The 57,671-nt window shown below is 46.5% G+C and carries 46 protein-coding genes and 1 pseudogene (1 of these 47 running past the window's edge); 12 read left to right on the plus strand and 35 right to left on the minus strand.

The annotated features are described in order from the left end of the window. Window positions 1-161: 161 nt before the first annotated feature. From GC093_RS00015 to GC093_RS00040, 6 genes and pseudogenes are all read right to left on the minus strand, one after another. Window positions 162-1,046, minus strand: a complete 885-nt coding sequence (locus GC093_RS00015) for an urease accessory protein UreD (protein WP_171649792.1) — start codon at window positions 1,044-1,046, stop codon at window positions 162-164. Beyond that, window positions 1,039-1,701: an urease accessory protein UreG gene (ureG, locus tag GC093_RS00020; protein WP_171649793.1), complete on the minus strand. Its 663-nt coding sequence runs from the start codon at window positions 1,699-1,701 to the stop codon at window positions 1,039-1,041. The genes GC093_RS00015 and ureG overlap by 8 nt, the downstream gene beginning before the upstream one ends. Before the next feature lie 29 nt (window positions 1,702-1,730). Next, window positions 1,731-2,432 carry an urease accessory protein UreF gene (locus GC093_RS00025; protein WP_171649794.1) on the minus strand — a complete coding sequence of 234 codons (702 nt, stop codon included), beginning with the start codon at window positions 2,430-2,432 and terminating at the stop codon, window positions 1,731-1,733. Between the two features lie 50 nt (window positions 2,433-2,482). After that, a complete protein-coding gene (gene ureC / locus GC093_RS00030; protein WP_171649795.1) occupies window positions 2,483-4,216 on the minus strand; it encodes an urease subunit alpha in 1,734 nt (577 codons plus the stop codon). 121 nt (window positions 4,217-4,337) lie between these two features. Continuing rightward, a pseudogene (gene ureB, locus GC093_RS00035) lies at window positions 4,338-4,691 on the minus strand (urease subunit beta); the annotation flags it as partial. Window positions 4,692-4,734: 43 nt separating this feature from the next. Next, a complete protein-coding gene (locus tag GC093_RS00040; RefSeq protein WP_171649797.1) occupies window positions 4,735-5,043 on the minus strand; it encodes an urease subunit gamma in 309 nt (102 codons plus the stop codon). 476 nt (window positions 5,044-5,519) lie between these two features. On the opposite strand from GC093_RS00040, the gene urtA reads away from it, so the two are divergent. From urtA to GC093_RS00070, 6 genes are all read left to right on the plus strand, one after another. Next, entirely contained in the window at window positions 5,520-6,794 is a 1,275-nt protein-coding gene (gene urtA, locus GC093_RS00045; RefSeq protein ID WP_171649798.1) for an urea ABC transporter substrate-binding protein, read from the plus strand. 120 nt (window positions 6,795-6,914) lie between these two features. Beyond that, entirely contained in the window at window positions 6,915-7,820 is a 906-nt protein-coding gene (gene urtB / locus GC093_RS00050) for an urea ABC transporter permease subunit UrtB (protein ID WP_171649799.1), read from the plus strand. A 95-nt stretch (window positions 7,821-7,915) separates the two neighbouring features. After that, the gene (gene urtC, locus GC093_RS00055) at window positions 7,916-9,043 is read left to right on the plus strand and encodes an urea ABC transporter permease subunit UrtC (RefSeq protein ID WP_171649800.1); all 1,128 of its coding nucleotides are present in this window, start codon (window positions 7,916-7,918) and stop codon (window positions 9,041-9,043) included. Window positions 9,044-9,079: 36 nt separating this feature from the next. Then, the gene (urtD, locus tag GC093_RS00060) at window positions 9,080-9,868 is read left to right on the plus strand and encodes an urea ABC transporter ATP-binding protein UrtD (RefSeq protein ID WP_171649801.1); all 789 of its coding nucleotides are present in this window, start codon (window positions 9,080-9,082) and stop codon (window positions 9,866-9,868) included. Then, a complete protein-coding gene (gene urtE, locus GC093_RS00065) occupies window positions 9,855-10,550 on the plus strand; it encodes an urea ABC transporter ATP-binding subunit UrtE (protein WP_171649802.1) in 696 nt (231 codons plus the stop codon). The genes urtD and urtE overlap by 14 nt, the downstream gene beginning before the upstream one ends. A 172-nt stretch (window positions 10,551-10,722) precedes the next feature. After that, window positions 10,723-11,550 (plus strand): aldo/keto reductase, encoded by an 828-nt coding sequence (locus GC093_RS00070; RefSeq protein WP_171649803.1) that lies wholly within the window; start codon window positions 10,723-10,725, stop codon window positions 11,548-11,550. A gap of 73 nt (window positions 11,551-11,623) precedes the next feature. On the opposite strand, the gene GC093_RS00075 is transcribed toward GC093_RS00070, so the two are convergent. The 4 genes from GC093_RS00075 to GC093_RS00090 all read right to left on the minus strand — a co-directional run bounded on the left by GC093_RS00075 (window position 11,624) and on the right by GC093_RS00090 (window position 16,239). Next, on the minus strand, window positions 11,624-13,573 hold the full coding sequence (locus tag GC093_RS00075; RefSeq protein WP_171649804.1) for an FtsX-like permease family protein: 1,950 nt from the start codon (window positions 13,571-13,573) through the stop codon (window positions 11,624-11,626). Further along, window positions 13,548-14,327, minus strand: coding sequence for an ABC transporter ATP-binding protein (locus tag GC093_RS00080; RefSeq protein WP_171649805.1), 780 nt, complete (start codon window positions 14,325-14,327; stop codon window positions 13,548-13,550). Before GC093_RS00080 ends, GC093_RS00075 begins: the two co-directional genes overlap by 26 nt. 122 nt (window positions 14,328-14,449) lie before the next feature. Beyond that, window positions 14,450-15,535 carry a sensor histidine kinase gene (locus tag GC093_RS00085; RefSeq protein WP_171649806.1) on the minus strand — a complete coding sequence of 362 codons (1,086 nt, stop codon included), beginning with the start codon at window positions 15,533-15,535 and terminating at the stop codon, window positions 14,450-14,452. Beyond that, the gene (locus GC093_RS00090) at window positions 15,535-16,239 is read right to left on the minus strand and encodes a response regulator transcription factor (RefSeq protein WP_171649807.1); all 705 of its coding nucleotides are present in this window, start codon (window positions 16,237-16,239) and stop codon (window positions 15,535-15,537) included. Before GC093_RS00090 ends, GC093_RS00085 begins: the two co-directional genes overlap by 1 nt. Before the next feature lie 152 nt (window positions 16,240-16,391). Here GC093_RS00090 and gerQ point away from each other — a divergent pair, with 152 nt between their 5' ends. Continuing rightward, window positions 16,392-16,820, plus strand: a complete 429-nt coding sequence (gene gerQ, locus GC093_RS00095; protein ID WP_171649808.1) for a spore coat protein GerQ — start codon at window positions 16,392-16,394, stop codon at window positions 16,818-16,820. Between the two features lie 34 nt (window positions 16,821-16,854). Here gerQ and GC093_RS35410 read toward each other — a convergent pair whose 3' ends face one another. Further along, a complete protein-coding gene (locus GC093_RS35410; protein ID WP_216624430.1) occupies window positions 16,855-17,031 on the minus strand; it encodes a hypothetical protein in 177 nt (58 codons plus the stop codon). Between GC093_RS35410 and GC093_RS00100 the strand changes: the two genes are divergently transcribed. Further along, window positions 17,024-18,043: a zinc-dependent alcohol dehydrogenase family protein gene (locus tag GC093_RS00100; protein WP_171649809.1), complete on the plus strand. Its 1,020-nt coding sequence runs from the start codon at window positions 17,024-17,026 to the stop codon at window positions 18,041-18,043. The two genes, GC093_RS35410 and GC093_RS00100, sit on opposite strands and share 8 nt — an antisense overlap. Before the next feature lies 1 nt (window position 18,044). On the opposite strand, the gene GC093_RS00105 is transcribed toward GC093_RS00100, so the two are convergent. From GC093_RS00105 to GC093_RS00135, 7 genes are all read right to left on the minus strand, one after another. Continuing rightward, window positions 18,045-19,022, minus strand: coding sequence for a 2-hydroxyacid dehydrogenase (locus GC093_RS00105; RefSeq protein ID WP_171649810.1), 978 nt, complete (start codon window positions 19,020-19,022; stop codon window positions 18,045-18,047). Between the two features lie 176 nt (window positions 19,023-19,198). Further along, the gene (locus GC093_RS00110) at window positions 19,199-20,368 is read right to left on the minus strand and encodes a mandelate racemase/muconate lactonizing enzyme family protein (RefSeq protein ID WP_171649811.1); all 1,170 of its coding nucleotides are present in this window, start codon (window positions 20,366-20,368) and stop codon (window positions 19,199-19,201) included. 52 nt (window positions 20,369-20,420) lie between these two features. Then, window positions 20,421-21,362 carry a dihydrodipicolinate synthase family protein gene (locus GC093_RS00115; RefSeq protein WP_171649812.1) on the minus strand — a complete coding sequence of 314 codons (942 nt, stop codon included), beginning with the start codon at window positions 21,360-21,362 and terminating at the stop codon, window positions 20,421-20,423. Between the two features lie 34 nt (window positions 21,363-21,396). Then, window positions 21,397-22,854, minus strand: coding sequence for an alpha-ketoglutaric semialdehyde dehydrogenase GucD (gene gucD / locus GC093_RS00120; protein WP_171649813.1), 1,458 nt, complete (start codon window positions 22,852-22,854; stop codon window positions 21,397-21,399). A 189-nt stretch (window positions 22,855-23,043) separates the two neighbouring features. Beyond that, a complete protein-coding gene (locus GC093_RS00125) occupies window positions 23,044-23,706 on the minus strand; it encodes a GntR family transcriptional regulator (protein ID WP_171649814.1) in 663 nt (220 codons plus the stop codon). A gap of 213 nt (window positions 23,707-23,919) precedes the next feature. Next, window positions 23,920-24,669, minus strand: coding sequence for a stalk domain-containing protein (locus GC093_RS00130; protein WP_171649815.1), 750 nt, complete (start codon window positions 24,667-24,669; stop codon window positions 23,920-23,922). 94 nt (window positions 24,670-24,763) lie between these two features. After that, a complete protein-coding gene (locus GC093_RS00135) occupies window positions 24,764-26,017 on the minus strand; it encodes a leucine-rich repeat protein (protein WP_171649816.1) in 1,254 nt (417 codons plus the stop codon). 206 nt (window positions 26,018-26,223) lie between these two features. On the opposite strand from GC093_RS00135, the gene GC093_RS00140 reads away from it, so the two are divergent. Beyond that, a complete protein-coding gene (locus tag GC093_RS00140) occupies window positions 26,224-26,916 on the plus strand; it encodes a helix-turn-helix domain-containing protein (protein ID WP_312886445.1) in 693 nt (230 codons plus the stop codon). A gap of 73 nt (window positions 26,917-26,989) precedes the next feature. Here the strand turns inward: GC093_RS00140 and GC093_RS00145 are convergent, their stop codons facing one another. The 6 genes from GC093_RS00145 to GC093_RS00170 form a co-directional block, all read right to left on the minus strand. Next, window positions 26,990-30,619, minus strand: coding sequence for an S-layer homology domain-containing protein (locus GC093_RS00145; RefSeq protein ID WP_171649817.1), 3,630 nt, complete (start codon window positions 30,617-30,619; stop codon window positions 26,990-26,992). 18 nt (window positions 30,620-30,637) lie between these two features. After that, window positions 30,638-34,198: a hypothetical protein gene (locus GC093_RS00150; protein ID WP_171649818.1), complete on the minus strand. Its 3,561-nt coding sequence runs from the start codon at window positions 34,196-34,198 to the stop codon at window positions 30,638-30,640. 431 nt (window positions 34,199-34,629) lie between these two features. Then, window positions 34,630-35,694 carry a glycoside hydrolase family 88 protein gene (locus GC093_RS00155; protein ID WP_171649819.1) on the minus strand — a complete coding sequence of 355 codons (1,065 nt, stop codon included), beginning with the start codon at window positions 35,692-35,694 and terminating at the stop codon, window positions 34,630-34,632. 96 nt (window positions 35,695-35,790) lie between these two features. Beyond that, window positions 35,791-36,657, minus strand: coding sequence for a carbohydrate ABC transporter permease (locus tag GC093_RS00160; protein ID WP_171649820.1), 867 nt, complete (start codon window positions 36,655-36,657; stop codon window positions 35,791-35,793). A gap of 38 nt (window positions 36,658-36,695) precedes the next feature. Then, entirely contained in the window at window positions 36,696-37,661 is a 966-nt protein-coding gene (locus tag GC093_RS00165; protein WP_171649821.1) for an ABC transporter permease, read from the minus strand. Window positions 37,662-37,732: 71 nt separating this feature from the next. Next, window positions 37,733-39,274 carry an extracellular solute-binding protein gene (locus GC093_RS00170; protein ID WP_171649822.1) on the minus strand — a complete coding sequence of 514 codons (1,542 nt, stop codon included), beginning with the start codon at window positions 39,272-39,274 and terminating at the stop codon, window positions 37,733-37,735. Between the two features lie 272 nt (window positions 39,275-39,546). Here GC093_RS00170 and GC093_RS00175 point away from each other — a divergent pair, with 272 nt between their 5' ends. After that, a complete protein-coding gene (locus GC093_RS00175; RefSeq protein ID WP_171649823.1) occupies window positions 39,547-41,820 on the plus strand; it encodes a helix-turn-helix domain-containing protein in 2,274 nt (757 codons plus the stop codon). Between the two features lie 65 nt (window positions 41,821-41,885). Here the strand turns inward: GC093_RS00175 and GC093_RS00180 are convergent, their stop codons facing one another. From GC093_RS00180 to GC093_RS00210, 7 genes are all read right to left on the minus strand, one after another. Next, the gene (locus GC093_RS00180) at window positions 41,886-43,079 is read right to left on the minus strand and encodes a benzoate/H(+) symporter BenE family transporter (RefSeq protein WP_246313189.1); all 1,194 of its coding nucleotides are present in this window, start codon (window positions 43,077-43,079) and stop codon (window positions 41,886-41,888) included. Between the two features lie 291 nt (window positions 43,080-43,370). Then, window positions 43,371-44,336, minus strand: coding sequence for an ABC transporter ATP-binding protein (locus tag GC093_RS00185; protein WP_171649824.1), 966 nt, complete (start codon window positions 44,334-44,336; stop codon window positions 43,371-43,373). Continuing rightward, window positions 44,333-45,316 carry an ABC transporter ATP-binding protein gene (locus tag GC093_RS00190; RefSeq protein WP_171649825.1) on the minus strand — a complete coding sequence of 328 codons (984 nt, stop codon included), beginning with the start codon at window positions 45,314-45,316 and terminating at the stop codon, window positions 44,333-44,335. Before GC093_RS00190 ends, GC093_RS00185 begins: the two co-directional genes overlap by 4 nt. Before the next feature lie 21 nt (window positions 45,317-45,337). Beyond that, the gene (locus tag GC093_RS00195) at window positions 45,338-46,237 is read right to left on the minus strand and encodes an ABC transporter permease (protein WP_171649826.1); all 900 of its coding nucleotides are present in this window, start codon (window positions 46,235-46,237) and stop codon (window positions 45,338-45,340) included. Beyond that, window positions 46,230-47,177: an ABC transporter permease gene (locus GC093_RS00200; protein ID WP_171649827.1), complete on the minus strand. Its 948-nt coding sequence runs from the start codon at window positions 47,175-47,177 to the stop codon at window positions 46,230-46,232. The genes GC093_RS00195 and GC093_RS00200 overlap by 8 nt, the downstream gene beginning before the upstream one ends. A gap of 76 nt (window positions 47,178-47,253) precedes the next feature. After that, window positions 47,254-48,915 carry an ABC transporter substrate-binding protein gene (locus GC093_RS00205; protein ID WP_171649828.1) on the minus strand — a complete coding sequence of 554 codons (1,662 nt, stop codon included), beginning with the start codon at window positions 48,913-48,915 and terminating at the stop codon, window positions 47,254-47,256. 46 nt (window positions 48,916-48,961) lie between these two features. Next, window positions 48,962-49,774 (minus strand): IclR family transcriptional regulator, encoded by an 813-nt coding sequence (locus GC093_RS00210; protein WP_216624431.1) that lies wholly within the window; start codon window positions 49,772-49,774, stop codon window positions 48,962-48,964. 246 nt (window positions 49,775-50,020) lie between these two features. On the opposite strand from GC093_RS00210, the gene GC093_RS00215 reads away from it, so the two are divergent. Both GC093_RS00215 and GC093_RS00220 read left to right on the plus strand, forming a co-directional pair. Further along, the gene (locus GC093_RS00215) at window positions 50,021-50,869 is read left to right on the plus strand and encodes an alpha/beta fold hydrolase (protein WP_171649829.1); all 849 of its coding nucleotides are present in this window, start codon (window positions 50,021-50,023) and stop codon (window positions 50,867-50,869) included. 19 nt (window positions 50,870-50,888) lie between these two features. Next, a complete protein-coding gene (locus tag GC093_RS00220; protein ID WP_171649830.1) occupies window positions 50,889-52,121 on the plus strand; it encodes a dipeptidase in 1,233 nt (410 codons plus the stop codon). A gap of 82 nt (window positions 52,122-52,203) precedes the next feature. Here GC093_RS00220 and GC093_RS00225 read toward each other — a convergent pair whose 3' ends face one another. The 4 genes from GC093_RS00225 to GC093_RS00240 form a co-directional block, all read right to left on the minus strand. Further along, on the minus strand, window positions 52,204-54,033 hold the full coding sequence (locus tag GC093_RS00225; RefSeq protein WP_171649831.1) for a glycoside hydrolase family 97 protein: 1,830 nt from the start codon (window positions 54,031-54,033) through the stop codon (window positions 52,204-52,206). Window positions 54,034-54,074: 41 nt separating this feature from the next. Next, entirely contained in the window at window positions 54,075-54,971 is an 897-nt protein-coding gene (locus GC093_RS00230) for a carbohydrate ABC transporter permease (protein ID WP_171649832.1), read from the minus strand. 63 nt (window positions 54,972-55,034) lie between these two features. Next, complete coding sequence (locus tag GC093_RS00235; protein ID WP_171649833.1) at window positions 55,035-56,006, minus strand: ABC transporter permease; 972 nt, start codon at window positions 56,004-56,006, stop codon at window positions 55,035-55,037. A gap of 105 nt (window positions 56,007-56,111) precedes the next feature. Next, window positions 56,112-57,671, minus strand: partial view of an extracellular solute-binding protein gene (locus tag GC093_RS00240; RefSeq protein WP_171649834.1) — the 3' portion only. It continues 111 nt past the right edge of the window; the window shows 1,560 of its 1,671 coding nt (coding positions 112-1,671); its start codon lies beyond the right edge, outside the window — the gene reads right to left on this strand; it ends in the stop codon at window positions 56,112-56,114.

Below are 57,671 nucleotides of genomic sequence, written 5' to 3' on the forward strand. Positions count from 1 at the left end.
AAAAAGACGGCGTATACTCCCGGAATGTGGGAGTATACGCCGTCTTTTTCTGTAAAGCATTAAGTTGATTTAGAAGGATGCATGTTTTTCAGTGCCCTCCTAGGAACAACGGATTTTTTCGAGTGAATGAAATTAAGTATTTCTGTGATCTATCTACCTTTTTATTTCCGAACATGCAAGGCAGTCTTAGCAAATAGCTGTTGACGAATAAATTGCCAGGCCTCATCAAGCAAGCTTTGAATTTGATATATTTTATGACCCACTACAGACAAGACAAGCCCATATTTGTAGGTTCTGCTGACGCCGTAATAGAGTGGAACCGCCGGTTCTATAGGTCCTTCCTGCGTCAGAGCGGCTGTACTCTGCCACTGATCTATATAATCTCTCAGCGATTCTACAAATGAAGCATCCACCCGATCACTAAAAACGCTGAGCGATCCCATATGGGTATAACCAGCCCAACTGCCCAAAGCATTAAGCTTCTGTTCGGCAGGTAATACACGCTGTCTGGAACAATAAATCATTTCACCGCCATAAAGAACAGTTAACTGATTTTGATACTTTTCGTAATGGAATAGCTCGCCTCTGTGCGTTCTTCCAGGACAAACCATATCTGAATAAATCAGAACGGAGCTTGGCTCCATATGAACCTCTGTGCTGGTATATAGGATTGCATCCTTATACAGCATTAATGGCTCAGGCATATATTCCACATAGCTGCCGCTTTGAAGTATAAGCTTCTGCTGCTGCCTGCTCGGCTGAGCAGCTGAGGCTTCCATACCCTCGCCTCTAGCAGGATGTACCTTTGTATAGGACTGGTTGGTAATATATACATTCGTATTTTCACCAAACCTCCAATCCAACACATATTCGTCTCCCCCCATAATACCTGGAGAGGAGTCCATGATATAAACACCAAGCTGACCGTGATCGAACGGGAATGCTTTGGCGATTTTGAGTGGATATGCGTGGTACCTATCGCTTAGCCGAGTCTGCCCTCCCGCCTCCGTAAAGGTGGCGGTAATGCATCCGGTGACTTTAGGCATGATCGAATTCCCGCTCAACCCATTCAACTATATCATCCAAGCCTTGGCCGTTAAACAAATTAGAGAATATAAAAGGACGTTCGCCACGCATTTTCCGAGTATCTTCTTCCATTACCGTTAAGCTGGCCCCCACATGCGGTGCCAAGTCAATTTTATTAATCACTAACATATCAGAACGAATAATGCCAGGACCGCCTTTACGTGGAATTTTCTCACCCTGCGCCACATCAATGATATAGATGAAGCGATCCACCAATTCTGGACTAAAAGCAGCTGCCAAATTATCCCCACCGCTTTCGATAAAGATAATGTCCAGATGCTCAAATCGGCTTTCCAGCTCCTCAATCGCTTCAAAGTTCATAGAAGCATCTTCTCTAATAGCTGTATGAGGGCAGCCCCCCGTCTCAACACCGATAATTCGATCCGCAGACAACGCTTCCGAACGAATAAGGATGTTAGCATCTTCCTTTGTATAAATATCGTTAGTTATAACAGCGATGCTGTACCTATCGTTCAACCTGCGGGCCAACCGTTCCACCAATGCGGTTTTGCCAGAGCCTACAGGTCCACCAATACCAATTCGCATAGGGCGTTCCAAATGCTGTTTCTCCGGTGTTTCCCATTGATGATGATGATGCGTTCCTCCTTGACACATAGAAATGCGCCTCCTTTTAAATTTTTGATTTATGACATAAACAACCGTGAATAAAGTGCTTCATGACGCATCATTGCGATATCTGTTTGAGGCGTGTTGCCGAAGCCATCTTCCAGCGGATCCAAATGTTCAGCACTTTGCCAAGCTTGCGCGATCACTGGAGTAAGTTCCGCGAGCAGTCGCTGCCCTTCGGTTTGACCTATGGACATCAGTCTAAGTCCACTATTAATGCAGGTCATTGTGCAAGCGTATAAATAGCCCTCAGCCGCCATAGCCAGCGGCACTTGTATTTGATAGCTGATCCAGCCATGAATCAGCGGATGGGTGCCATGACATCGGCGCTCCTGTAGCGCAGCTTGCAGCGGCTCCCAAGTCATGTCCGGGTAGATGGACCTAGCCAGCTGGAACAGCCTTCGGCCCATCTTGACTACCCCTTCCCTCGTCTCTGCAGCCGCTCTCTGCACATGCTGTGTCTGATCCACGCGCCAAAGCGAATCCCATTGCTGCTCAGGCCCGTAAAGATAAACAGCTTTTACCGCGAGCGCATCTATGGGTGCCCAGCTTTGGAACAGCATGGTTTCTATATATTCCCTTAAATGTTCAGGCCGCTGTATATGTCCCGACTGAACCAAGGTTTCCAGCCCAAAGGAGTGGGAGAAGCCTCCGATTGGCAGCGCAGAATCTAACAGTTGAACGTAGGAGAGCCACAAGTGTGTGGATGGTTGCTGCATTGCCGGTTACTCCCCCCTTCTGTATTTCTTCTATATATAGAAGAAACACATTAAAACAAGAAATATCGTTGAGCCATCGGCAATTCCAGGGCCGGTTCGCATGTGATAACTGCTCCATCTACTTTTACCTCATAGGTTTCAGGATTCACATCTATGCGAGGAGTCTCTCCATTATGAATCATGTCCTTTTTAGTTATGCTTCGGCAATTTTTAATCGGCTCAATCCGCTTTTGCAGCCCCAACTCGGTGTGTACACCTAAATCGAAAGCAGCCTGCGAAACGAATGTGATGCAATGATTCAATGCATTACCGAAGGAGCCGAACATAGGCCTTCCGAATACTGGCTGCGGTGTTGGAATGGAAGCGTTCGGATCGCCCATTTGCGCATAAGCAATTAGTCCGCCCTTGAGTACCATTTCCGGCTTGATGCCAAAAAACATGGGGCTCCACAGTACCAGATCCGCAAGCTTGCCTATCTCTACTGATCCAACAAGATGAGACACACCATGTGTGATCGCCGGATTAATGGTATATTTCGCAACATACCGCTTAATGCGGAAGTTATCAGCTTCACTGGATGTCGCTGCATACTCCTCGTTGGGCGCCGGTAAATAGCCGCGCTGCTTCTTCATTTTATCAGCTGTCTGCCAAGTTCGGATAATCACCTCTCCCACTCGCCCCATTGCCTGTGAATCGGAACTAAGCATGCTGAACACGCCCAAGTCGTGCAAAATATCCTCCGCCGCAATAGTCTCTGGTCGAATCCGCGAATCTGCAAAAGCTACATCCTCGGGAATCCGACTATCGAGATGATGGCAAACCATCAGCATATCGAGATGTTCTTCAATCGTATTTACAGTATAAGGACGCGTTGGATTAGTAGACGACGGAAGTACATTAAGCTCAGCAGCAATCTTAATAATGTCCGGCGCATGACCTCCTCCGGCTCCCTCTGTATGATAAGTATGGATAGTCCGACCGCCTATAGCAGCTATCGTATCCTCCACAAACCCGGATTCGTTCAACGTATCCGAATGAATAGCAACCTGTATATCATATTTGTCAGCCACCCGCAGACATGTATCGATTGCAGCAGGCGTTGTGCCCCAATCCTCATGCAGCTTCAAACCGATAGCTCCCGCCTCCACCTGCTCGATGAGCGGCTCCGTGAACGATGCGTTGCCCTTGCCCGTGAACCCAAGGTTCATTGGAAAAGCTTCCGCCGCTTCGAGCATACGGTACATATGCCACTTGCCTGGCGTGCATGTCGTAGCACTCGTACCCGCAGCGGGTCCTGTACCGCCTCCGATCATTGTCGTCACACCGGATGCTAGCGCCGTCTCGATCTGCTGCGGGCATATATAATGAATATGCGTATCGATACCACCCGCAGTAATAATACGACCCTCGCCTGCGATGACCTCGGTTCCGGCTCCAACAATCATGTTTGGCTGCACTCCATCCATCAAATCAGGATTGCCAGCCTTGCCGATACCTACAATGATTCCATCTTTAATGCCAATATCCGCCTTGACTATACCCCAGTGATCAATAATCACTGCATTGGTTATCAGGGTGTCAAGAACACCTTGATCCCGAGTATGGCGGCTCGATTGCCCCATTCCATCACGGATAACCTTACCTCCGCCGAACTTGCATTCCTCGCCGTAAAAAGTATAATCCTGCTCAATTTCAGCCCATAATTCCGTATCAGCGAGCCTGACAGCATCTCCGACCGTGGGCCCGAACATCTGAGCGTAAGCTTTACGATCCATCTTTGCCATCTTTAGCAGCGCCCTCCTTATTGCTTTTCGGAGAAGAGTTAACCTCGTAACCATCTGCAGAGTTTTTCGGAGAAGAGCTTGCATCGTCAGCTTCAATAGCGCTTTGCTTCGTATGCATAAGCTCCCATGCCTCCAAGCGAAGCCTTACTTCTTCAGGCATATTGCCGTATTGCGCTTCTCCCTGCGACAGGTTGTTTAATCCATATGAAAGCTTCGCACCGCCAAGCTCTACTAATTGAACAGGCTTTTCTTCGCCGGGTTCGAACCTCACAGCCGTACCGGAAGCTATGTTAAGACGCATACCGAACGCTGCAGCCCTATCAAACTTCAAAGCCCGGTTCACTTCAAAGAAATGAAAATGAGAACCAACCTGAATAGGTCGGTCACCGATGTTAACTACAACCATTGCCGATGTTTTTTTTCCTTTGTTTAACTCAATTTCTCCAGCTTTAATTCGATACTCACCCGGAATCATCGTTGAAGCTCCTTTCAATTAAATTCAATCGATACATGACTTCTTAAATAACCCCTATCGGTTGATGCACAGTAACTAGCTTGGTTCCGTCCGGGAAGGTCGCCTCAACTTGCACCTCATGAATCATCTCAGGTACACCTTCCAGTACTTGCTCTGCTTTCAATATGGTTGTGCCGTACTGCATCAGTTGGGCTACCGTCAAACCATCCCGCGCCCCTTCCATAATTTCAGAAGTAATTAATGCAATGCTTTCAGGATAATTTAATTTCACACCGCGCTGAAGACGTCGTCGAGCCAAATCTGCCGCTACTGTAATTAATAGCTTTTCTTTTTCGCGTTCTGTTAAATGCATTTGATTAAAACCTCCTCAGCCCAATCATTCAATTGTTATAAAACATGACACAATAAACACGAATGATTAGTTTCTAACACGTCTATTATATTCGCATTTTCACTAATTGTAAATTGTTTATGTCAGATATATGTAGGTATTACGAATCATATTTTCCGTTTTTTCTCATATCGTAAAGATGAAACATTAATATGTAACATTTTCAAGAACAAAAATTACATAAAATCATTCATAACAGAAATTTATGTCACGTATATTGACATTAACGTAACGCTAAATTATGATATCTCATGTAAGGAAACCTCCCCACAAGCTTAACGCTATAAAATATAAATCGGAATTGCCTTTCCGAGACTCATCACGATGATAAGCTGCTTAACCTTTGAGCAACTGACCGGTACTATATAGAAAACATACACAGGGTCCGGTACAGATGTTTACAGGTGCACACAATTTTTCGAAGGAGTGGATGAGAGATGTTGGTAAAAAGAAAAGGGATCCAGGTATTAATGGCGGTCTGCATGTCTCTGACAGCACTTCTGGCAGGCTGCGCAACGCAAACGACGCCAGCCGCAACACCAGCGGCTCCGGCAGCAACCAAAACCGACGTGAAGCCGGAAGCAGGCAAGGATGAAGCTATTCCAGTTGGAATTCTGCATTCATTGACCGGCACCATGTCCATCAGCGAGGTCTCTGTAAAAGACGCCGAGATCATGGCCATTGAAGAAATTAACAAAGCAGGGGGCGTACTTGGCAAGCAGTTAAAACCCATTATTGAAGACGGGGCATCTGATTGGCCAACTTTTGCAGAAAAAACGAAGAAGTTACTACAAAAAGACAAAACAGCCGTTATCTTCGGCGGATGGACTTCTTCAAGCCGTAAAGCAGTGCTTCCAGTTGTAGAGCAAAACAAAGGACTCTTTTTCTATCCCGTGCAATATGAAGGTCTTGAATCATCCCCTTACATCTTCTACACAGGCGCAACAACGAATCAACAAATCGTACCTGCGGTAACCTGGCTGCTGCAAAACAAAGGAAAGAAATTTTTCCTACTCGGCTCTGATTATGTTTTCCCAAGAACCGCCAATAAAATCATTAAAGAACAGCTGAAGGCTGAAGGCGGCGAATTAATTGCAGAAGAATATACTCCGCTTGGCCATACCGATTACAACACAATCATCAGTAAAATCAAGAAAGATAAGCCTGACGTTATTTTTAACACTTTGAATGGTGACAGTAACGTCGCTTTCTTCAAACAGTTGAAGGACGCAGGTATCAGCGCCAAAGATTTGACCACACTTTCCGTAAGTATTGCTGAGGAAGAAATTCGCGGTATCGGCGCTTCCGTCTTGGAAGGACATTATGCTGCTTGGAACTATTACCAAACAACAGACACTCCAGAGAACAAAAAGTTCGTAGAAGCCTACAAAGCCAAATACGGTAAAGACCGCGTAACCGATGATCCAATCGAGGCAGGTTACTTTGGCGTATATCTATGGGCTGAGGCAGTGAAAAAAGCAGGCTCCTTTGATGTAGAAAAAGTGAAAGCAGCTGCAAAAGGTCTCGAATTTAACGCTCCAGGCGGTAAAGTCATGATCGATGGCGATAACCAGCACGTTTACAAAACAGTTAGGATCGGTCAAGTACAGGCCGACGGACAATTTAAAGAAGTATGGAACTCTGGCAAGCCAGTGAAGCCGGATCCGTTCCTCAAAACGTACCCATGGGGTGCCGAGGTTACTAAGAAATAATTGTCGCTTCATCGCTGCAATAGACAAACAAACTTTCGGGGCTGCTCCAACGTGGGCAGTCCCGCCTCTTTTCATAAGGGGCTTGGAGTCTAAGCTATTCATATCAGGAGGTTGTTGCCCATGGGCTTGCTGCTGCTTCAATTATTTAACGGCGTATCGCTTAGCTCCATTCTGCTCTTAATCGCCTTAGGGCTGGCCATCACGTTTGGTTTGATGAATGTGATCAACATGGCGCATGGTGAGTTTATTATGATAGGCGCTTATATGGCTTATACGATCCAACAGTTATTTCAAAAGTTCCTGCCGGCTTCAGCTTTTGGCTGGTACTTTATTCTTTCTCTAGGCGTAGCATTCGCCATGGCATTTGCTATCGGTTGGCTGCTAGAAGCAACGCTGATCCGGTTTCTTTACGGCAGGCCACTCGACAGCTTGCTTGCCACTTGGGGTGTAAGCCTTGTGCTGCAGCAGCTGGCACGGCAAATTTTCGGAGCGCCGAACGTGGCGGTTAAGGCACCGGAATGGCTTGAAGGCGGCCTTGCGCTTAGCGCCGACCTCATGCTACCTTACAAGCGGCTGTTCATCATCGGGCTCGTAATCGTGTGCATCACGATTATTTACCTGTACCAGTATCACAGCCGTGGCGGGCGCAACATGCAGGCGGTTATGCAAAACCGCAGCATGGCCTCGTGCCTTGGCATTTCTACGCGACGCGTCGATTCGCAAGCGTTCGCTTTCGGCTCGGGCATGGCTGGCATCGCCGGCTGCGCGTTGACGCTAGTCGGTCCGATCGGACCATCGATCGGCACCTACTACATTGTCGATGCGTTCATGGTCGTTGTACTCGGCGGCATCGGCAAAATTATCGGCACCGTTGCCGGTGCTCTAGGCATCGGTGTGCTGAACACCGCCTTCGAATACACAACAAGCGCAACAATAGGCAAAGTCATAGTATTCACGCTTATTATCGCGTTCCTGCAGTGGAAGCCTTCCGGTCTGGTAACTATTAAATCGCGAGCGCTTGATTAACCATTATGCTTTCGAAGAAAGTTTTGCACCAGCAAAACTCAGCCTATGCTTTCGAAGAAAGTTTTGCACTAGCAAAACTCTAAGGAGTTGATAAAATGACCATCACAAATACCAAAATAAAAATCGTGATCACACTCATTCTATTTGCAGCAATGCTGATAGCCCCCTTATTTTTATCAGAATTTCGGCTCTCCTTACTTGGCAAGTTTCTAACTTATGCGATTGTTGCTATGGGACTTGATCTAATCTGGGGTTATACAGGTATTCTCAGCCTAGGCCATGGCGTTTATTTCGGACTTGGCGCCTATTGTATGGCCATGCATCTCAAGCTTATAAGCTCGCATGGCGAATTGCCTGATTTCATGTCATGGAGCGGTGTTGAGAAGCTGCCTTGGTTCTGGCTCCCCTTCCAGTCGGCTGGAGCCTCCATCCTTCTCGCGATGCTGGTGCCAGTGGCAGTCGCCTTTGTTCTTGGATATCTCACCTTCCGCAATCGGATCAAGGGAACCTTTTTCTCGATTCTTTCACAAGCATTAGTCATTATTACGGTTACGTTGTTTGTCGGACAACAAGGCTATACCGGAGGGACCAACGGACTCACAAATTTCGATACGTTCCTCGGGTTTCCGGTAGGCGAACAGTCAACTAAGCTCATGTTCTACTATGTGACCACCTTTGTAGTAATCGGTACTTTGGTACTTTGCTTTTGGATCTCTAAAAGCAGGCTTGGCAAAATTCTCGTTGCCATACGCGATGCTGAAAATCGTGTCCGCTTCATCGGTTACAACCCAGTTACCTACAAAGTATTTATTTATTGCTTTTCCGCCGCACTATCGGGATTAGCAGGCATTTTATTCGTTCTGCAGGAAGGGATTATTTCCCCCGCTCAAATGGGTATTGTTCCATCCATCGAAATGGTTCTATGGGTTGCCATCGGCGGCCGTGGAACTGTATTTGGTGCCATCATTGGGGCAATCGTCACCAACTCAGCAAAAACCACCTTCAGTGAAGCCTATCCGGAATGGTGGCCGATTATTATGGGTGCCATGTTTATCGTTGTCGTATTGTTCCTTCCCAAAGGCATCATCGGAACTATTAAAGCGATGGTTGAGAAAAGGGGCTGGTATCCGATCAAAAAATCCAAGCGTTTGCTTCCTTCCCCCCCTTCATTAGTAGGGTATTCAGATTTGCATAACGACACAAGTCCAGCGAGTACGAAGTAAGTTTTCATACGAAAATTCTAAGGAGGTTGTTCCTAAATGGAGACATCACCAAAGAAAGAATTTACCGCCGATTTAGTCCGCATTGAACAGCTAGAGGTAGACTTCGATGGTTTCAAAGCGATTCGAGGACTGGACTTCTCCCTCCAACGAGGGGAGCTTCGATTTCTGATAGGCCCTAACGGCGCCGGTAAAACAACCCTATTAGACGTGCTCTGCGGTAAAGTCAAGCCGTCTAAAGGAAATGTTCGGTTTAAAAGCACCATAGATTTAACCAAACACCAGGAACATCAAATAGCCCAGCTTGGTATAGGACGTAAATTCCAAGCACCTTCTATCTTCATTACACTGACCGTTTTGGAAAACCTGCTTTTATCCATGCGCCAGAAACGCGGGCTATTAAGCTCCTTAGTCGCCAAGACGACTTCCAGCCAACGCGAGCGTATCAAATATTATTTACAAATGATCGGCCTAGAGCATAAATCTCAAGATAAAGCAGGCTCCCTATCACATGGGGAGAAGCAATGGCTTGAAATAGGAATGCTGCTGATTCAAGAGCCAGAATTGCTTTTGCTTGATGAGCCAGCGGCAGGGATGACTGACAGCGAAACAGAAAAGACCGGTGAGCTGCTGCACAAAATCAGTGACAATCAGACTATTATTGTAGTCGAGCACGATATGGAATTTGTCCGTCAGTTTGCTAAAACCGTCACCGTGATGCATGAAGGATCCGTGCTCTGCGAAGGAACTATGGAGGACATCCAGAACGATGACAAGGTTGCCGAGGTTTATTTAGGAAGACGAGGTGTGCGCGATGCTGAACATTAATGACTTGGAGTCCGGTTACGGGGAAAGCATGATTCTGCGAAGTGTTAATCTAAAGGTAAAACCAGGTCAGGTCGTCTGCTTGATGGGGCGTAACGGCGTCGGCAAAACAACGCTGATGAAAACTATCATGGGGTTAATCAAGCCTAAGAAAGGCACCCTTACCTATGATGGTCGGGACGTTACTAACGCATCTCCCGATCGACGGGCCAAGGGCGGAGTAGGTTATGTTCCACAAGGCCGCGATATTTTCCCTCAGCTCACAGTGGAGGAAAATTTACTGCTAGGACTTGAAGCCAGCAGCAACCGCAAAACCAACATACCAGACACCGTCTATGAGATGTTTCCGGTGCTAAAGGAAATGATCCGCCGCAAAGGCGGTGATTTAAGCGGCGGGCAGCAGCAGCAGCTATCCATCGCCCGCGCTCTAGTTGCGGAGCCAAAGCTGCTATTGCTCGACGAGCCTATGGAAGGGATTCAACCGTCCATTGTTATGGAAATCGAGCAAGTCATTGAAAACATTAAAGCCAGCAAGAAGATGTCCGTCCTGCTTATTGAGCAAAGCCTTACCTTCGCAACTCGTATAGCCGACTATTACTACGTGCTCGACAAGGGTACCATAGTTGCAGAAGGCAACTCCTCCTCGTTAAGCGAGGATCAAGTGAAAAAACATCTGGCCGTCTAATCGGTCAGCAGACAAGTATACGCAGACAGCCAGTCAGGGCTGTTTTTCTTTTTGTTTAGCCCCGCCGAGGGCCCCTTATTTTATTTCGCTGATAGTAAGTGGTATGATAAATGGGCGGGCGGGTAAATATCCCAAAGTTTTGCTAAGCAAAACTCTTAAGGAGGAAAAAAAGATGACTCAACAAGTATCTGACTGCACAACGCTGCATAACGGTGTCAAAATGCCATGGTTAGGATTAGGTGTTTGGAAAACGAAAGACGGCGACGAAGTAATCCAGGCTGTCAAGTCTGCTATCCAAGCCGGTTACCGTAGTATAGATACAGCGGCCGCCTATGGCAATGAAGAAGGTGTTGGTGTTGGAATCAAACAAGCTGGCGTATCGCGCGATGAACTGTTCATCACTACGAAGGTCTGGAATGCCGATCAAGGCTATGATTCTACATTAAAAGCTTTTGAAGAGAGCCGCAAGAAGCTCGGTCTTGAAGTCATCGACCTCTATTTGATTCATTGGCCGGTAAAAGGTAAATATAAGGACACCTGGCGCGCTATGGAGAAGCTCTATAAGGATGGAGCGGTTCGTGCCATCGGGGTCAGCAATTTCCATACTCATCATCTGAAGGATGTCATCTCTGAAAGCGATACGGTTCCTATGGTTAATCAGATTGAATACCATCCTTTGTTGAGCCAGCAGGAGCTGCGCACCTTCTGTAATTCCAATCAAATTCAACTGGAAGCCTGGAGCCCCTTAATGCAAGGCAATCTGGATAACCCGCTTATTAGCGAGCTAGCCACCCAATACGGCAAATCTCCGGCGCAAATAATTCTTCGCTGGGATATTCAGAACGGTGTCGTCACCATCCCGAAATCCATCAACGAGAATCGGATTCGCGAGAACAGCGAAATTTTCGATTTCAATTTATCTGAGGATGATGTAGCCAGAATCAATGCATTAAATAAAAATCAACGTTTCGGTCCTGACCCGGATAACTTTAATTTCTAATTCCAGCATAAATAATCCGGCTGTCATGCTTTCATGGCAGCCGGCTTTGTTATAGTTCATCCCTGCTTCTTGTTTATAACCTGGTTAAATGCTTCAAGTACTGTCGGCGCGTGATAAAAAAGTATACGCCTTGCATCATAATATAAATGGCAATAACAACAAACCCGTATAGCATGGAATTAATGGACAGTACGTTCCCTAAGGCACGAAAGGCAAACAATGCATGAACCACCCCGACCAAACATGGAATAAAAAAGATCATTCCAATCTGCAGAGTCGTAATTCTTGTAATCTCCTTAATAGATACCCCGATTCGTATCAGCGACTTATATAAGGCCTGATCCTCCTGCAGCTCTGTAAAAAGCCTGAAGTAAATCATACTGCCTGACGCCACAAAGAATAGAAAGCTGACAAACAATCCGATAAACAGAGTAAGCGAGCTGACTTGCTTAAGTTCCAGATATGATTCTACACGTGATACAAAATAAGACTGTTGCTCCTTCGGAATAAGCTGCTCGATTTTGTTAACGGTAGGCCCCGCGTTCTCCCAATTGTGTAGTTCATAGCCATACAGAATGTAAGTATCATTTGCCGGCACATTTCGAAGGATTTCTTCAAACTCCGCTTGATCGGCGACCAGGAACCCTGTGTAATTCAACGTGGAAGACACCAAATTTCCTTCATAATGTTCATCCACCAGCAGTTTTATTTGTTGATCCCCCATTCGGGAAACAAATGTGTCCCCTTGCGACATATGATTCTTCACGTCATTTAAGGGATTAGGTGTAACCGTAACGGCATGGCCTCGTTCGACATTTACCGCTTTGAGGTTACCATATCTTGCAGCCTCCCTGTTAAAAGCATCCTCAGATACGAGCAGCGGCATATTTCTATAATCATCTATAGTCGCGGAAGCTGCTGATGGCACAGTACTTGTAGACAATGGTACCGTTAGAAGCTTCATTTCATGCTCGATCCTCACTCCGTCCTGCTGAAGCACCCCATTCAGTTTATCCAGATCAATGACCCGGTGCACATTAGCGCCCTTTTCTGCAAAAGCCACGGTATGAGGAAAGGCCTCCACCATCTTTCCTTTATTGCCCTGATAAATGACATAGAAGGTTCCTGAAGCGCTCAATATAACCGCACTCAAAATAGCCACAATAAACAACACGCGGGCGTTGTCTTTCATTTTAAATACCAGCTGGGAAATTGTGATCAGATTCGTTCTATTATAATAAATAGGAAGCGTACGCTGAAGTCTGTGGAAAATAGCTACACTGCATTGAGTAAACAAGAAATACGTTCCCAATGTAACTAGAAAAATTACGGGGAGCACGAAAAAAAGTACCGTACGCACTGTTGTAAAATAAGCCATAGTATAGCCTGTGCCTAAGCATATGACCGATAACAGCACCAGCCATATGGAGAAGGCCGGCGGTGTTTTTGGTTTCTTGGCAGCACGAATCAGATCAATAATCTGGCTATTTCTTATTTGAAAAAGTGTAACCAAGGTGATCATCTGAAACAACAAGAAAAAGCCAGCAGCCGTTGTAATCAGTGCTTTTGGTGCAAGATAAAAGGAAATCGGATTCCCCACCTGAAGCAGCTCAGACATCGCCATAAAAAACAGCTTGGAAAAAAGCGCTCCGAAGCCAATCCCCACCGCTATCGCAATGACAGAAATAAAGATGTTCTCATAGACGACCATTTTGTATATTTGCCGGGTTGTCATCCCAAACAGAGACAGCAGGCCGAATTCTTTTTTACGTGACTTTAGGAAAGCCGAGTTAGAATAGAGTACAAAGAAGAATGAAAAAATCATAATAATATATTCGCAGGCGAGCATGCCCATACGAACACCACTCGCTCCCTGAATATGTCCATTAATGACATCGGGATGAAAGATAAAGGCCGCATAGATGAAAAAGATCATAACTGAAAATACACTGCTTAGAAAAAAAGCTCTGTACTGATGCCAGTTGCCCCGAACATTCTTAACGGCGAATTGACGAAAATTCATCAAAATCCCCCCCTAGAATACTAAGCCCATCCAAGATTTGCTGGAAAAAAGCTTGCCTATTCGTTCCGCGGCGAATTTCTGAGAACAATCGACCGTCTTTGATAAATACAATCCGCTGGCAAAAGCTAGCCGCAAAAGGATCATGCGTCACCATTAAAATAGTGGCATGCTTCACCTCATTGATCTCCTTCAGCGCATTCATAACATCCTTGGCGGATTTGGAATCAAGGTTGCCTGTCAGCTCATCGGCCAGTAATATCGCCGGACGGTGGATCATAGCACGCGCAATTGCTGCCCTCTGCTGCTGCCCCCCCGATACCTCATAGGTTCGCTTATTTAAGATAGGCTCGATAGCAAGGAGCTTGGCAAGTTCCTGAAGTCTGACCTCCATATCCCGAATTGGCGCATTTTCAAGCACAAGCGGCAGCAGAATGTTTTCCTTAATAGATAAGGTGTCCAGCAAATTGAAATCTTGAAACACAAACCCCAGCTCGCGGCGGCGAAACAACGCCAAATCCTTGTTTTTTAAGCTCAAGGGATTCTTTCCATTAATTTCTACGGTTCCCGAGGTCGGTGTATCAATCGTAGATAAAATGTTTAGTAGGGTCGTTTTGCCGCTGCCCGAAGGACCCATGACCCCGACAAATTCGCCCTCCTCAATGACAAGATCAATATCCTCTAATGCTTTGTAAGTAACAGTTGCTTTAGGTGAGCCGTATATTTTAGTTAACGCTTGTGTTTTCAAAACACTCATTATTGAAGCCTCCATCCTCTAATTTCTTTCGAACTGGCTTTAGTATAATGGAAGCCCGTGTTTCGTCCCACTGAATTACCTTTCAATATGGACTCCTAATCTTACAATATTGTCACCTTCAACTATTGCCAAACATCCCGGTGAAGCGACTCGCTTGTATATGAAACGGTGAATATTGAACCTTTACCGTAATCAGAACGAACGGTAAGACGATGACCCAGTCTCCCGCAAACCTGCTTCGCCAAAAACAGCCCCATACCGGTAGAAGCAGCCGTCAAACGTCCGTTTTCCCCCGTAAAAAAGGCATCGAAAACTCGTGGTATATCCTGCGGCTGAATACCGATTCCTTCATCTTCAACATGGACGGAAATCCCCTGCGGCGTTCGTTCCACATTAAATAACAGCTGCTTGGACTCCATGTCCTCCGCTGCATTGCCTAACTTGGAATATTTAATTGCATTGCCCATCAACTGATTGAATACAAACCGCATCCATTTCTCATCCGTTTCGACAATTATTTGCGGCTCGCTGCTCACGAGCTTGGGATAGATCGCTTGGCGTATGCACGATTTTTTATTATCATTGATTACGCTGCGGATAAGCCCGTTCAGATCTACCCGCTTCACATGAACATCAAGCTCAAATTGATCCAGCCGCGCCATTTGCAGAACCATCTCAAGACCATAGGCCAGCTTCTCGTTTTCTTCCTCAATACTTTGAAGAAGCTTTTTGGCTTGCCCTGTTGTTACGATATCACGTGATTGCTGTGTGAGCAGGCCGATGACCGAAACCGGTGTTTTCATATGGTGTACCCATTGATTCATGAAATGGTGATGATGCTCCTGCCGCTGCCGGTGCTGCGTTAACTGATCCGAATAAAGCCTATGTCGAGCATGCATTAAGTCTTGAACCTGCTGCTGCTCACGGTTTGCTGCCCCACTCAGAACAACAGATGCTTCCACGTCCTCCCCTTCCTGGTTAAGTCGGGTAAGCTGGTTAAAATAAGCTTTTTTCGAAGCATAGTCAATCATTAAAAACAAGGAAAGCCCCACCAACGACAGCACAAAAATATAGATGATATTTCCTTTTTCAATTAGAATTGCCGATTGCAGGAGATCGAGACTAATGACAAGGAGAATCAGCACAACATTAACAAGGAAGATAACGATATATAAGAGTCTGTCCATTATAAAATCATTAAATTTCATCACACATTTCTCCATGTCACTAACATACGGTAGCCTTGACCCCGGACCGTCTCAATTACTTTGCTCAGCCCCAGCTCTTCCAGCTTTTTGCGTACCCGGGTGACATTAACCGAAAGGGTATTATCATCAACAAAATGCGTATCATCCCACAGCGCTTCCAGCAATTGTTCACGTGTAACGACCTGATCCACAGCAGAAAGGAGGCAATCCAGAAGTAAAAATTCATTATGACTAAGCTCGACCTTACTGCCCTTCCACATGGCTTCATTACGGGTACGGTCTAAGTAAAATCCATCTACCTCTATGACATCCCGACTAACGCTTCCTGCACTTGAGTATTCCCCGTAGGTCCTTCGCAGCACACCTTTTACCTTGGCTATGACTAAATCGAGATGAAACGGCTTAGTCAAATAATCATCTCCACCGTTCTCGATAGCCATTACTTGATCCATTTCCCCTGTTCGCGCAGACAAAAACACTATGGGTACATTAGACACAGTACGAATTTGACGGCACCAATAATACCCATCATAGTGGGGTAAGTTAATATCCAGTAATACAAGGTCGGGGGTATGCTCTAGAAATTCGCTCTTGATTTCACGAAAGCGTGTCGCCCGAAACGCATCATATCCGTATTTGTCCAGATATTCCTTGACAATACCGGCGATTTTATCGTCGTCCTCGACAACCATGATTTTGTACATAAGAAGCTCCCCCTTCATTTCCAAACCTGCCTTATTTCGTATTATACCTTATTCATACAAGCCCTAATAAAAAGCAGTGCTAATTGTCCAAGCGTTCATAATACTTATTAATGTAGAAGCATTTCCACTATCTTAAGGAGGAATCCGAAAATATGATGAACAACCCTTACAGACCAGGGGCACCCTACGGCGGCTACCCAGGGTATCCACCTCATCAGGGAGGCATGCAGCAGTTTGGCGGACATGTACCACCGGCAAGCGGTCAATTCATTTCTCCTACAGGTCAGGTCGCGACAACACCGATGTTGCCTATGGAGCAATCCTTCATCGAGAATATTTTGCGGCTCAATTTAGGCAAAATGGCCACACTCTACATGACATACGAAAACAACAGCGAGTGGAATGCCAAAATATTCAAAGGCAGACTCGAGGCGGCAGGAAGAGATCACATCATTATTAGTGATCCGACTACAGGTATGCGTTATCTTCTACTTATGGTAAACCTGGATTACATCACCTTTACTGAAGAACTAAAATATGCTTATCCATATGGGCAGCAGCCTCCACTAGCCACACGTTAAGCTGGTAGAGTAAGAACAACTCTACTCTGCGGCTTTACTTGGCAAACCAAAAAGCCGTCATACTGTGGCGGCTTTTTGGCTTGAACTTATCTTGATTGCGCAGGACAACCTCCATGGTTTCCGGGTTGTCCATCTGACATGTTATAATCGGCAAGAGAATCTGCGAAGTTGTTGAATCGATTCCAGAAAAGGAGCAGTCATCCATGCACACTTACGGCGCCATCCGATATTACCAGTTCGGAAATCCTGCTGATGTGCTTCAGCTTGTATACAGACGTATCCCGAAGCCGGATGCAGGCGAGGTGCTTGTCCGTATGACAGCACGCCCCATTAATCCATCAGACTTGATTCCCATTCGCGGCGCCTACTCACACCGTATTCCACTGCCTTCCATACCCGGATATGAAGGAGTTGGGATCATAGAAGCTATTGGTCCGTCGGTTGATCCTTCACTTCTCGGCAAGCGTGTATTACCGCTGCGAAGCGAGGGTACATGGCAGGAACGATTGATCGCTTCCGCTGAGCTGGTCATTCCGGTTCCGAATGATTTGAATGATGAAATAGCGAGCCAATTATATATAAATCCGGTAACCGCATGGGTCATTTGTACAGAAGCCCTACGGCTGTACCCTGGCGATTTTATGGTAGTCAATGCTGGCGGTTCATCGATAGGCCGTATTTTCGCACAGTTATCTGTCATTCTCGGATATAGATTAATCGCTATAACACGCAGCTCAAGCCACACCCAAGAGCTGCTGTCACTCGGCGCATCCCATGTTATTGATACATCAAAGCCGAACATGCCTTCTGTGCGTGAAGCTGTTCTTACTATTACTGAGGGCCGTGGGGCAGCGGCTGCCATTGATAGTGTCGGCGGTGCCGAAGGCGAGGAGCTGGCTTACAGCACCTGCACTGGGGGGACCCTTATCAGCATCGGACTTTTATCAGGCATTCCCGTTCATTGGGGTGAAGTGTCGCGAGCCAGCCAGACAGCTGTTCAATTATTTTGGCTAAGAAATTGGGTCCGTGAAGCTTCTGTAGGCAAATGGCATGAAACATTCGGGCAGTTGATAGATTGGGTTCAACAAAATCGTCTTCGCTTATCGGGCATAAGCCAACGGTACGAGCTTGCTCAGGTTAAGCAAGCTGTGTTCGCAGCTGAGACGCCTGCCAGGCAGGGAAAAGTCCTATTAGTCGATGCTTGCAACTTGACCAAGCAATAATTTAAAAGAGGTTAATTTCAGGATTAACCAGATGCAAGGGTCTTGTCCCTGAAACGCCAAGAATCAGATTTTCTGCCGCTAGCATAGCCATTCGGGTTCGAGTCTTAATACTCGCGCTGCCGATATGTGGCATGGCAACGACATTGGGCAGCTTGAGGAGCCGATGACTTGGCTGCAAAGGCTCTGTTTCGAATACATCCAAGCCTGCCGCCCAGATCCGGCCGCCTGTTAAAGCATCGTACAAGGCATCCTCGTTGACAATGCCTCCTCGGGCTGTATTAATAAGGACTGCGGTATGCTTCATTCTTGCGAATTGCTCACGGTCGATCAAATTAACCGTTTCTGGCGAATAAGGAGTCAACACAACAATAAAGTCGGATTGGCTAAGAAGGGTGTCCATATCGGCATAGGTCATGCCATAGGTCTTTTCAGCTTCAAGCTTTCTGGAACGGTTATAGTAAAGAAGCTCCATATCAAATCCCTTCGCTCTTTTGGCGACAGACTCCCCGATTCTTCCCATACCGATTATCCCTAAGGTTGCCCCATAAATATCCTGGCCTGTCAATTGCATGGGCGACCATGTTTTCCATTGGCCTTGTCTCAAATAATCGGAGGCTTCAATCAATCTTCGCGAGGTGGCGAGCATCAAGGCAAAGGTTAAATCTGCCGTCGTTTCTGTCAAAACCCCAGGCGTGTTCGTAACCGCAATGCCCCTCTTCGTTGCAGCTTCCACATCGATATTGTTGTAGCCTACTGCCATGTTGCTGATAACCTTCAGATTAGGCGCCGCCTCAAGCAATTGTTCATCAATCCGCTCCGTTAAGAGGCATAGCAAACCATCTGCATCCTTGAGCTGCTCCTGAAGCACTTCCCTCGGTACAGCTGTATCCTCTTCATCCCAAATACTTACATCACAGTGCTGCTTGATTTTAGCCAGAGCGGCTTCGGGAAGCTTGCGGGTAATGTAGATCTTATTCAAATGTTCTCATCCCTTCAGTTAGGAGATTGTTTAGATTGGAATCGTTTACACTCAATGTATGTACTTTACCTATGCTTGTCAAGAGTTCCCCTCATAATCAGCAGGCCCTCGACAAAAAGAAACCGGACTCCTTCAATTGAAGGAAATCCGGTCTGCTTTTGTGACTCAAATATGATTTACGCCTTGGTTTGTGCTGTACGATCCTGCAGCTGATGCACAGAAATACTGCCCCAGCTCAAGTCAGGCACTCTATATTTCTCGATCAAATCCCAATCCAGCTCCATTCCGAAGCCAGGCTTGTCGCGTTCTGGTACGAGTAAATAGCCGTTCTCGTATTTCACCGGATTTTTTACGATATCGCTGACATACAGCTCTGGTCCTGTTGGATCGGAGGTAAAATTCAAATTCGTTAGCGAAGCTCCCAAATGAGCCATTGCAGCTGTACCGATGGACAGCTCCTGCGTAGTGCCAAGCAAGCAGCCTTTGCCTGCAACTTCGGCAGCAGCAGCCGCTTTGCGCGCTGCGGTAAGTCCGCCGATAAATATCGGTGAAATGTTGAAAATATCAACCGAATCATGGCAGATCATTTGATTCAGCTGACGGAAGCTCCACACATGCTCACTGATAGGGTGATCCACCTTTAAGCGGAAATGGTGCAAGCCTTCAAAATCATTTTGAGGCGCTGGACTTTCAATAAGCTCAAAATCATATTTGGACAAACGCTTAGTTGCCTGCCATGCTTGCTTCCAGTCCAACAAATGGCTGAAATCCAGCGATTTAATGGTTACTTTGGAGCCGAATTCACTTTTGACCCCATCAAGGAAAGCCTCGTCTGCATCCAAATTTTTTCCAACATATAGACGGAATGTATCGAAGCCTTGCTTAAAGCGAGTGCGAACAACCTCAAGGTTCTCTTCAACTTCCTCCATAAACCGATGTCTAAAAATTGGGTAACACACCTTGATTTTGTCCTTCACCCGACCACCGATAAAATCAGCAACCGAAGTGTTCAATAGCTTACCTGCAAGATCATGAAGCGCAGCGTCCACACCATTACGCACGAAATTACCTTTTTCATAGTAGAACATCATTTCTGGAAAATTACTCAACAGCTCTTTGTTGATCAACGATATATCGAACGGATTTTTTCCGACTAGAATCGTTTTTAATACGGTTGTCAGGTCGTTAACATCCAATGAGTACTGCGGAAGGTGGGAAAAGTCAGACATTTCTCCGATACCGGTAACGCCTTCATCCGTCATAATTTCAACGATAACATGTTTGCTTACGAAGCCTGTATGTCTTGGAATGCCCACTACCGTTAATTTCAGGTCTGATATTTTCACTTTTTTTGTCGCTCCTTTAAAGTCATATATGATAGGGTCACTCAAACAAAACTTAATATAATCCCCAGTCCTTCAACAAGTTGGTCACTTGCTTCACTTCATTATCATTCAAGAGGCTGATTGGCGGTCTAACGGCCTTCGAGGGCAACAGTCCAAGCTGATACATTGCTTCCTTCACAACAGTTACATTATTACCCGTGTTGTACTTGGCTCTCAGATCTTCAAACGGAGCAACTTCCTCCCAGATCGACATCGCCTCTGAATAATTGCCTTCCCGCAAAGCATCCAGCATTTTGAACGGACGAATGGTTTCTACATTAACTAATCCAGATGTGAAGCCGACAGCTCCTGCCGCGAAAAAGTAAGGCGCCCACATTTCAGCTGTACCGCAAATCCATACGAGATCCTCTTTAACTCCCTGAACAGCTTTGGTGAAGGAAGGCAGATGGTTTACCGCATATTTAACACCGATAACATTAGGCAGCTTGGCCGTTTCCTGAAGCACTTCTAGTGAAATTTGCTCACTGCGCACATAAAGAATAATCGGAAGCTTGGTGGAAGCAGCAATTTGTTTATAATATTCGATAAGTCCGTCAGCTAACAGATAAGGATGAATTGGTTGGTGCACCATAAGCCCGTCTGCTCCGCATGCTTCCGCGTTCTGCGCTAGATCGCAGGCCGTTTTCACATCATAGCCGACGCCAGCAATTACTAAGCTTCTTTTAGCTACAAGGTCCGTTACATAACGGGTAACCTCTTTCGCTTCATCTATGGTTAGTGCATAAAATTCGCCTGTATTGCCGCAAGGGTATATAGCTTCTAGCCCTCTGTTCAGCAAAAAAGTAATGTTAGCCTTCAATGCAGTCCAATCGATCTCCAAGCTGGAATCAAAAGGGGTTACGTTGATTGCGTTGATCCCTTTAATTTTTTCAATAACGTTGCTGTACACTATATTCGCCGCCTCTCCGGGTATTAAAATAGTAAAATCCTTCATGCACATCCATAACCGTTCTCGCGAATCGGCAATCTTATTGCTTCACAAATACTGTTTTGATCGAGGTAAAAAACTCAATAGCCGCCTGCCCTTGCTCGCGAGAATGGGAGCTGGATTGCTTCATCCCGCCGAACGGAGCTTGCAGTTCAACTCCTGCGCTTTCCGCGTTAACTCTCACCAGACCTGCTTCCATATCATTAACGAATGTAAGCATGTTGCTAATATTTCTCGTGAAGATAGAGGCGCTTAATCCGAATTCGCTGTCATTGGCTGTCTGTATGGCTTCTTCAAATGTATCTACCTTGATCAGAGCCAGTACCGGACCGAAAATTTCCTCTTTGGCAATGGTCATCTCCGGCTTCACATCATCGAAAACAGCTGGTTCTACATAGAAGCCGTCTCCTGTTCCGTTAGGTACTTTTCCTCCGAACAGAAGCGTAGCCCCTTCACTTATTCCCTTTTCTACATAGGAAAGCACCGTTTGCTGCTGGCTTTCACTGGCGCAAGGTCCCATCCACGTTTGCGAATCCATGCCGTCTCCGACCTTTAATTGCTTAACCCGCTCTACCAGCTTCTGCTTAAATGTTTCATAAACAGCGCTTTGTACAATAACTCTGCTCGTTGCTGTACATTTCTGCCCTGTAGAACGCAATCCACCGCTTATCGTTGCTTCAACAGCCAAGTCCAGATCAGCGTCTGCTGCAACGATCACTGGATTTTTCCCGCCCATTTCCAGCTGATACTTCGCTCCGCGAGCAATTGCTCCCATCGCAATACGTTTCCCTGTCTCATTAGAGCCGGTGAATGTAATTCCGTTGATGCCTTTATGCTCAATGATGCCTTGGCCGATTTCACTGCCTCTGCCTACAACCATGTTGATTACCCCTGCCGGCAAACTCGCCTCATGGAAGCATTCCATGATTTTAGCCGCTGTAACCGCTGTCTCGCTGGCTGGTTTAAGAATAACGGTGTTCCCGTATATAAGCGCCGGTGCGATTTTCCAAATGGGAATGGCAACAGGGAAATTCCATGGAGTGATAACGCCAACAACACCTAACGGTACGCGTGTCGTAAACATCAAGGCTTCGCTATCAGTTGAAGGAATGACATCTCCGACTTTGCGCATCCCCTCACCTGCATAATATCTAAGAATCGCGACTCCGCGGGCTGTTTCGCCCTTGGCTTCCGGGAATGTTTTGCCCATCTCGCGAGTCATTGTCTCAGCGACTTCATCCAAGCGCTTCTCCAATGCATTGGCTACTTTGTACAAATATTCGCCTCTAGCTGCGCCAGACAGCTTGCGCCACGCAATCGAAGCCTGCTTCGCAGCAGCCGCTGCATGATCCAAATCTTCTCTGGAGGAGCGCTGAATATAGCCAACGATCTGGCTTTTGTTAGACGGATTAATGCTGGAATCGACCTCTCCGGTTAGTGAAGGCGTCCATTCACCGTTGATGTAGTTCAAAAAAGTTTCTCCTGCTTGGAAGGCCATTCTAGTACACATCCCTTTCCTGACTTCAGTTTAAGAAATATAATATCTGATATATCAGATATTGCCATAAGATGCCTTTATCGTCAACACATAGTTTTGGCTGCACCCTAGTTACCTGACATCTAAAGCTCCCAGTTATCCCCGTCATGTTGTAAAAAACACAGTCAGAGTGCAGCACCAAACCATCTGCTACTTCTTACTTTCCATAACAAAAGAGGCCGTCCTGCGAATATGATTCCGCATAGCTTCTTCCGCACCGTCCGGGTCCCGCTGAATAATTTTTTCCAAAACCAAAGAATGCTCCTTGTAAGCACGATCCAGCTCCTGAGAATCAGACAAAGCCTGCTTGCGAACAGCCCGGTCAAAAGCTCTAACCGCTGTGATTTGTTGAACAATATAATCATTCTGAGCAATATCCAAAATTTTATTGTGAAACGCCTCATTCAGCTCATACAAAAGAGCCCCATCATCCTCTTGAGTCGCCTTCTTTATCTTCAACATATGTTCTTCCAGTTCAATTATTTCCTGATCGGAAATTTTGATCGCAGCGAGCCTGGCAGCCACACCTTCAAGTGCTGATCTTGCCCAGCTGATCTCCTCGATGGAGCTCATTATTTTATTAGATACGAAGGTTCCAATTCTCGGCTTAGTTATGACAAGTCCTTCCTGATCCAAACGGCGTAAAGCCTCTTTGACAGGAGTTGTACTCACACTGAAGCTTTGAGCGATATCCCGCTCCTTGAGATGAGAGCCCTGAGCAATAGTCCCCGATAATATAGCTTCCTTCAAAGCTTCGTAAACCATATCCCGGATGGATAATACTTTTGAACTTATATCTACACGGTATTGCATTGTACTTCTCTCCTCTAATGTTTATGGCCGCGATACTAACACATACGAGTCTGTGATATATCAGATATCTACGCAAATCATATCAACCCGATTATTAGATGTCAATCCAGAATTCAATAGATGGTGGCGCTAGTCAGTTGCATTCATTTTGCTCTTAAAAAAGTTCAAAAAAAAGCGCGACTCTCAACTGAGAGCCGCTCCACAAACCCTTTTCTATTCAATACCGGCAAGCGTTACATTGTAGAAGGCTCCATCAGTCTCCACGCTGGAACCACTGGCGTTTCTATTATAAGTTTGGATTTCTAGAATCTCAACCCCGCGAACGTCCACACTCACCTGAATCGGATCATCCCCTGCAGTGGTTTTAAACGATTTAATAAGCGTCTTATTTCCCTTCTTGTCCACATTATAGAAGCTAACTCCGCCTTTATTTGTATTACCGAGGTTTTTATAAGGAACCACAAGCTGGCCATTAATTTGGCTATAGTTGGAATGGAGCATATAGGTGAAGTTGTAGGCGTTACTGAAGCGATTGAATGCTGTTATCTTTTTGTCAAGTATCTCAAAAACCGCTTTCTCTTCTTTATTAACATAATAATCCATCTCGTTGTAGGTCTTCACTTCTTTAATATCTGTTTGGGCCGCTACAGGTGCTTGTCCCACATAGATCGATGAAGTGTCGCCATCCCATTTTACTTCCTTCTGATTATTTGTTAATGCATTCGACAGCGCTCTTAATGGAAGATAAGTCGTGCCGTCATAGATGAACGGTTCTACGATTTTGCCATCACTATCGGTCGGTTTAATTAATTTACCTTCAACAAATAGCTTGATGCCGCCTTGTACTACATTAATATCGGTAAGCTTTCCATCTGCAAAAGCAGTACCTACCGATGCAAGCAGCGCAAACGTGCAAGCCCCCATTACGAATCCTTTAAGCTTATCTCGATTTAATTTTAACATTTAGCATAACTCCCTTTTATAATAATTTTGTGAATACTCGGATAACAACCAATCGTCTGCATAACCAGCCTTTATCTGCCCAGAAATCCTTAGTTTACATCGGCGACACGGAAGCTAATTCATATTTTTTGGCTTTCAGGTAGCTTAACCCTCCGCCCTCCGACGTAAATTTAACAACCTTATTGGGACTAATCTTCCCAGCGATCTTGGAGTAGGCCTTGCCCACCTGCTTATTATTTTCATCATAGAGGTTAAGGGTAATCTCCACATAGTTCCAATCTTTTTTCGTATAATTCTTGATCTCACCGTAAATTTCATCCACGTTATTGTTAAAGTATTTGGCATTCAGACTCACCATGACAGGGTTGAACACAGCCTCCCACTTATTGGGTGCGGACTTGGATGAAATCTCCTGTTTATCTGGTGATGGCGGAGCGGTTGGAGATTTTGATGCTGATGCTGATGCTGGTGCTGGTGCTAGTGCTGGTGCTGGATGTTGGCTGGATGAAGAAATGGTACAGTTTGGCAAAGCCTTACTAAGCGCTTCAATGTCCGTTGAGCGAATCTTGTTATTCGTTAGCTCAAGCTTGGTTAAATTCTTTAAGCTCTGCAAAGCACTGATATCGGCAATTTTATTGCTGGATAGCCTGAGTGTTTTTAGCTGGGTTAAGCCTTTCAACGCACGGATATCGCTTATGTCATTATCATATAAATCAAGCGAGGTTAAATTAGTTAAGCCTGCCAATGCGTCAATGTCGTTTATTTTATTGCCCGATAAATTAAGCTCCGTTAACTGAGTTAGCCCTTGCAGAGCAGAAATATCGCTTATTTCGTTCCAAAATAATGAAAGCTTCTTCAAATTCGTTAAATCCTTTAGGGGAGTTAAATCCTTGAGGCTGCTATTGATCTCTAGAACTGTAAGATGATTTAACTTAGCAAGCGGTGTCAGATCACTAAATTCATTCCTGTTCTTAGCATCCATTAATGCAAATCGGGTCAAATAAAGCTCCTCTAGATTAGCTAAATCTGCTAATGGTTTTATGTCTTTTATTGGATTATCGTTTAAATTGATTTTTTTCAAATTAGTTAGATCTTCTACCCCCGACAGATCTGTAATATTTCTTTTGGATGCAATTAATTCTGTGAGTGTTTTCAAGTCCTTCTTATGTATTTCTCCTGTTGGACGTTTAATTGCTTCTCTTATTTGAGCATCTAAACCCTGATCCTTGAAAATCACCGTTTTGTCTGCCTGTACACTACTGGTCTCAGCTTGTTTAGGAACGGCTGCCGAACAGCCAGAAGCGGTTGCTAGTATACTGCTTAAAAGTATGATTACTGCCTTCTTCAACGGAATCCCCCTTAACCTATGAACAAAAAACTAAGTCATTAGTCTGCTGCAGGTCGTTACCTTTGAAATTCATAATAGGTGAAAGCTGACCAAATGTCTGTCGACTTTACGTCACATTCGCGTAAAAACGACATATTCCGCAACTTTATACCTACCACTCTGACAATAAATAGATTAAAATGTATATGTTTGGAGGAGATGCACAAGTGTGGGACATACGGTCAGAATTTGGTACGCGCGTTAAAGAGCTGAGATCGCGAAGCGGCATGTCACAGGAGCTGCTGGCCCATCGCTCTGAATTGGATCGTACCTACATAAGCGGAGTAGAACAAGGGCAACGAAATGTCAGTCTGGTCAATATCCAGCGTATTGCTGAAGCTTTGAATGTATCGATAGAATATTTATTCTCAGGCGAGCGTTTTTCAACAAGCCCCGCTTATCAGAAGAAGGACTTTGCTTTGCCTTTTTTAGAGCGTTTCAAATATGAGATTGATTCCGAAAAAAGGATTTTGTCCTTTCAAGTGTACGGACTGCTTACCGGAGAAAATGTGGACTATATGGCAGCTACCTTGCTGGGGATTTGCTCAGCTTTTGGGAAAGGTGAATTGAACGTATTTGTAGACCATCGTGAAATGAAAACTGCAGACGGGGAGCCGGCTGTTTACTCTCTAGAAGTAGCAGAAAGAGCCGTAATATTTCAACAAGGTTTAACTAATTACAGTAATAAAGTTGTTCTTTTATGCAATTCAGAGTTTATGGTTCAACAGATGAATCATGTCACAACAGCTAGTGGTATAAGCGATAAATCCATCCATCTCTACGGTCAGGATCAGGACATGATTAATAAAGCCTACCAGTTGTTGGACATTAATGGGAGCAGCTTAATTAAAACTATATAACGAAACCGCCAGCAAAATTTGTTGGCGGTTTCGTTGTTTCTATAGATAAATCTACAACAGGTACTGATTAAAGTTAAGGTAACAGGCGAAGCAGATTCGCTATAGCTTGAGCCGTTTCTGCTCTGTTCGTCCATTGTGTCGGTTGAAATTCACCACTTTCCATACCGTTCATCAAGCCAGCATTCTTAGCCGCATTGACGGAGCCTACAGCCCAGCTTGATACTTTGCTTTCGTCGGTGAAGCTGCTGCTGGAAGTAGCTTGCAGCTTCGTTCCCTTAGCAGCCACTTCATAGGCTCTTACAAGCATGACCGCCATTTCTTCTCGGCTTAGCTTATCGTCGGGATAGAACGTTGCAGCTGTGCGGCCTCCAATCAGCTTCGCCTCATAAGCAGCAGCTATAGCTTCCGCATACCAGGCTTGAGACGATACATCGTTGAATGGTAAGGCTATAGCTTTGGGAGCCGATAGTCCGAGGGAACGGACCAACAGAGCTGCAAATTCAGCACGGGTTGTCAAGGCTGTAGGTGCGAAATGCTCAGCATCAATGCCGTTGACAATGTGTTTGGCCGAAAGGATATTTACCGCATCAAAAGCCCAATGTCCAGAAGGTAGATCTTTATAGGTTTTATTGTATTCCAGCACCGTATATACACTGAAATGGTTGAGCTTCACTGTAATTTGTTTGTTCACGGTATCAATAAGCCCACCTACATATTCCCATTCCTTAGTTTGCTCGTTAAGGTAATAGACACCAAGCAGTTGTTCATTAAGACCTGAGCTACCATCAAAAGGAATCTTAATCTCGATGGGCTCGTTGAAAAAAGCTAATTTCTTCTCCACGCCGTCTTTAGTAATAATAGACAACTCAAACTGAAGCACTTGGCTCGCTGATTTTACTAGAGCATCCTTAGTTTTCGATGCAGAGCCAGCTAAGCTCTCAGCTTCCTGTCTATCCACAGCGCTTATTTTCAATGAAATTTGTGCATCCTTAGCCACCGCTTCACTTCCAAGCAGTGCTGTTAATGACTTTAAGACCTGAAGCGGAATGCTCACAGTCCCTTTCTCTGATTGAACTTCAAGCTTACCGTTTGGCGACTTCAAAGCAATAACAGCCTCAGCAGGCAACAGAAGCTGCTTCTTGCCAGTTCCCAGCACTAGAACAAGCTTACCGTTAGTATCCGGCTGAAGATCGCCGATTTTCAGGCTTTGCTTATCTCCAGAAACAGCTTCTAGTGGAACGTTCCCGCCACCACCCTTGGAAGGATTCGTAGTATACACTGAAGTAAGTACGCTAATCGCTGCTCCTTCCGATAAGTTTTCTGCTGCATCGGCCGCTTTTACAGTAAAGTTATAGGATGTTCTCGGCTGAAGGCCTGTGAGCGTATAGGTCAGTCCTGTTACTGTCGCTGCTGCTGTTGGATCATTATTCATATAAAGCTTATAGCCCACTACACCCACGTTATCCGTTGCCGCTGTCCAGCTCAAGCTAACGCTGGTTTGAGTCTTGCCGCTTACGCTTACGACAGGTGCGCTTGGCGGGGTGGTGTCTGTTCCTGCAGGCGGCAGGTCTGAGTCAAAGGTTGCCGTAACACCTGTTAAAGGGGCTTTAACTATGCTATTGCCAGCCAAAGCTGATGCTGCTGTACCGCTAATTCGCAGCTGTGTATCTCCGCTTGCATTCAGAACTTTGAAGTTCAGCGTAGCATAAGGCTTCGCACCACTAGCGGCATCCGTACCCATACGGGTGGCGACATACGCAATGTGGCCTCCTTGAATAGTTACATTTTCAAACCCTGTAAGCTTACCATCAACTTTTCTAACGAAACTGTTTGCGCCAATTTCTTCCCTGCTTCCTGCAAAAAGCTCAGTTACCACTTCTTCCAACTTGAGCACAGCAGGATCAAAATCAAAGCTGGATTGAATTCCATACAGAGGATCGGCCCCCACGGCCCATAAATGAACCTGAAGACTGCTTTTACCTGTGGCTGGAAGAGTCACTTGAGAACTATAGCCGAGTTGGCTCACAGTTACATTAGCTACAGCACGGCTCTGTCCATATACGGCTGTTATTACCGTCGAACCGTCCTGCTTACCCGTTACTTTACCTGCTCCATCTACCTCCGCAACTGCTGGATTGGAGGAGCTGAAGCTGGCTAATCCGGAAACATTCAGCTCGGACCCGTTGGAGGTCTGAAGAAGAACCGTTGTTTGACGGCTTGTGCCCAGCTGCAGCACGTATCCTTCTGAATCCAGTTTAACCGAACTCACAGCCACATTAGAGGATACTGATTTACCGGCGTAGGTTGCTGTGATAACGGTGGTTCCTGCGGATAATCCGGTTACCGTACCTGCTCGATCCACCCAGGCAACAGATGAATTGGTGCTCATATAAGTTGAGGATAAAGACACATCCCTTACGCTTTGATCTGAATAAATGGCTGAAACAACCGTTTTATGTGACTCACCAGCTTGTAAGCTGTATGCTCCTGTATCCAATTGCAGATCCGTGAGCACAGGATATACCGTCACTGTAGCCGCAGCTGATTTACTGCCATAGATGGCTGTAATTACAGTAGTCCCCGGACTATTGCCGGTAACAAGCCCTGCTCCATTAACCGAAGCAACAGATGAGTTATTCGACGAATATTTAGCCGCAGCTGTGACATTTCTTAAACCATTGGAATAAACAGCTGTCACTACAGTCGCGCGCTCCGCCCCCTGCTGAATACTGTAAGCTGCTGCATCCAGCTGCAGGCCGTTAAGCACAACATCACTAGCAACATCAATAGTTGTTGATGCCGTTTTACCGGCATAGTGGGCAGTGATGACCGCAGATCCGATGCCTTTGGCTGTTACAACTCCTTTGGCATCCACTTGCGCTATCGCCGTATTTGAGGAATCATACCAAGCTGCCTTCGTAACATCACCAATCGTTCCATCCGGATAGTTGGACGTCACCTTGGATGTGTGTGTGTGGCCGATTACAAATCCATAGGGGGCTTCCAGCTGAATGGAAGCAGGTACTTCTGTTACTCTCAGGTCATCGAAGGAGACCGTTCCAACCTGATTGGAGCCAATGGCAAAGCGAATATAGGTCAGTGGACTGGTGGTCTCGGACCGAAAAGAAAACTGCGCCCCCACCAACTTGCCGTCAACATATACATCATACTTCCTTGAAGCCGTGTCCAGCACAATATGAATTTGATACCAGGTACCTGCTGTGAAAGTCTGCAGCTTGGTATTGGTCCCACCATTGTAAGCCTTTATGCTGTTACCTTCGAGCGATATATTGATGCCTGTTTGATTAGTGCTATTAGAGTTATTAATATAGGGAGCCGACTTAATTCCCTCAATTTCATCACTCTTAACACGGTAATCGACAACAAGTTGGCCGCTCAAGCTAATATTTTTCCGATCTGCATTTACTGTACCGTTCGTATTGATTTTTGTAATTTTTACATTTTTATTACTAACATCGCCCGCATCCTCCTCAACCATCACCGAGCCTGAGGCCACTGTAGTGCCCCAGTTCGATCCACTCAAAGCAGCTGTAGGATAATTATCGAAACGCTCATCCACGTATACAGAAGCAGGTGCAGCTCCAAACGCCACCGAAGGTGCACCAGATATCACTAACAGCATGAACGCGGTCATTAGCAGCGCAGCAGCAGCCATTGGGTATTTTATTGTCAAATGTCTCATTGAAGCAAGCCTCCTTCCTTATTGTTTATTGATATACAAGCCGAGCAGAGACAGGTCCACAATCGAAATGATTCCATCTCCGTTCAAATCGTACAAGTATGGGAAGTTCACTCTATCGCTAGCTACCGTTCGCCCCTGCTCCTTCCACAGATTAGTCAGCTCAGAGACCGCAGCCTGATCACCATTGACCCGAATCATCCCAGCTTGCTTATCGATAAATGTATCATTGCCGCCGCTAAGTACTAATTTCATCCCCTCATCTTCAACCGTAATAGCCTGCAAAACATCGCTGCGCGTAGAATAAGTCTGCACAGGAGTTACGGAAAAGCTGCCCGTCTCGCTATCAGGAGCATATTTGGCCACAAAATAAACCCATTCTCCAGCCCTATAGGCAGCAGGAGCCGCCGAATCGGTCAGCTTGACCATAAGCTTATCCGAGTTAGCAAATTGAACAGTAACCCCATTATTATCAGAGACTCTAACATTTGTCGGATCCCACAGCGCTTTCGTGTAAAGATCATCCATAACCTTGCCATTCGTTGTGGTGAATCCCGCGTTCAGCTGATTAATATCAGCACTTGATAGCCATGTCGGTTTAGCCGTGCCGCCTGCTGGGGCATTAACCGCCTTCAAGCCGGGCCAACCGCTTATTTTTGCCGTGCCTGCACGAATTTCACTAGCGGAAGCTTCTCCCGAATCCTGTGTTAAATCTAGCAACGGAGAGCCATCTGCTGCATAAATACCATTTATCCGTACCATGTTAGGATCTATGCTTCCAGGCACATAGGGATAATCGGGAACCGACATGTACGGCAGACCGATCAGCTGATTCAATGATTTATAGCTTTGATCGGAGCTGAATTGAACGGCTAACACGTTATAAAGCGATTTTCCATTCGTAATGTAATACTGCTTCGTAATATTCGAATTAGCCGTAGTGACACCTGTATCTTTCCGAACATAATAGTTAGTCGTCGCCATATTCGAAGTAGAAGCCTTCACATCATCGTATATCCACTTGTCGTTAGCGTCTTTAAAATACATGCCCATAACTCGATCAATTTTGGGTCCTTCTGAGGTTACAGTTCCAGAATCTATCAGATTTTCTGTAAAATCAGTTCCGGATACCGAGATTGTCAGGGGCTGTCGGTTATCATTTTTGAAATACGCCGACACTTTACCTTTACGAAATGTATATTCCTCCAGCTTCTGCTGCTCGATAGGTACCCATGCATATTTCTGCAGCATATGGTGCAGCGCAACAGGACCATGTACCGCAATATGGCCCAAATTGGCCGTTTCTCCATAGGATGGAATTAAGGAGCTAGGTCCTTTAATCAAAAAGCGTCCCAAATCCGAATTCAACTCTTGAGCCCAATAAGACAAGCCTGAAAAATTACCCATATTAAAGCTGGAGCCACCGCCTTCATTGTGCCGTGAGCCCGCAAAAATCCAGCCATCGGCAGAAAGGCGTGAGTTGAAATATTCGGCCATTTCCATGCCATCCGCATGAATGATGCTTTTGAAATCTCTAAATGCAGCATTATCATCTGGGATCTCATTGATAATTTCAGCTAGATCGCTCAGCGATACGCCTGCGTAGCTAACGTCAAATCCGTTCACCTCATAAAAAATTTGTTTGCCGTCGACCTCCTGCCTTGCCTCTTTCCGAAATCCTCCTTCCTTCGGCAGATTCGTTCCAGGAATTCCTTTTGTATAATAATCGTAAATTTCATTTTTCAGTGCCTGATCATCATACAGTACCGCCAGCTCAATACCTCCCAGCAGCGCTACAAGCGCCTGGTTCTGAGATTTCTGCGTGCTAAATTTGGTTACCCGAGTCAGCCATGTCCACATAGAATAAGCCGTCTCCTTACCCTCATCCAGCTGCTCTGGTGTGAAGAGTTCTTGACCATACTTCAAAGTGCTCGCCAAATTATGAAGACCAAATGCGGTTGTCGGATAGTCAGCACCTGTAGTGCTTCCACTGACATAATAAGGCACATAGGCTGCACCGCTATTCTTAGCACCATCCAAAAGCTTATCCGAATTAGCCGGATTATCGATCGTTTGAACACGATTATGCAAGTAGAAATCAAGAGCTTTTCTCGCCTGCTTAGCTAGCAGCTCATCCTGTTTACCCGACAGCTTCCACATATAAGCAAATAGGCCTGCGGCTCCAAAGCCCGCTTCCGTGCTGCTGTTTTGTTGATCCATACCGATAAACGACGCATTGTCAAAAATTACGGTTCCCACAGCCTGATCCAGCATCAGCTCGAAAGTCATCGTGTAAGCCGGGTATTCCGCATCAAAGATACCGCTTAGCTCCTTCCAGCTCCCATCTGTCGGACTACCATAAAATATTTTGCTGCCCACTAGCAGACCATTTTTATCGTTATAACTGATTTTTGCTGCCACTCCGCGCCCATCTGCTGCTATAAATCCAGGCAATGTTCGGTACTTGACGGAAAACACCCGATAATCGCCTCCAAATTGCCGTGTTCCGTTCGACGAAGCATTGGCCAGCATGCTGACCGAAGCAACTGTATCTGTTGAAGTGGAAACGATCTGTGCTCCCTTACCGCTCAAACCGTTAGAGCTCTTTTGATCTATGGTCACCGCAGTTCCGTTTGGTTTATTTTCTTTCCAGGCAGGCGTCGCATCGAAATTTGCATTTGGAATTGCTGCCGCTCCTTTATTTCCGACCTGAACTCCAGCTGATCCGGCTGCTGTGGAAATCGATGTATCCAACCGCATCAGTCGAATGCCGTCCCAGTAGACCGTTCCCGACGCGCCATCCAGACCTGCTTCCACAACAATACTGTCGGGCTGCACCGAAGGTACTGTCACCAGACCGCGGATTTCCGTCCAATCCTGTGTGCCTTTGCCACCGCCGCCTTCATTAAATACATAAGGGACTTCAAGTACTGCACCATTGGCATTCTTGAAGGAAACCTTCGCGTACACCCCTTGGCCTGAACCGGTTACCTGCTCCTTTTTTACATACGCGCTAAACAGCATTAAACTGTTAGGCTTTAAGGTTACAGTCGCTGGATTCACATGATCAACCAGCACGTTGAGCGGGTTCGTAATGGTTTGTGTAAGAACACCACCGCTCTCTGACAACGCTTCCATTTTTATCATTCTTGCAGCTTCATAAGCAGCTTGCACATCATTTACCCAAGTCAATTGCGCAGCTCCTGTATAGCTCCAGTTATCCGGTGCACCTGCATAAGAAGTACCCGCCTCAAAGCCCATATTCGAAACGATGTTACCCGTTAACAGGTTTCCGTTGCTTACAGTCACCTTCTGCGGAAAGTTATCTGTTCTGCCGTCAGGCTGTTGATTAGCAAGCAGATTGTTTTTGAAAAATTGCAACTGTTTCTCCGCCACGCTTATATCTGGATACACCCGGTCTACCCTATCCAAAAAAAGATTCGCATCTGGCGTAATCGCAGCAGCAGCAGCAGCCGTTGGCACAGATACAGAGACACTCGTAAAAGCCGACACCGACACAGCTAGTGCGAGCATCGCCGCTCCCCAAGATTTGTGCTTTCCCACATTTTGTCCTTGTTTCATCTTGTTTTCCCTCCTGTATTCATGTTTTTGGGTACAACAAATCAAGGGGAAGTAACCAACTGCTCCCCCTGATTGTAAGTATTAATAAAGGCACTTCACCAAAATAATTTTGTGCCTTTAGTGCGAAACGAAAGCCGATCAAGTTCTATGACAACTAGAACTGGAAAACCTACCTCTAGTTTGACTAATACTCATTTCCGTTGGAATAATCACCCAATTATCGCCAGAAAATCCAGTTAGATCAATCTCAATTCAGAAATTGGGCAAATCATATGCAGCTTTTCCTGTTCAACGAGTTTCAAATGTTTGAACCTGAAATCAGCGGTCGATCCTCTTAGCTTTCAGGATTTATTCCAATGCGTATGTGCCTCTTACGTTGATTGCAGAGCTGAGCATGGAGTCTGTCAAATCACATCACTCCACTTAATCAGCTATTGCTGCTGAAGCAGCTCGCTGATCAGCAGCAGCGCCAATGCTTGCCCATACGGAGTCGGCGTAATCTTCACTTCGTTGTACGCCTCCACCGTAGGCATAACCGGCGTGCCGCCGGACACCCCATGCACCGCGCCGTATACATCGACGTGGATCATGACCGCGTCGGCCGCCTTGCGCACCGCTTCGCGAAGCTCAGCTTGCAACCCTGCATCGGCGATCAAGCCGCTGCGCAGCGCTACCGCAAAGCCGTAGGCGATGCCCGCCGTCGCCGACGTCTCCAAGTAAAAGTCCGGCCGGTCCATAACGGTATGCCACATACCGTTCGCTGTCTGAAGCCGGACCAAGCCTTGCACCAGCGCCGTATACCGCTCGCCCACCTCAGGCGGGATATCGGCCAAATGCTTCACTTCGGCGATGATCTCCGGCACGCCGAAGGCCACCCATGCGTTCGCGCGGCCCCAGCGCGCAGCCGACATGTGGCTGCGATGCAGCCCGTCGAAGCCGTGGAACAGCACGCCCGTCGCCTCATCCTGCAGAATCTGCAGATGAACGACGACCTGCTTCACGGCTTCCTGCGCCATCGCCTTGTCGCCGGTCAGCGACGCGAGCCGCGCCAGGAACAAGGCGCCGACAACTAGCGTGTCGGCCCACAGCTGCTCCGGGAAGTCGACGCCTTCCGTCACCGTGTGCTCGAAGCCGCCTTCCTTCGTACGCGGCGCTTCGTGCATCAGCCACTCGCCGTGCTCACGCACGAGCGGCATCCACTCCGCCGCAGCGAACGGCTCGCTGCGCAGCATTTCCGTCAGCGCGGCAAACGGTGCTGTCGAGTTAATAACGCGCTGCGCTGCCGCCTTATGGCGATTGTCGCGCATCCAGCGCCACAAATAATCGCGAACCGCCTCTGAGCCGCCGATCGCTTCGCCATATTTCACTGCGGCGATTAATCCTACGCCCGGCTTCCAGTCCCAATTGTACATGTTGCGCTGCCAATCGCTCTCCGGTGCGGTTACCATGTACTCATATACCTGCTGCGCCTTGCTCAGCAGCTTTTCTCTATCCATCCTCATCGCAACCTCCTCTTAATGTTTTGTTTATCTATGCTTCTCACTTCTCACTTCTCGTTTCTCACTTCTCACTTCTCACTGCTCACTTCTCGCCTACCCCTTCACCGAACCGATCATCGCACCTTTAGCAAAATACTTTTGCAGGAACGGATAGATCAATAAAATCGGCACTGTCGCGATAATGATCATCGCCATTTTGACCGTCACGCCTATTTTTGGCGTATCCCCTGACATCGCCGCATCAACGGCATCGCTGGTCATCTGCACCAAAATTTGCCGCAATAGCACCTGCATCGTCATTTTACTAACATCGCTGTTGTACATAACCGCTTGGAAAAATATATTCCACTTCGAGACCGCATAAAACAGCGTCAACGTAGCGATAACCGGTAGTGAAATAGGAACAATGATACGCAGCAATACTCCGATATCGTTACAGCCGTCCATCTTAGCCGACTCCTCCAGCTCGGACGGAAGTGACCGGAAAAAGCTGACCATAATCATCAGGTTAAACACGCTCAGCGCACTTGGAATAATTAAGGACCAGAGTGAATTGAGCATACCTAGCTGCTTTACCAGTAAATAGGAAGGGATAATTCCTCCATTAAACAGCATCGTGAAAAAAGCGATAAACAGCATTACACTTGCACCCTTAACCGACCGTTTGGAAAGCGGATAGGCCAGAGTCGTTGTCAGCACCATACTTATCGCCGTGCCTACAACGGTAATAAACACCGTATTTTGCAATGTTTGAATGAACTGACGATTTTGGAACACCACGCTGTATGCTGCCGTCGACCACTGCTTAGGCCAAAACAACAGCTGTCCTTCATATACCAAATGCGACGCGGAGAACGACATTACCAATACATTCCAGAACGGGAATATCATCATTAACGCCAGTAAACCTAGGAGCGAATAGTTAATTATTTCGAATCCTGTACTTTTTTGCCTTTTCATCGATTATCTCCTCCCTCGAGGTTTGGTGTACTACATGGCTAGAATAAGGAATTATCACTAGTCTTTTTAGCCAAATAATTGGAGCCAAGTATTAGAACAAGCCCAACTGCCGATTTAAACAGCCCTACCGCTGCCGCAAAGCTGAAGTTGCCTTGAAGCACACCGGCCTTAAACACATAGGTATCAAATACCTCCGCCACATCACTAACCATAGGGTTACCCATCATATACAGCTGGTCGAACGAAAGGCTCATAATATGTCCAATCCGCAATAGAAGCAGCACAACCACTGTGCTCATCAATGCGGGAATCGTAATCGATTTCATTTGATGCCAACGGTTTGCTCCATCCACTCGTGCCGCCTCATACAGCTCAGGATTAATACCCGCCAGCGCCGCCAGGAAAATAATGGTCCCCCATCCTGCTTCCTTCCAAATGCTTTGCAGCGTAATCATACCCCAGAACAGCTGTTTATCGAGCAGCAGCTGCACATTCGGGAAGCCCAATGCACGGACAATCTGTGTAACCAGCCCTTCCGAGTTCATCAAGGTTATCGTTAATGAGCAAATGACAACCCACGACACGAAATGGGGTAAATAAATAATCGTTTGAATCGACCGCTGGAACCATTTTAACCGTATCTCATTAAGCAGCAGCGCCAATACAATCGGAGTCGGGAAAAATAACACTAAATTCAACAAACTGATTACCATCGTATTGCGCAGTACCAACCAAAAATCCGGATGTTTAAAAAGCCGTTCAAAGTGGGCGAGGCCGACCCAATCGCTATGCAAAATACCAGCAAATGGGTTGTAATCCTGAAAGGCAAGAACAATTCCGTACATCGGTACGTAGTCAAAAAGCAGAATAAAAGCCATGCCAGGCAATGCCAGCAAATATAAGTAACGGTCCGTCCATAGCTTCTTCCAAAGCTTACCGCTCTCCGTACGGGCAGCAGCTGCCGGTCTTCTTCCTGGGTATGCGGCTTCCGTTCTTGTTGTCATTATCCATCACTCCCTATAGAAAGCTTGGGTACGTGCCGATAATCTGACACGCACCCTTTTGCCGCTCCATTTTATTTACCTGCTGTAGCCGCAATTTCCTCGATCCATTTAGCGCCTTCAAAACGGTCGTACCATTGCTTCACAACACTATCCCAATCCTTCACTTCCGTATTGCCCATAATGACTTTTACAATGTTGGTGTTGATAAAAGCATCAGCCTCTGCTCTATATTTCGAACCGACAGGGGAGAATGCAAAATCCATAGGTGTTGGGATTTTCAAGAACTTTTCAAGCATTTTATTGCCATCTATAACAATCTTTTGCGCTTCCGCAGAGTTTTTCTTGCTCACGAACATTTCCTCTGTAGGCTGCATAGGCAGTGTTCTGAGGAACGTACCTGGCATATCACGGGAAATCAGCTCGCTTTTCACTTCATTCTTGCCATCTTTTTTCGTAAAATGAATACCTTCTGCACCATACAGGTTGAACGTTTGGCCTTCAGGACTTGCTCCAAAATCTAACCATTCCATCAGCTTTTGCATTTTTGCCGGATCTTGAGCTGCTTTTTTAGAAACGAACAAGCCTCCATATTCCACGCGACCTGTAGCCCCTTGCAGCCCCGCAGGACCTTTTACGGGTTCAAAAGGCAATAGCTTAGCATTAGGATTCGCTTTCTTAAAGTTATCCTCAAAATCATTTACACGAGACATATAATGGAAGAATACCCCTGACTGCCCTTTACTAACTACCTTGGATTCAGCTGTTTTGCCATCGGTTACCGCAAAATCCGGATCAATCAAGCCATCCTTGAAGGCTTTGTTCATCCAAGTCAAGTACTCCTTGAAAGCAGGTGTAGCGAAGTAGGGAACGTACTTTCCATCGGATTGCTTCACCCATTTATCTTGAATACCGAAGGGCTCCTGTAAACCGCTAACTCCAATAAATGCATTGGCTCCATAACCAATCTGGATACCGTACGTATCCTTCTTGCCGTTTTTATCCGGATCGTTGAAGGAAAGTGCCTTGGCTACATTGTACAGTTCATCCATAGTTTTCGGCGCTTGCAAGCCGAGAGCATCGAGCCAATCCTGACGGATCAATGGAGCATCACCAGAGGCAACCGGGTTACGTACGTTGGCAATCGCATACGTCTTATTTTGATATTTGGTAAGGTAAAGATCCTTTTGCTTCTTCAGATTCGGATACTTATCGATGTATTCATCTAAAGGTACAATTTCTCCAGCCTTGATCATCCCTACAATAAAATCATCCATCGTTCTCCACGCGAACGCATCTGGAACATCGCCTGACGCAATTTGTACACGGATTTTCTCTTTATAAATCTCATAGGCATTCACTGTGATATCGAATTGTACACCCAGCTTATCCTGCAAATATTTCATAGCTTCATTACTGTCAGCTGAGGTGCTTGGAATCGTGTTACCGGAATCATAGGCCAGCTTCAGCTTCACTGGACCTGTAGGTGCTTTGGCAGCCCCTCCTGGTTGAGGCTTATCGGAAGTGCTTCCGCAGGCTGCTGTAACTCCTACTAATGCAGTGACCAGCAATGCGCTTGCAGTGCGTTTCCAGAGATTCGTGCTATGAACTGTCATTGTTTGTATTCCCCTTTTCATTTGTATTCGATTGTACAGATGCTCTCTTGTCTCCGTCATCAATGTACCTTTCTCCAAGCAGCTTCGGCAACGATCAATTCCGTAAAATGGCTGTAAATGACCGAAATGACCATATAATTAAACGCAAAAGCGGGCGTTCTTCGCCTATCTATTCTCTGTATCATTATCGCCAAATGACTCATTTGCACAAAATGACACTATCCATGCTATAATCTTACCGTTATATTTTTAAATAGAAAGGGGGGCGCTCTGTGCGTCTGCAACATTCCAAAAAAGCGCAAACACTCATCGTCATGCTGCTTCTGACCTCCCTCTGCATCACAGCCATGGGCTACGCGGTTTACCGGATAGCTACGGATACTTTGGCACAGGAGGTGCAAAGCGCCTACCATGTGTCTTTGCAGCGTACTCAGGATCGAGTCCAAAACTACTTCAAGCAAATCGACCAATCCGTGCTTCAATTCGAAAAGCTTCCTGCCCTCGAATCGCTCATCATGCCAGGAGCAGAAGAAAATAATCTTGAAATTCTAACGCTGCTCGAAACCATGCTGCGCATGCAAACATCGATCGATGATGTCGATAATATAGCTCTGTATCGTATTAGCAACAAAAGGCTGTACAGCACCAACCATCAGGTCACTGCTTTTCAAGAGGATTACGGAGCTGCCATTGCCAAATTCGAGCAAACGGATAAAAACTACTCCTTTTTTAATCTGACAGTTAAGCAGGCTCCTACTACCGTCTATATCCGCAAGCTGCCGATATTTCAAGGCTCTAAAGCCCTCTATATTATTATTCATTTGAACCAACAGTTCTTCGATCATATACTTGGCTCTTCTAATGAAGCAAAAGGTAATTATTTCATCTTGGATGAAGACCATCAATTGCTGCAAAACCGCGGGATTATGGACACGTCTCGACTGATGGCCGATGTGGTTCCGGAAATTTTACAAGAGCGCCCCGCTTCCGACAAGCTGTTCACCGCCTATTTGCCGCCTTCCTATAATGGCTGGATATTCGGCTTCGCGATTCCTAGTGAGGAGCTTTTCACGAAAATAAATGGCATTCGCAATGTGACCTTTATTTTGGCTGCTATTTTGTTGGCTCTAGCCGTGTTAGTCACTATCTTATCCACGAACCGACTATGGCGGGGCTGGAAAGATATCGTTTCCCTTCTGGATGAACCGGCGGCAGACACCGGCACGATACATTCAGCCAAAAAAGCTGCCCATCGCGACAATGAATTTCATCATATTTACGATAAAATGCAGCGTATTAAAGAAACGAGGGACGAGCTGAAGGAGCAAGTAAAAGAGCTGACACCGGAAATCCGAGAAGCTTTCATCCGCAATATGCTGCAAAAGGGTCTGCGCTCCCAGGAGGATCTGGATAAATGCGAACGGTATCAGATTGAGCTTCTATCGGGGGGCTACAGCTGCTATTGTGTAGAAATTGACCAATATAAAAGTATGTCCGGTATATACTCGGAGATTGACCTGTACTATTTTCGCTATGGACTGTCATTGGTTATTCAAGAAGTTATGGATGGGAAAGGCAAAGGGGTCATTACCAGACACGGAGAAGGGCGTTTTCTGGCCTTGATTTCTTTAGAAGATACAGCAGGTTCTCTGGACGCATCCAAAGCTGCCATTCATGAGGCTGCTACAACGATCCGCGACTTTATTGAGCAATACTTTCCCTTCACCGTATCTATCGGAATCAGTCTGATGAGGAAAGACTATGCGTATATAAGCTTGTCGTCCCAAGAAGCAGAGGATGCGCTGAAGCATAAGCTCGTAACTGGGACTAATGAGATTATCCCTATTGAAGAATTCCGGAGAGAATCAGACGGAGCGGCATCTGCTCTGCCAATATCATTCCGCGAGCTAGAAAATGATGTTATTTACGCTATCCGCTCACTGGATCCGGAGTTGGCCTACCGTTATATTGATAGGCTTGGAGAGCTGCAGGGATTACGGACTATTAGCTATCAATGGCTGCAAAGCCAGCTGACCGAGATGGTATTCTCGATCTACCGTACCGTGGGCAGCACGCTTCGGAAGCCTTCTGCTGAGCCCCTGATGAGCGACCTTATGCAGCTCGCAACATTGGAGGAATGGATCGCTTGGCTTAAATCGCAGGTTGTCGATCTACTATCCTCTGAATTGCAGCAGGAGCATCGGAAGCACATGCTCAAGGTATCCCAGCAGCTCACTGCCTACATTCATGAGCACAATGAAGAGGATTTGCGGCTGGAGGTTTGCTGCAAATCGCTTAATGTTCCGACCTCCATCGGCAAGCAAGCGCTCAAGGAGGTCCAGGATACAACCTTCTCGGACTTCCTGCTGCAAAGCCGCATTGAGAAGGCGCAGAGCTGGCTCATTCACAGTGAAATGAGCATAGAAGAGATGTCTTCCCGCCTTCAGTACAGCAATGCACAGAATTTCTCTCGCACCTTCAAGAAGGTCATAGGCCTACCGCCCGGCCAATACCGCAAGGATGCGAGAGAGCAGCTAAGAACCTAACCTGCGGGTTAGGTTCTTCTTTACTGGAAGTATGAGTATTAACGAGTATTAACACCACTACGCACTTATTTGCCTATCACTCTGCTTTTTTCAAGGATTGGAGCCGTAGGCGTAAGAGCTTTGCCTTCACCTAAAATTTTGGCTATAAGCACTCCGCAGATAAGCGACCAGACCGGCGCAGCAACACCAAGAATAGTTACATTGGATACGGCAATTGCAAAAGCAAACAAGGTGGAATACCGGTAGGAAGTCTCTGAAAAGGCAGATTGCAAGCTGTTCAGCAGCACACCAACCAAGGTGAAGCCTGCAATAATCGTAATAAAATGCAGCGGAAGAACTTCGATTAGCAGTACGGTGCCCCATGCAAATAGCCCGAACAAAAGCACAATGCTGCCAGAAACGACCCCTGCCATATACCTTTTATGTCGTGGACCCGCTTCTTCCTGACTGCACACGGCGCTCATCATCCCTCCGACAGTTGCTGCATGCCCTCCAAAAAATCCGACTATTACCGTCGCCAAGCCTGAGATGACCAGAATCTTATTAACTGGCAGCTCATAGCCATTTTTCCTCAGAGCAGCAAGAGCTACAGCAATATCATTACTTAAAATCAGGATAGCCACTGGTATTGTAATGGACACAAACGCATGTACAGTAAAGGTAGGCATGATAGCTTCCGGCCAAACGAAAACAGCCTCATTCAATGGCGGAAACGATGAACTGAGTGAAAGCCCGATAATTCCGAAAACGAGCACACCGATAATCGGGGGAATCTTCTGCGAAATTTTGGGCATGATCAGAAAACCCGCGAGAGCAAATAAGCCTATTACCGGAGCTTGCTTGAAAGCCGGAACCATTTTGACAATGTAGTTCAATACCAATCCTGCCAGCATGGCATCCAGCATCGGCCTAGGTATGTAACGAAGCCATTTAACGAAGAGTCCTGATACGCCAACGATAGCGATAAGTGCCCCAGCAAGCATATAGCTGCCTGCCAGCTCGGATAATGAATATCCCGCAGCGGCTGTGCTCAAAAAAGCAGCAGCCGTTATCGAGTGAGCACCGGCAATTGGAATTTTATAAATCAAAGGGAGAACAATGCTTAATAAGCCACCAAAAAAATAAACGACAAATATCCATGAGATCAATTGAGGACGGCTGAAGCCTGCAGCATTGGCTGTATCAATCACAAGAATAGCTCCTCCCGTGCAAGCCATTAACGCAGATAAAATTCCATTAGAAATATTTTGTGTGTTCAAGTTTGCTACCTCCAGCAGGTGTCATACCATTTCATCTATAATACCTTAGTTGCAGGAGAAGCGGCAAAAGCTTTTTATCGGTAATAACAGCAAAAAAAGCAGACCGAATGAGATTCTGATTGTTTTAGATCGCGAGGATGTTATTACGATTTTATCAAATGTCTTTGTAAACAGGGTAGTACCAACAAAAAGCGTATTTACCTATCATGCAAAAAGCACACCCGGAAGGTGTGCTTTTTGCGATACAACGTGCTTTTGCTTGTGAAGCGAAAGGTTCATTTTCATAATAGTTTAATACAAAAAGCAGGCCACCTGATGGTCAGGCAGAACTTCTTTAAGCACCGGCCGCTCAAGAGAGCAGCGATCAAACGCTTTAGGACAGCGTGTATGGAACGGACAACCAAGCGGCGGATTAGCAGGGCTCGGTACATCACCCTCTAATATTATTCGCTCGCGCTGAACGTTTCGCTTCGGCTCAGGAGCCGCCGATAGCAGCGCTTCCGTGTAAGGATGCAGCGGCTTTTGGAACAGGCTCTGCTTGGAAGCAATCTCCACCATGTTCCCTAAATACATCACGCCCACCCTATCGCTTATGTGTTTGACGACCGCGAGATTATGCGAAATAAAAATATACGATAAATTAAATTGATGTTTTAATTCGACCATAAGATTAAGAATCTGCGATTGAATCGACACATCAAGCGCGGAAACCGCTTCGTCCGCGACAATCAGCTTCGGATTGAGCGCCAACGCGCGGGCAATCCCGATCCGTTGACGTTGGCCACCTGAAAATTCATGCGGATGCCGGAACCGATCTCCTGATCGGAGGCCGACTGTCTCCAGAAGCTTAATCACATCCTGATCGACATCCGATTTGGACGTCTGGCCGTGGATATGGAACGGTTCTGCGATTAAATCGCGGATCGTCATTTTCTGATTGAGCGACGAAGAAGGATCTTGAAATATCATTTGAAAATCCTTGCGCAGCTTCCGCAGGTTGGCTGGGCTCATTTGCGCGATATTCTGGCCGTTGAACAAGATACTGCCCTCCGTCGGTTCCAAAACCCGCATCAGCATGCGTCCCATAGTCGATTTTCCGCAGCCCGATTCTCCTACGATTCCGAGAGTTTCACCGGCATTCACTGTGAACGAAACCCCATCGACTGCTTTAACATGGCCAACCGTTTTGCGAAAAAATCCCGACTTGATCGGAAAATATTTTTTGAGATCTTTCACTTCAAGCAGCAGTTCGCTCATAGCTTGCCTCCGTTCTTGACTAGATCGCAGCGAACGAAACGCCCCGGTTCAATTTCCCTCAATTCGGGCAATTTTTGGGCACATGAAGGCTGTGCCACTGCACAGCGTTCAGCAAACCGGCAGCCGGGAGGAAATGCCGCTGCGCTTGGGACCGTACCCGGAATCGAATACAGCACGTCCTTCTCATCTTTCAATGAGGGGATGGAGGCGAGCAGTGCCTGGGTGTATGGATGCAGTGGCGTATCGAAAATCGTATCCGCATGTGCGCTCTCAACAACCTGCCCGGCGTACATGACCACAACGTGATCGGCCATCTCAGCGACGACGCCAAGATCGTGAGTAATTAAGATGATGGACGTGTTCAACTTGTCCCGCATTTTTTTCATCAGCTCGAGCACTTGAATTTGGATGGTCACGTCTAAAGCAGTCGTCGGCTCGTCCGCGATCAGCAGCTTGGGCTCACAGACCATCGCCATTGCAATCATGACCCGTTGGCGCATGCCTCCGGACAATTGATGAGGATATTCCTTCACAATGTGCTCCGCCCTCGGCACTCCGACGAACTTCAGCATCTCCACTGCCTTAGTATTCGCTTCGGCTGTGGAAACAGAACGGTGCCGCAGCAGCACTTCCGTGATCTGCTCACCCACCTTCATCACCGGATTAAGCGCGGTCATTGGCTCCTGAAAAATCATCGATATCCGATTGCCACGAATTTCAGTCATTTCCTTTTCCGCTAGCTTCGTCAAATCTTTTCCTTCAAACCAGACCTCTCCGTCAACGATACGTCCCGCCGGTTTTGCGATCAGTTGCATAATGGATAGAGAGGTGATGCTTTTGCCGCTGCCCGATTCTCCGACGATGCAGACGATTTGCCCTTCGTCCACATTCAGATCGATGCCGTCCACGGCGCGGATTACTGCATTTTTGGTATGAAAGTATGTTTTCAAATTGCGGATTTCTATAAGTTTATTCGCCATGACAAGCCCCTCTTTCTGGAGTCACCGCTTTAGCTTGGGATCTAGGACGTCCCGCAGACCTTCACCCAGCAAGCTGTATGCCAGTACGGTCACCAAGATGAGCACTCCGGGATAAACGGCCAGCTCGGGTGCAGTCCAAATGTAATTCTGCGAATTCTGAAGCATGTTTCCCCATGAGGCGAGCGGCGGTTGAATGCCTAGTCCCAGGTAGGACAATCCCGATTCAGCCAGTATCGCCCACCCGATTCCGAGTGTCGCTAAGACGATAATGGATGAGAACGTTTGCGGAATGACATGCCGGAACAGGATACGCCAAGGGCCGGCGCCAAGCGTTGTTTCCGCTTCGACCAAGCTGCTGCTGCGCCATTTCAGCACTTCGGCATGCACAATTCGAGCCATCTGCGGCCAGTAAGTCAGGCCAACAGCGAATATGACGACCGGTGGACTATTCCCGAAAGAAGTGATTTCGATCAGAATGAGAAAAAATGAAGGGATCGAAAGCATCATGTCCACGATGCGCATAATGATGTATTCCGCGGTGCCGCCGAAAAATCCAGCCATGGAGCCAAGCAAGCCTCCAAGCACAACTGCGAGCGCCATCGCCGCAAGTCCAACCAGCAGTGTGATTCTTCCTCCAGAAACGATCCGCGCCAGTTCATCACGGCCAAGCTCATCGGTTCCAATCCAATGTGCCGCGCTTGCAGGCTGCGTGACCGAGAGCGGATCGGTATCCGTAGGTGAATGACTTAGAACCCACGGAGCAATAAGTACAAATAAATGAATAATAAGCAAATATGCTAATGCTATTTTCCCAAGAACGGATAAGTTTCGGAGAGTCTTCTGAAAGCCCGTCATAATTCCAGGGGCGGCTACGGATGCGTCGGTCCATTGTTTATCTTGAACAGCAGCTAACTTACTCATAGCGAATTCTCGGATCTAGGACGGAATATAGGAGATCCGTCACAATATTAGTAATGATTACAATCGTCCCTACCATTAAGGTTAAGCCCATCACCACGGTATAATCACGATTGGTTGCTGCCTGTACAGCCAAACGCCCCATTCCAGGCCAGCCAAACACATTCTCCACGACCACCGAGCCGCCAAGCAAAATCGGAATGATTAGCCCGACGATAGCTGCGATCGGAATGAGTGCATTGCGCAATGCATGCTTGAAAAAGACGTTGAAGCTTTTAAGCCCCTTGGCTCTCGCTGTACGAATGTAATCAAGATCAATCACGTCGACCATAGCTGATCGGGTAAATCGGACAATATTGGGCAGCATGAGAATCGATAAAGTCAGCATGGGCATTATCATATGCTTAGCCAAGTCCGCCAATGAAAAGACGCTGCCCGCCGTGATCATGCCGGAAGGAGGAAGCATTTGATACGTCACGGCAAAAATGATGATCAGCAAAATCCCCAGCCAAAATTCAGGAATGGCCATGCCGAACGTAGACATGAATGTAATTAGCCTGTCAAGCCAGCTTCCCCGCTTCACCGCAGCGATGACACCAAGAGGAATCCCTATCAACAAAGTGAAAACCAAAGTCGCTGCGGACAATAATACCGTATTCGGAAACCGCTCAGCCAGTAAAGTTGCAACAGGCTGTTGGGAATCGAGCGATCTCCCCAAATCGCCTTTAACTACACCACCCAACCATTCGAAATAACGTTGAACAACTGGCTTGTCGAGGCCGAGCTGCTTTGTTAGCGCTTCCCTTTGCTGCGCAGTCGATTCGAAATTCATGATGGCCGAAGGCCCGCCGGGAGCCAGGTTGATGAGGAAGAAGGTCAGGATCGACACGAGTAAAAGCGTGATAATTCCTTGACCGATCCGTAAAGTAATAAATCGGGACACCAGGCAGCTCCTCCCTTTACTTCCAAGGCACAAGGCACGCAGGATCTGTTACCCCCACCTTGGAAAGAAAGCATTGTTATTTTTGAATCGTCCATTCCGTAATGTGGTCCTCAGCTACAATGAAGGTCGTTTTCGGCACCGTCAGGCTTTTTTGTGTGGCCACAGCCATAGTAGGATACCAGAGGTACAGGTAAGGCAGCTCTTCTGCGGTTAACGTCTGCACATCATTGTAAATTTTAACTCGTTCTTCTGTCGTTTTGGCTTTACGTCCATCCTCAAGCAATTTATCAAGTGCAGCATTTTTGTAGCCTGGGATATTGTTGCCTTTACCTGCAGAGCTGCTGTGATAGTAAGCTAGAACATCCGGATCGACCGGTGCGCGCCACCAACAAAGCGTTGCGTCATATTGGCGGTTTCCGACTACCTTCTGCACGTAAGTGTTCCAGTCGATGACTTGAAGGTTAACTTTCACGCCAACTTTTTGCCAATATTGTTGAACCAGCTGGGAAGCTTGAACTAACACGCCGTATTGTCCGGCTGGCATATTCACTTCGAGCACCTGGCCGTTCTTTTGCATAAACCCGTCCGTACCCGGCGTGTATCCTGCTTCTTTGAGCAACGATTTGGCTTTCTCCGGATCATACGAATAACTCTTCACGTTCTTGTTGTAATATTTCTCCTGGATCGGTGCGAGTGGTCCGGTCGCTACTGAGCCGTAGCCTTTCAACACTCCCTTGATAATGGACTCGCGGTCGATGGCGTACAACAGAGCTTGTCGAACTTTGACATCACGGAAACGTTCCTGGGATTGATCCAGCGCGATCCAGAAGTAATTGTTATCCAACACTTCGTTGACATTCAGATTCGGATTCGACTTCAATTTCTCCAACAGGTTCGGATCCTGTACGTTGATCATGGAAAGCGTACCGGATAGCAGCTGTGCGATTTGTGTGTTGTTGTCCGGAATGATGTTGAAGACGATCTTGTTGAATTTGGCCCCGCCGCCGTAATAATTGGGATTACGTTCCAATTCTACGAATTGGCCTGCTGAATATTTGGTGAGGATAAAAGGGCCTGTGCCAACCGGTTTCTCTTTGTTGAAAGTAGTCAGCTTCCAAGGGTCTTGTCCCTCGAAGATATGCTTGGGCAAAATTTTGGCGTACCATGCCAAGTAGTTTGGTAAGGATGACCAAGGCTTTTTCAGCACAAACTGCACTTGAGTTGGACTGACTGCGACAACCTTATCCACATCCACGAAGTTAGAGGAGTTGCTGGCACCCAGTTCTTTCTTAAGTACGATTTCATTAAAGGTGAAGACGACGTCCTCGGCCGTGAACGGTTTTCCATCACTCCAATTGACATCTTTCTTGAGATTGAACGTCCAGCTCATGCCATCGTCAGCCGGCTTCCAATCCGTCGCAAGCGCCGAGACCGGTTGGTAATCCGTGCCCCATTTCGTTAACCCGTCAAACAAAATTTCCGTAACAGGCTGGGATTCGGCGAAGCCGGTAGGGAACCAGGGATTGAAGTTGGGCTCCGCGTTGATGGCCATGTTTACCGTAGCATTCGAAACTGTGGCCGTAGGCGCAGGAGCAGGCGCAGGCGCAGCCGAATTATTCGGCGCCGGACTAGAAGCACCTGAGCCGGCGTTCGGGTTGATGCTGCAGCCAGAGATGGCCAGCACCCCAGCCAGAAGAAAAGCGGTTGTAGCGGTCAATAATGGTTTGCGTTTATGCATGTGTACATTATTCCCCCTTATAATGATAAATGGATTCCATTGTGGTTCATCGGACCGGAAAATAACCGAGAATCCTGGAAATCTTGTTGGCTGCTTCGACTGTTATCTGACCCAAAATGGGTATGTCGTCCTGGCTTACTCTAATAGTCGGACCACCGGCGCTAATGGCTGCAATTAATTTACCGTTCTTACCAAAGATCGGAGCTCCCACTCCAATGGCTCCTGCTTCATAATCTTCATCGCTAATGCTGTAGCCCCTCTTGCGAATTTGATCCAATTCGATACGTAGGAGGTTTGGATCCGACACCGTTTTTTCGGTCATTTTCTGATAGTGTGGAACCATGTTTAATACTTTCTCCTGTTCTTCTACTGGCAAGTGTGCAAGCATCGCCTTCGGACAAGCCCCCGCATGCAGAGGCATCCGTTCGCCCAGACGGGACATTAAACGCAACCCTTGCTTGCTGTGACGCCGGGCGATGATGGTCGCTTGCCCCTCAAGCAGGCAGCACAGATTGACGGTTTCACCAGTGGTTTGCTGCAATTGTTCCATAATCGGCTGCGCCAGCTCCTCAAGCGGAGCGTCATGCTCAACTGCCATGGCCAAGTTATACACCATCGCAGTGACCAGGTATTGTCCCCCGGCTTCCATCCGCAGAAGGCCAAACTCCTCTAGAGATTTCAAGCTGCGAAACACCTGGTTTTTGGACAATCCCGTCAAGCTTTCCAACTCCCCAATGGTGAAACGGTAAGGCGGCTCGCAAAACGAAAACAACACCTGCAGCGTTTTCATAACTGACTCGATGGCGTATCGGGATTCGCCAGCTTTACGTTCAGTAGCGGCAGGCAGATTCTCTTCCAAAATTCAAACCCTCCTTAATCTCAAACCTTATGTTTTGATTTATTTTAAACGTTTTCGTTTGATTTAGTCAAACAGTTTTTATTCAATAAAATAATATTTTGCAGGAATTTAGAAAATAACGTAGAATTGAACTGTAATGACTGGTGATTTTCACCATAATTTCAGTTTTTTCGTTCATAAAATCAAACTTGTTTTATTTTTAAAAAAAGAAAGCAGGACGATTTCTAACGGAAAGGAAGTAGGTACATGCTTAAAAGGATGAACATAAACGGCGTCACCCTTCATGTCGAGGATCAAGGCGAAGGTCCGGCGATTATTACTCTGCACGGAGGTCCGGGACTCGGCTCCAGACATGGAGACGCCGCCGTCTATGGAACGTTTGCTTCCGAGGGATATCGTACGATTTCCTATGATCAACGGGGAAACGGCCAATCGGAGGGTGCTGAGCCATACAGCCACGAGCAGTTCAATGCCGATACGGAAGCACTGCGCACGGAGCTGGGATTAGGAAAAATCATCATAGCCGGAGGTTCTTATGGCGGGTATTTGGCCCTTGAATATGCACTTCGGTATTCACAGAACGTAGCCGGCATTGTGCTTCGCGATACGGCGGCTTCCAATGCTTATCGGTATACGGCTCATGAACGTGCGATGAAAAGCGGCCTTCCGGGCATTACACAAGAACTGCTGGACAGACTGTTCAACGGACAAGCCAAAGACAACGACGATTTCCGGTCGATGTATGCAGCCATTCTACCATTGTATTGGGTCAAGTTTACGCAAGCCGATTTGGACAACCATTTAAATTCGATCATTTTTCGTTACGAAACCCACAACTGGGCATTTTCCCACAACCAGCCCAATTTCAATATCGTCGACCGGTTGAAAACGATCCAAGCTCCGACTCTCGTCCTCTGTGGACGTCATGACTGGATTACACCGCTTGAAGCATCCGAAGAAATCGCCCGTGAAATTCCGAACAGCCGCTTGGTTGTGTTCGAGAACAGCGGTCATTCCCCACAGAATGAAGAACGCGAGAAGTTCCAGGCGGAAGTCCGCCGATTTTTGAACGAAGTTGTACCTACTTCAAAATAATGAGAGGCGTGATTACATCATGAATAAGAAAAATTACCGTGGTTACCAGTCGTATCAATATCTCGAGTCAGGCGTTGATTTTAAGAACTTTGAACTTGTCCAGGAAACGACGCTGTTTCCGGAATATATTGTTCCAATAACTGAAGATCAAGAAGCACGGGTACAGAATATTCTTGCCGAAAACATCGTCATCTCGCTGCATGAACATACGTTCAAAGCGCCAGTCAACCTGAATGAATTTCTGGAATTCCGCCGTTGGGGCCGTGATTTCACCGGATATGAAGGGTTATCCCGCTCCGGGCTGGACTGCGTGTTCGATAATTTGATGAACGGCACCGCTATGATCACCTCCCGAGGAGGATGGAAGTGGGACGATATTCTTTACGATCTTGGCATGCGTTTGAGCGATATCGCCCATCAGGATATGGTCATCATGGGCTTGACCACGGATGATATCCGCCGTGCCAAACAAAACGGTCAAATCGCGTTCGTTGCGTCTATCGAAGGGGCCAGCATGATCGAGAATGAACTCGACCGCCTCGACATTCTTTACGGCTTCGGTGTGCGCTGCATGGGGATCGCCTACAGCGAAGGCAACGCCCTAGGCATGGGCTTGAAGGAAAAAAGCGGCGGGTTAACCGAATTCGGCAAACAAGCCGTACGCCGTATGAACAAACTCGGCATGGCTATCGATGTGTCTCACTCCAATGACCAAACTTCTCTCGATACCATTGAGGTGAGCGATAAGCCGATCTTCATCACACACGCTGGAGCTCGTGCTTTATGGAATACGAACCGCCTCAAGCCAGACGATGTCATCAAAGCTTGTGCGGCAAAAGGCGGAGTTATCGCGATCGAAGCAGCGCCGCACACGACAATCACCCAAAACCATCCAAAGCATAACATCGAATCCTTCATGGAGCATTTCGAATACTGCGTCCAACTGGTAGGTATTGATCATGTTTCGTTCGGTCCAGACACTTTGTTCGGCGACCATGTTGCTATACACAAAGCGCTTTCCGAAGCGCTGTCACTTTCTGCGTCCAAAGGCAACATGCCATATGAGAAGGTGGAATATGTCGAAGGTCTGGAAAATCCCGGCGACTGCTTCCCGAATATCGTCCGTTGGCTCGTTAAGCATGGCTACTCCGATCAAGATATCGCCAAGGTAATCGGCGGCAATACGATGCGTGTATTGGAAGAAGTATGGTGCGACCCGAAGAAGCAAGGCCACGGACCGAATCACAAGTAAAAAATGGATTGTGGATTCCTTACTAATAAAAGACCTCCGAACCCACTGAAATAATGGGGTTGGAGGTCTTATCATTTATTATTTATGAACTAAATTTCCCCGATTTCGTAATCCGAATCACACTGCCACCGTTGACTTTTAGCGGAAGATGCAGCGTATCCTGACAAGTTACCGTCTCCTTGCGCACCGTGATTTCTGTTGAGTGCTTGAACCGGTAATGGTCTAGCGGACCAAATACCTCCTCATAGATCTCTGCTTCATAGGCAATTCCACTTTCTAAGAAATCCAAGGATATGTGAGCCTTTCTTCCTCCAGCCGCACATATGGCGCCTACGAACCAATCTTCTCCGCTTCTTCTGGCCATAGACACGAAACGCCCTGGGTAGCCTTCAAGCAGAACGGTTTGATCCCATGCAGCCGGAACCTGCTTCAAGAACGGCTTCCCGATGCTTTCCTCATAGGCTTCAATCGAATCGGCAAAATTTTGTACGGCAGATTCGAAAATAACCGCCAAAGCCATCTGATGGCAATGTCCTGTACGAGTCACTCTTGAAAAAGTAACCGGCGTATAATCCATCGCCCCCACGACGTTGCGGGTGAACGGAACCGTACAATTGTGCGCTGCGTTAGGCCCTTCGTTCAGATCATTTTTCCAATACTCCGCCCCCAGAATACCTTCTCTGGTCATTACATGCGGCCAACGGCGTTCCTCACCGGACGGTTTGGTCGAACCATGGTAATTGATCATTAGCTTGTATTCCATAGCGACGCGAGCAATCATGTCGTACACCTGGATACGCTCTTGAGCATCGCTGTCAAAGAAATCAACCTTAATCCCTTTCACTCCCCAACCAGCCCATAGCGCGAGCTTGCGTCTGCACTCATCCTCCTCTTTCAAATTTTTGAAATGGGACCACAGCCAAATGCCCACGCCTTTGGGTTCTGCATAGCGGATTAATTCAGGGACATCTGTTGTGCTTTCCTCACGATCCCAACCGCCGTCAACAAGCGAATATTCCCAGCCCATCTCAGCTGCAAAATCAACGAAACGCTTTTGTTTCTCCTGATCTCTCGGGGACATGCTGTCAGGATGCCACGACCAAGCGGAACGACCGGGCTTGATCCAAGCTAGATCATCGATCTCCGAAGGCGGGTTCAAATGGAATACCAAAGTGGATTCCACAATTGCAGCCAGATCGCCACCGATGATCGCAGTTCTCCAAGGAGTGGCACAAGGATTGTTCGTCACATTCGGCACTGTCTGGTCCGGAGCAAAGGCAAGCTCTAAAGTTCGCTCCTTATCTCTCCTTACCTTCACATGAGATGCACAGTATTCGCCGTATACGGCTGCTTCCGTCAGCAGCATCCAATTGTCATTTCCCACTTGGAACAGCATAGGGAAGGCATAGTCCTCTTCATCCATAAGCTCGAGCATATTGTGATCATACGTTCGCTCATAGCATTCCATGAACTTTTGGGACCATACATTAACAAGTGTCTCCTCAGGCAAAACAAACCCAGTAGGCTCAGAGGTGATCTGGATCTCTCCTTCTTCGGATAGTTCATAACGGAACGCAATGCCATCATTATAAGCACGACACACCAACAGCAGCTCATGTTCATTTTTATCCAAACAAAGTGTCAACTCATTGGCTTGATTTATATAATGACTTGTTTTACCATGCGGCAGCGTATAGGCTTCATCAATGGTAGCGCTAACAGCACTATTGAACGAGAGCCCCTCTGTATAGCTTTCCCGGCCAGTTACAATTCCAAGGGGAGACTGAGCCAGTATAGTCTGGCCAGCTCTGTTAACCGAATATCCGAGCCTCCCGAGTCCATCCAGTACTACATGAAATTGAATGGAACCATCCGGTGATTGTAGTGACCAACTTTGTTCTACTAGTTTCATATTAGAGTAACCCTCCCAAGCTCTATTGATGTTCACAGCATTTATCCTTTCAAAGAACCAATCATTACACCTTTAACAAAATGCTTTTGTACGAAAGGATACATAATAATCAGTGGTAAGCTTGCAAAAATGATTAATGAATATTTCAGTAGCTCATTCAAATAAAGCCTTTGATTCTGATCCGCTACATCCAATGTCAAATTATCCGATGTATTTAACAGCAATATCTCTCTCAGGAAAATTTGCAGTGGATATTTGTTTTTGTCCGATAAATACAACAAAGCATCAAAGAAGCTGTTCCAGTGATCTACGGCATAGAATAAGCTAATAACGGCAATAATTGCACCCGATACAGGCAGTACAATACTCGTCATAAAGCGGAAATTGCTGCAACCATCGATTTTCGCTGACTCGAGCAATTCATCAGGAATATTACTGCGAAAGAAACTCATCGCCACAATTACATTAAAAACGCTAAGAGCATTCGGTATAAGCAGCGCCCATCTTGTGTTGAGTAGCCCTAGATCCTTTACCAGCAAATAAGTCGGAATCATACCGCCGGAAAAAATCATCGTAAAGGTAAATAGTAGTAGGATAACCTTACGTCCAGACAAATCTTTCCTTGATAACGGGTACGCTGCTGCTATTGTCAGGACAACATTAATGCAAGTTCCTATTATCGTATAGAATAAACTGTTAGCGTATCCCGTCCACACATTTTTGTACGCAATGACCGCTTTATAGCCTTCCAAGCTAGGTTCTACAGGCAGAAGCCACACTCTCCCTGACATCAAAGCACCAGGCGAACTGAAAGAAGCGCTGATAACATAAATGAGCGGATACGAGACGGCAAGCAATATGATCCCTGATAGAATACTAATTAGAACTGTAAACACCTTGTCACTGCCCGTTTCTTTCCTGATTCCTTGTTCTTTCATCCTCTTCCCTCCTTGTAGAGCTTTCCGCAAGGAAAGCGTGCATGACAGGCATTAGTCTCTGCTTTACCATAAGCTGGTATCATTCACCTTCCGAGCGATACGGTTGACCGCTATGATCAGAATGACTCCAATGATAGATTTGAACAAACCAATGGCAGCAGCATAAGAAAAGTTGGGCATACCGGAAATGATGCCTACTTTATATACATATGTATCAATAACTTCCGATGTGGATACATTTAGAGGGTTTTGCAGCAGTAGCACCTTTTGAAACCCGATATTCATGATACGTCCGACATCCATGATAAGCAGGATAACGATAGTCGGTAAAATCCCTGGAATGTCGATATGCCAAATCCGTCTCAGCTTGTTGGCCCCGTCCATTCGGGCAGCCTCATGGAGCTGCGGGTCAATCCCTGATAAAGCCGCCAAATAAATGATCGAGCCCCACCCTGCCTGCTGCCACACACCAGAGAATACATAAATGGATTTAAAAAACTCAGGAGTTCCTAGAAAGTTGATTCTTTCTCCACCTAAAGCCACAAGCATATTGTTGACAAGACCTTCGCGTGACAGCAGCTGCACGATAATTCCCGCAATAACTACGATAGAAATAAAATGAGGCGCGTAAGTCGTCATTTGCAGCAGCTTCTTGAACCGTTTACTAGGTAAATAGTTAATACACAATGCCAATATGATAGGAGCAGGAAATCCGACAACAAGATTATAAACACTCAACGTCAATGTATTTTTCAGGACATTCCAGAAATCATAGGAATTGAAAAATCGTTCGAAATGAGCGAGTCCCACCCACTTGCTGTTAAAGACACCTTGGACCACATTATAGTTTTTGAAGGCGATGACAAGACCCGTCATTGGAATATAGTGAAATACAATGACATATACAAACGGGATCAAAAGCAGTGAATAGAGCTGCCAGTTTTCCCCCATTTTTTTCAACTTTTTGAACCTGCTCTTGGCTGAAACAGGGACATTGGCAGAGGGATGTAATTGGGCTTTTGCTTGGTTCAACATTCGGAATCCTCTCCTTCTCATAATATCTCCAGAGATCGCAAAGTATGATATACGATGCAATCCCCAGAGTCGGAGGCCCTGCTCATTCATTGTGAGGAAGCCGTGTTACTTTTTGATTTTCGAGTAATTTTCACGTACGATTTTTAAATATTGCTGCAATCCTGCATTATCCAATTCTTGGGTATATTTACCCCAATCCTTTTCAATATCCAGAGAACCTGTGACGAATTTCAGCATAAAATCTTGTACGACTGTGGTGATGTTCTTTTGGATATCCCCGAACTTGGCGAGATCCTCTTCTTTGAAGAACATATGTGGAACCTGCATTTCAGCCTTGGAAAAAGGTTTGTACAGCTCCTTGGTGTTGGCCTGCAGCCTGACTTCCGTTTCCGCTTCCGGCGTAGCAGCCAAGGACATCCGGAAAGCTTCATCCTGGTATCGAGGAGCCGTTTGTGTCCAGCGGTTATTATTTTTGGTGCCGAACGGCATGATCATATGATAGGTGGCCGGTCTTCCGTCGATTCCTTTCATGCCGGACTCCGGCTTCTTCCAACCAACGCCTTCCTGCCCCAAATAATCGCTCCAGCCTTCATTAAGCTTGGCATGCTCATCGAAGAACCAATCGATCCAACGCATGCTTGCTTCCGGATTTTTATTATTTCTTGTTATTACGAACGCTCCTGCACTTGGAACATGTCCTCTGTCAAATCCGAAGAATTGACCGTTCGGACCTTTTAATACCGGAACGGCAACGTAATCCTTATACCGGCCGCTTGGTCCATTATCAATGGTCATGTTGCCCCAATACAGTGCAGTTCCCGCTCCAAGTCTCGAACCTGCTGGATCCTCTGCAAGTGCAGTTAACGCTTTGCGGTCTTGAATGAATGCATCCGGCTGCAGCAAACCATCCTGCACCAGCCTCCGCACATATTTCAGCCCTTCTTTGTAGCCAGGCTTATCAGCAGCAAATTCAACCTGCCCTTTGTCCACCATCAAGTAACTCGTCTTGTCATAATATACAAAAGACTGCATGATGAAGCTTTCCGGCTCATTGTTCGAATTGGTCGTTCCGTTCGCCCCTGATAACGGAATTTCGTCTGCCTTCCCATTGCCATTCGGATCCTTAGTCTTAAATGCCAAGAGCACATTATATAGTTCCTCTGTTGTCGTTGGAATTTGTAAGCCAAGCTTGTCCAGCCAAGGCTTATAAATAAACAGCTTTTTGGGCATGGTGGCATGAAACGTTTCGCCTACGTTCGGGATCGAGTAAATCTTTCCATCCGGCGTGTACATATATTGGTCCAGCCAAGGCGAATTTTTCATCATTTTCTTCACGTTAGGCGCGTACTTATCGATCAAATCATTGAGTGGCATAAACAATCCTTGGCTTCCGTACGCGACCAGTTGGCTATCCGTAATGCCTGCAGACATAAACACCTCGGGCAGATCCCCTCCGGCGAGCTTCACTTGAAGCTTCTCCGCAGCAGCAGACTTCGGCACAACCTCCCATTCTACATGAACATTTGTTTTGCTTTCATACCATTTCGTAAAATCATTGGTTTCCAAGTTCTCAACGTTAACATCCTGCTGGGTGAAGACTTTCAGGTTGATCTTCTCATCTGCAATCGGATATTTCCCAACCGGATTAATTTTCGCTCCGGTGTT

The sequence above is a fragment of the Paenibacillus foliorum genome (genome assembly GCF_013141765.1).
Taxonomy (GTDB): Bacteria; Bacillota; Bacilli; order Paenibacillales; family NBRC-103111; genus Paenibacillus_S; species Paenibacillus_S foliorum.

What these genes read in the sequence shown, in the direction of transcription:
- GC093_RS00125 (WP_171649814.1), bottom strand. Translation starts at nt 23,706, where the DNA reads ATGCAATACCGTGTAGATATAAGTTCAAAAGTATTATCCATCCGGGAT.
- GC093_RS00015 (WP_171649792.1), bottom strand. Translation starts at nt 1,046, where the DNA reads ATGCCTAAAGTCACCGGATGCATTACCGCCACCTTTACGGAGGCGGGA.
- gerQ (WP_171649808.1), top strand. Translation starts at nt 16,392, where the DNA reads ATGATGAACAACCCTTACAGACCAGGGGCACCCTACGGCGGCTACCCA.
- GC093_RS00225 (WP_171649831.1), bottom strand. Translation starts at nt 54,033, where the DNA reads ATGAAACTAGTAGAACAAAGTTGGTCACTACAATCACCGGATGGTTCC.
- GC093_RS00040 (WP_171649797.1), bottom strand. Translation starts at nt 5,043, where the DNA reads ATGCATTTAACAGAACGCGAAAAAGAAAAGCTATTAATTACAGTAGCG.
- GC093_RS00080 (WP_171649805.1), bottom strand. Translation starts at nt 14,327, where the DNA reads ATGAGTGTTTTGAAAACACAAGCGTTAACTAAAATATACGGCTCACCT.
- GC093_RS00195 (WP_171649826.1), bottom strand. Translation starts at nt 46,237, where the DNA reads ATGAGTAAGTTAGCTGCTGTTCAAGATAAACAATGGACCGACGCATCC.
- GC093_RS00155 (WP_171649819.1), bottom strand. Translation starts at nt 35,694, where the DNA reads ATGGATAGAGAAAAGCTGCTGAGCAAGGCGCAGCAGGTATATGAGTAC.
- GC093_RS00205 (WP_171649828.1), bottom strand. Translation starts at nt 48,915, where the DNA reads ATGCATAAACGCAAACCATTATTGACCGCTACAACCGCTTTTCTTCTG.
- urtA (WP_171649798.1), top strand. Translation starts at nt 5,520, where the DNA reads ATGTTGGTAAAAAGAAAAGGGATCCAGGTATTAATGGCGGTCTGCATG.
- GC093_RS00025 (WP_171649794.1), bottom strand. Translation starts at nt 2,432, where the DNA reads ATGCAGCAACCATCCACACACTTGTGGCTCTCCTACGTTCAACTGTTA.
- GC093_RS00215 (WP_171649829.1), top strand. Translation starts at nt 50,021, where the DNA reads ATGCTTAAAAGGATGAACATAAACGGCGTCACCCTTCATGTCGAGGAT.
- GC093_RS00165 (WP_171649821.1), bottom strand. Translation starts at nt 37,661, where the DNA reads ATGACAACAAGAACGGAAGCCGCATACCCAGGAAGAAGACCGGCAGCT.
- GC093_RS00100 (WP_171649809.1), top strand. Translation starts at nt 17,024, where the DNA reads ATGCACACTTACGGCGCCATCCGATATTACCAGTTCGGAAATCCTGCT.
- ureG (WP_171649793.1), bottom strand. Translation starts at nt 1,701, where the DNA reads ATGTGTCAAGGAGGAACGCATCATCATCATCAATGGGAAACACCGGAG.
- GC093_RS00230 (WP_171649832.1), bottom strand. Translation starts at nt 54,971, where the DNA reads ATGAAAGAACAAGGAATCAGGAAAGAAACGGGCAGTGACAAGGTGTTT.
- urtD (WP_171649801.1), top strand. Translation starts at nt 9,080, where the DNA reads ATGGAGACATCACCAAAGAAAGAATTTACCGCCGATTTAGTCCGCATT.
- GC093_RS00190 (WP_171649825.1), bottom strand. Translation starts at nt 45,316, where the DNA reads ATGGCGAATAAACTTATAGAAATCCGCAATTTGAAAACATACTTTCAT.
- GC093_RS00145 (WP_171649817.1), bottom strand. Translation starts at nt 30,619, where the DNA reads ATGAGACATTTGACAATAAAATACCCAATGGCTGCTGCTGCGCTGCTA.
- GC093_RS00115 (WP_171649812.1), bottom strand. Translation starts at nt 21,362, where the DNA reads ATGAAGGATTTTACTATTTTAATACCCGGAGAGGCGGCGAATATAGTG.
- GC093_RS00170 (WP_171649822.1), bottom strand. Translation starts at nt 39,274, where the DNA reads ATGACAGTTCATAGCACGAATCTCTGGAAACGCACTGCAAGCGCATTG.
- GC093_RS00235 (WP_171649833.1), bottom strand. Translation starts at nt 56,006, where the DNA reads ATGTTGAACCAAGCAAAAGCCCAATTACATCCCTCTGCCAATGTCCCT.
- GC093_RS00130 (WP_171649815.1), bottom strand. Translation starts at nt 24,669, where the DNA reads ATGTTAAAATTAAATCGAGATAAGCTTAAAGGATTCGTAATGGGGGCT.
- gucD (WP_171649813.1), bottom strand. Translation starts at nt 22,854, where the DNA reads ATGGCCTTCCAAGCAGGAGAAACTTTTTTGAACTACATCAACGGTGAA.
- GC093_RS00150 (WP_171649818.1), bottom strand. Translation starts at nt 34,198, where the DNA reads ATGAAACAAGGACAAAATGTGGGAAAGCACAAATCTTGGGGAGCGGCG.
- GC093_RS00220 (WP_171649830.1), top strand. Translation starts at nt 50,889, where the DNA reads ATGAATAAGAAAAATTACCGTGGTTACCAGTCGTATCAATATCTCGAG.
- GC093_RS00090 (WP_171649807.1), bottom strand. Translation starts at nt 16,239, where the DNA reads ATGTACAAAATCATGGTTGTCGAGGACGACGATAAAATCGCCGGTATT.
- GC093_RS00160 (WP_171649820.1), bottom strand. Translation starts at nt 36,657, where the DNA reads ATGAAAAGGCAAAAAAGTACAGGATTCGAAATAATTAACTATTCGCTC.
- ureC (WP_171649795.1), bottom strand. Translation starts at nt 4,216, where the DNA reads ATGGCAAAGATGGATCGTAAAGCTTACGCTCAGATGTTCGGGCCCACG.
- GC093_RS00075 (WP_171649804.1), bottom strand. Translation starts at nt 13,573, where the DNA reads ATGAATTTTCGTCAATTCGCCGTTAAGAATGTTCGGGGCAACTGGCAT.
- GC093_RS00070 (WP_171649803.1), top strand. Translation starts at nt 10,723, where the DNA reads ATGACTCAACAAGTATCTGACTGCACAACGCTGCATAACGGTGTCAAA.
- urtE (WP_171649802.1), top strand. Translation starts at nt 9,855, where the DNA reads ATGCTGAACATTAATGACTTGGAGTCCGGTTACGGGGAAAGCATGATT.
- GC093_RS00085 (WP_171649806.1), bottom strand. Translation starts at nt 15,535, where the DNA reads ATGAAATTTAATGATTTTATAATGGACAGACTCTTATATATCGTTATC.
- urtC (WP_171649800.1), top strand. Translation starts at nt 7,916, where the DNA reads ATGACCATCACAAATACCAAAATAAAAATCGTGATCACACTCATTCTA.
- GC093_RS00185 (WP_171649824.1), bottom strand. Translation starts at nt 44,336, where the DNA reads ATGAGCGAACTGCTGCTTGAAGTGAAAGATCTCAAAAAATATTTTCCG.
- urtB (WP_171649799.1), top strand. Translation starts at nt 6,915, where the DNA reads ATGGGCTTGCTGCTGCTTCAATTATTTAACGGCGTATCGCTTAGCTCC.